This is a genomic window from Bacteroides sp. M10 (assembly GCF_014334015.1).
Lineage (GTDB): Bacteria > Bacteroidota > Bacteroidia > Bacteroidales > Bacteroidaceae > Bacteroides > Bacteroides intestinigallinarum.
Map to the genome: position 1 here is coordinate 2,720,996 of NZ_CP060488.1, position 57,671 is coordinate 2,778,666.

At 43.3% G+C, this 57,671-nt stretch carries 40 protein-coding genes, 4 tRNA genes and 3 rRNA genes (2 of these 47 running past the window's edge); 35 read left to right on the top strand and 12 right to left on the bottom strand.

Going from position 1 to position 57,671, the window contains the following annotated elements; translation table 11 throughout:
- Together mrdA and rodA are read left to right on the top strand one after the other, a co-directional pair.
- On the top strand, nt 1–1,258 hold the 3' portion of the coding sequence (mrdA, locus tag H8796_RS09585) for a penicillin-binding protein 2 (RefSeq protein ID WP_117936031.1). Its footprint begins 605 nt before the window's first position; 1,258 of the gene's 1,863 nt are visible here — the last part of the coding sequence; its start codon lies beyond the left edge, outside the window; its stop codon occupies nt 1,256–1,258.
- A complete protein-coding gene (gene rodA / locus H8796_RS09590) occupies nt 1,239–2,696 on the top strand; it encodes a rod shape-determining protein RodA (RefSeq protein WP_074558944.1) in 1,458 nt (485 codons plus the stop codon). The genes mrdA and rodA overlap by 20 nt, the downstream gene beginning before the upstream one ends.
- A gap of 3 nt (nt 2,697–2,699) precedes the next feature.
- Here the strand turns inward: rodA and gldH are convergent, their stop codons facing one another.
- From gldH to H8796_RS09615, 5 genes are all read right to left on the bottom strand, one after another.
- Nucleotides 2,700–3,173, bottom strand: coding sequence for a gliding motility lipoprotein GldH (gene gldH / locus H8796_RS09595; protein ID WP_117936029.1), 474 nt, complete (start codon nt 3,171–3,173; stop codon nt 2,700–2,702).
- On the bottom strand, nt 3,151–4,674 hold the full coding sequence (locus H8796_RS09600) for a regulatory iron-sulfur-containing complex subunit RicT (RefSeq protein ID WP_117936027.1): 1,524 nt from the start codon (nt 4,672–4,674) through the stop codon (nt 3,151–3,153). Before H8796_RS09600 ends, gldH begins: the two co-directional genes overlap by 23 nt.
- Before the next feature lie 14 nt (nt 4,675–4,688).
- Nucleotides 4,689–5,813 (bottom strand): DNA polymerase III subunit delta, encoded by a 1,125-nt coding sequence (locus tag H8796_RS09605; protein WP_008997855.1) that lies wholly within the window; start codon nt 5,811–5,813, stop codon nt 4,689–4,691.
- Nucleotide 5,814: 1 nt separating this feature from the next.
- Entirely contained in the window at nt 5,815–6,768 is a 954-nt protein-coding gene (gene metF, locus H8796_RS09610; RefSeq protein ID WP_004299949.1) for a methylenetetrahydrofolate reductase [NAD(P)H], read from the bottom strand.
- Between the two features lie 187 nt (nt 6,769–6,955).
- Entirely contained in the window at nt 6,956–7,468 is a 513-nt protein-coding gene (locus H8796_RS09615) for a ferritin-like domain-containing protein (RefSeq protein ID WP_004299950.1), read from the bottom strand.
- 1,331 nt (nt 7,469–8,799) lie between these two features.
- Here H8796_RS09615 and H8796_RS09620 point away from each other — a divergent pair.
- The 10 genes from H8796_RS09620 to der all read left to right on the top strand — a co-directional run bounded on the left by H8796_RS09620 (nt 8,800) and on the right by der (nt 18,350).
- Nucleotides 8,800–10,324: ribosomal RNA gene (locus H8796_RS09620) — 16S ribosomal RNA — on the top strand.
- Between the two features lie 186 nt (nt 10,325–10,510).
- A tRNA-Ile gene (locus H8796_RS09625) sits at nt 10,511–10,587 on the top strand.
- Between the two features lie 58 nt (nt 10,588–10,645).
- Nucleotides 10,646–10,722: transfer RNA gene (locus H8796_RS09630), tRNA-Ala, on the top strand.
- A gap of 152 nt (nt 10,723–10,874) precedes the next feature.
- Nucleotides 10,875–13,754 (top strand): 23S ribosomal RNA (locus tag H8796_RS09635).
- Between the two features lie 77 nt (nt 13,755–13,831).
- A 5S ribosomal RNA gene (gene rrf, locus H8796_RS09640) occupies nt 13,832–13,942 on the top strand.
- The 16S, 23S and 5S rRNA genes sit together here with 2 tRNA genes alongside, the layout of an rRNA operon.
- 206 nt (nt 13,943–14,148) lie before the next feature.
- Complete coding sequence (locus H8796_RS09645; RefSeq protein ID WP_074638659.1) at nt 14,149–14,727, top strand: DUF177 domain-containing protein; 579 nt, start codon at nt 14,149–14,151, stop codon at nt 14,725–14,727.
- A gap of 12 nt (nt 14,728–14,739) precedes the next feature.
- Nucleotides 14,740–14,925, top strand: a complete 186-nt coding sequence (gene rpmF, locus H8796_RS09650; RefSeq protein ID WP_004296852.1) for a 50S ribosomal protein L32 — start codon at nt 14,740–14,742, stop codon at nt 14,923–14,925.
- A gap of 87 nt (nt 14,926–15,012) precedes the next feature.
- Entirely contained in the window at nt 15,013–16,020 is a 1,008-nt protein-coding gene (locus H8796_RS09655; protein WP_117938014.1) for a beta-ketoacyl-ACP synthase III, read from the top strand.
- An 86-nt stretch (nt 16,021–16,106) separates the two neighbouring features.
- A complete protein-coding gene (gene era, locus H8796_RS09660; RefSeq protein ID WP_004297147.1) occupies nt 16,107–16,988 on the top strand; it encodes a GTPase Era in 882 nt (293 codons plus the stop codon).
- A 48-nt stretch (nt 16,989–17,036) separates the two neighbouring features.
- Nucleotides 17,037–18,350 carry a ribosome biogenesis GTPase Der gene (gene der / locus H8796_RS09665; RefSeq protein ID WP_004297149.1) on the top strand — a complete coding sequence of 438 codons (1,314 nt, stop codon included), beginning with the start codon at nt 17,037–17,039 and terminating at the stop codon, nt 18,348–18,350.
- 143 nt (nt 18,351–18,493) lie between these two features.
- On the opposite strand, the gene lptB is transcribed toward der, so the two are convergent.
- Nucleotides 18,494–19,255: an LPS export ABC transporter ATP-binding protein gene (gene lptB / locus H8796_RS09670; RefSeq protein WP_004297152.1), complete on the bottom strand. Its 762-nt coding sequence runs from the start codon at nt 19,253–19,255 to the stop codon at nt 18,494–18,496.
- Between the two features lie 75 nt (nt 19,256–19,330).
- Between lptB and H8796_RS09675 the strand changes: the two genes are divergently transcribed.
- Both H8796_RS09675 and H8796_RS09680 read left to right on the top strand, forming a co-directional pair.
- A complete protein-coding gene (locus H8796_RS09675; RefSeq protein WP_004297154.1) occupies nt 19,331–20,074 on the top strand; it encodes an ABC transporter permease in 744 nt (247 codons plus the stop codon).
- Nucleotides 20,071–20,841, top strand: a complete 771-nt coding sequence (locus tag H8796_RS09680; protein ID WP_004324648.1) for an ABC transporter ATP-binding protein — start codon at nt 20,071–20,073, stop codon at nt 20,839–20,841. Before H8796_RS09675 ends, H8796_RS09680 begins: the two co-directional genes overlap by 4 nt.
- A 66-nt stretch (nt 20,842–20,907) precedes the next feature.
- Here H8796_RS09680 and H8796_RS09685 read toward each other — a convergent pair whose 3' ends face one another.
- Nucleotides 20,908–21,153, bottom strand: a complete 246-nt coding sequence (locus H8796_RS09685; protein ID WP_004297160.1) for an RNA-binding protein — start codon at nt 21,151–21,153, stop codon at nt 20,908–20,910.
- 621 nt (nt 21,154–21,774) lie between these two features.
- Between H8796_RS09685 and tig the strand changes: the two genes are divergently transcribed.
- The 13 genes from tig (at nt 21,775) to H8796_RS09750 (ending at nt 41,592) form a co-directional block, all read left to right on the top strand.
- A complete protein-coding gene (gene tig / locus H8796_RS09690; RefSeq protein ID WP_004297162.1) occupies nt 21,775–23,130 on the top strand; it encodes a trigger factor in 1,356 nt (451 codons plus the stop codon).
- Nucleotides 23,131–23,273: 143 nt separating this feature from the next.
- Nucleotides 23,274–23,936, top strand: coding sequence for an ATP-dependent Clp endopeptidase proteolytic subunit ClpP (gene clpP / locus H8796_RS09695; protein WP_004297164.1), 663 nt, complete (start codon nt 23,274–23,276; stop codon nt 23,934–23,936).
- A gap of 2 nt (nt 23,937–23,938) precedes the next feature.
- The gene (gene clpX / locus H8796_RS09700; protein WP_004324650.1) at nt 23,939–25,183 is read left to right on the top strand and encodes an ATP-dependent Clp protease ATP-binding subunit ClpX; all 1,245 of its coding nucleotides are present in this window, start codon (nt 23,939–23,941) and stop codon (nt 25,181–25,183) included.
- Between the two features lie 168 nt (nt 25,184–25,351).
- Nucleotides 25,352–27,532, top strand: a complete 2,181-nt coding sequence (gene recQ / locus H8796_RS09705; RefSeq protein ID WP_004324651.1) for a DNA helicase RecQ — start codon at nt 25,352–25,354, stop codon at nt 27,530–27,532.
- An 86-nt stretch (nt 27,533–27,618) separates the two neighbouring features.
- A complete protein-coding gene (gene guaB / locus H8796_RS09710) occupies nt 27,619–29,097 on the top strand; it encodes an IMP dehydrogenase (RefSeq protein WP_004324659.1) in 1,479 nt (492 codons plus the stop codon).
- A gap of 103 nt (nt 29,098–29,200) precedes the next feature.
- Entirely contained in the window at nt 29,201–30,745 is a 1,545-nt protein-coding gene (locus H8796_RS09715; RefSeq protein WP_117938024.1) for a peptidylprolyl isomerase, read from the top strand.
- 54 nt (nt 30,746–30,799) lie between these two features.
- Complete coding sequence (locus tag H8796_RS09720) at nt 30,800–31,645, top strand: hypothetical protein (protein ID WP_004324661.1); 846 nt, start codon at nt 30,800–30,802, stop codon at nt 31,643–31,645.
- 9 nt (nt 31,646–31,654) lie between these two features.
- A complete protein-coding gene (locus H8796_RS09725; protein WP_004297172.1) occupies nt 31,655–33,037 on the top strand; it encodes a peptidylprolyl isomerase in 1,383 nt (460 codons plus the stop codon).
- A gap of 22 nt (nt 33,038–33,059) precedes the next feature.
- On the top strand, nt 33,060–34,823 hold the full coding sequence (locus H8796_RS09730; protein ID WP_117938016.1) for an OstA-like protein: 1,764 nt from the start codon (nt 33,060–33,062) through the stop codon (nt 34,821–34,823).
- A gap of 1 nt (nt 34,824) precedes the next feature.
- On the top strand, nt 34,825–35,124 hold the full coding sequence (locus tag H8796_RS09735; protein WP_004297174.1) for a hypothetical protein: 300 nt from the start codon (nt 34,825–34,827) through the stop codon (nt 35,122–35,124).
- Between the two features lie 17 nt (nt 35,125–35,141).
- On the top strand, nt 35,142–37,043 hold the full coding sequence (mutL, locus tag H8796_RS09740) for a DNA mismatch repair endonuclease MutL (RefSeq protein WP_117938018.1): 1,902 nt from the start codon (nt 35,142–35,144) through the stop codon (nt 37,041–37,043).
- Nucleotides 37,044–37,146: 103 nt separating this feature from the next.
- Entirely contained in the window at nt 37,147–38,334 is a 1,188-nt protein-coding gene (locus H8796_RS09745) for an OmpA family protein (RefSeq protein WP_004305595.1), read from the top strand.
- 858 nt (nt 38,335–39,192) lie between these two features.
- A complete protein-coding gene (locus tag H8796_RS09750) occupies nt 39,193–41,592 on the top strand; it encodes a DUF2339 domain-containing protein (protein ID WP_117938020.1) in 2,400 nt (799 codons plus the stop codon).
- A gap of 90 nt (nt 41,593–41,682) precedes the next feature.
- Here the strand turns inward: H8796_RS09750 and trpS are convergent, their stop codons facing one another.
- Entirely contained in the window at nt 41,683–42,777 is a 1,095-nt protein-coding gene (trpS, locus tag H8796_RS09755; protein ID WP_004297181.1) for a tryptophan--tRNA ligase, read from the bottom strand.
- Nucleotides 42,778–43,205: 428 nt separating this feature from the next.
- Between trpS and carB the strand changes: the two genes are divergently transcribed.
- Entirely contained in the window at nt 43,206–46,427 is a 3,222-nt protein-coding gene (carB, locus tag H8796_RS09760) for a carbamoyl-phosphate synthase (glutamine-hydrolyzing) large subunit (protein WP_117938022.1), read from the top strand.
- Nucleotides 46,428–46,821: 394 nt separating this feature from the next.
- Here the strand turns inward: carB and H8796_RS09765 are convergent, their stop codons facing one another.
- The 3 genes from H8796_RS09765 to H8796_RS25395 all read right to left on the bottom strand — a co-directional run bounded on the left by H8796_RS09765 (nt 46,822) and on the right by H8796_RS25395 (nt 49,180).
- Nucleotides 46,822–47,970 carry an IS91 family transposase gene (locus tag H8796_RS09765; protein WP_187343852.1) on the bottom strand — a complete coding sequence of 383 codons (1,149 nt, stop codon included), beginning with the start codon at nt 47,968–47,970 and terminating at the stop codon, nt 46,822–46,824.
- Nucleotides 47,954–48,865, bottom strand: coding sequence for a tyrosine-type recombinase/integrase (locus H8796_RS09770; protein WP_187343853.1), 912 nt, complete (start codon nt 48,863–48,865; stop codon nt 47,954–47,956). Before H8796_RS09770 ends, H8796_RS09765 begins: the two co-directional genes overlap by 17 nt.
- Before the next feature lie 189 nt (nt 48,866–49,054).
- Nucleotides 49,055–49,180, bottom strand: coding sequence for a hypothetical protein (locus tag H8796_RS25395; protein WP_255421530.1), 126 nt, complete (start codon nt 49,178–49,180; stop codon nt 49,055–49,057).
- 145 nt (nt 49,181–49,325) lie between these two features.
- Between H8796_RS25395 and yaaA the strand changes: the two genes are divergently transcribed.
- Both yaaA and H8796_RS09780 read left to right on the top strand, forming a co-directional pair.
- On the top strand, nt 49,326–50,099 hold the full coding sequence (yaaA, locus tag H8796_RS09775; protein ID WP_117934616.1) for a peroxide stress protein YaaA: 774 nt from the start codon (nt 49,326–49,328) through the stop codon (nt 50,097–50,099).
- A 3-nt stretch (nt 50,100–50,102) separates the two neighbouring features.
- Complete coding sequence (locus H8796_RS09780; RefSeq protein WP_004324674.1) at nt 50,103–50,648, top strand: sugar O-acetyltransferase; 546 nt, start codon at nt 50,103–50,105, stop codon at nt 50,646–50,648.
- A 27-nt stretch (nt 50,649–50,675) separates the two neighbouring features.
- Here H8796_RS09780 and H8796_RS09785 read toward each other — a convergent pair whose 3' ends face one another.
- Complete coding sequence (locus H8796_RS09785; RefSeq protein ID WP_117934613.1) at nt 50,676–52,985, bottom strand: TonB-dependent receptor; 2,310 nt, start codon at nt 52,983–52,985, stop codon at nt 50,676–50,678.
- A 230-nt stretch (nt 52,986–53,215) separates the two neighbouring features.
- Between H8796_RS09785 and H8796_RS09790 the strand changes: the two genes are divergently transcribed.
- The 5 genes from H8796_RS09790 to asnS form a co-directional block, all read left to right on the top strand.
- A tRNA-Val gene (locus H8796_RS09790) sits at nt 53,216–53,290 on the top strand.
- A gap of 34 nt (nt 53,291–53,324) precedes the next feature.
- Nucleotides 53,325–53,399, top strand: a tRNA-Val gene (locus tag H8796_RS09795).
- Nucleotides 53,400–53,542: 143 nt separating this feature from the next.
- The gene (purB, locus tag H8796_RS09800) at nt 53,543–54,889 is read left to right on the top strand and encodes an adenylosuccinate lyase (RefSeq protein WP_004324678.1); all 1,347 of its coding nucleotides are present in this window, start codon (nt 53,543–53,545) and stop codon (nt 54,887–54,889) included.
- Between the two features lie 73 nt (nt 54,890–54,962).
- Nucleotides 54,963–56,450, top strand: coding sequence for a pseudouridine synthase (locus H8796_RS09805; RefSeq protein WP_117934610.1), 1,488 nt, complete (start codon nt 54,963–54,965; stop codon nt 56,448–56,450).
- Between the two features lie 104 nt (nt 56,451–56,554).
- Nucleotides 56,555–57,671, top strand: partial view of an asparagine--tRNA ligase gene (gene asnS, locus H8796_RS09810; RefSeq protein ID WP_117934607.1) — the 5' portion only. 287 nt of this gene lie beyond the right edge of the window; 1,117 of the gene's 1,404 nt are visible here — the first part of the coding sequence; its start codon is at nt 56,555–56,557; its stop codon lies off the right edge, out of view.

Consider the following 57,671-nt stretch of genomic DNA (forward strand, 5'->3'; position numbering starts at 1 on the left):
TGAAAAGTATCTTCGTGGTGAGAAAGGAATTGAAATTCTGCTTCGCGATGCGCACGGCCGTATCCAGGGGCATTATATGGATGGCGAATATGACCGTCCTTCCGTTCCCGGTAAGAACCTGACATTGAGCTTGGATATTGACTTGCAGATGCTGGGCGAACGTTTACTAAAGAATAAAATCGGAAGTGTTGTAGCTATCGAACCGGAAACTGGGGAAATCCTTTGTCTGGTATCCTCTCCCAATTACGATCCGCATTTGATGATTGGTCGTCAGCGTGGTAAGAACCATCTGGCCTTGCAACGCGATATGACGAAACCACTTCTGAATCGTGCCTTGATGGGAGTGTATCCTCCGGGATCTACTTTTAAAACAGCACAGGGACTGACCTTCCTGCAAGAAGGAATCATAACCGAACAAAGTCCGGCATTCCCTTGCTCGCATGGGTTCCATTACGGAAGATTGACAGTAGGTTGCCATGCGCACGGTTCCCCCTTGCCTTTGATTCCCGCCATTGCTACTTCGTGCAACTCCTATTTCTGTTGGGGATTGTTCCGTATGTTTGGCGACCGTAAATACGGTTCACCGCAAAATGCCATAACGGTCTGGAAAGACCACATGGTTTCGCAGGGATTTGGCTACAAACTGGGCGTCGATTTACCGGGAGAGAAACGAGGATTGATTCCGAATGCACAATTCTACGATAAAGCCTATCGCGGACATTGGAACGGATTGACTGTAATCAGTATCTCTATCGGACAGGGAGAGGTTCTGTCCACTCCCCTTCAAATAGCCAACTTAGGAGCGACGATTGCCAACAGAGGATATTTCGTGACACCGCATATTGTAAAGGAAATCCAGGACAACCAGTTAGATAGCATCTATCGTGTACCGCGTTATACCACTATTGAGAAGAGACATTATGAATCAGTAGTAGAAGGGATGCGTGGCGCGGCCACCGGCGGTACCTGTCGTATGCTGTCCGTGATGGTTCCGGGGCTGGAGGCCTGTGGTAAAACAGGTACTGCACAGAATCGTGGGCACGACCACTCGGTATTTATGGGCTTTGCACCTATGAACAAACCCAAGATAGCTATTGCCGTCTATGTGGAGAATGGTGGTTGGGGAGCTACTTATGGTGTGCCGGTGGGTGCGTTGATGATGGAACAATATATAAACGGGAAGTTATCACCGGAAAATGAATTAAGAGCGGAAGAAATTAGTAACAGAGTGATATTGTATGGTAACGAGGAACGATAGTTTGTGGAAATCACTGGACTGGGTAACGATTTTTATTTACCTGCTCCTGATTGTTGGCGGATGGTTCAGCGTTTGCGGAGCTAGTTACGACTATGGTGAACGTGACTTCCTGGATTTTTCAACCCGTGCCGGTAAACAGTTTGTGTGGATTATCTGCTCCTTCGGACTTGGATTTGTTTTGTTGATGCTGGAAGACCGTATGTATGATATGTTCGCGTACATTGTATATGTGGGGATGATTCTCTTGCTCATCGTCACTATCTTCATAGCACCGGACACAAAAGGCTCACGCTCCTGGCTGGTGATGGGGCCTGTTAGCTTGCAACCTGCCGAGTTTGCCAAGTTTGCTACGGCCTTGGCTTTGGCCAAATATATGAACTCTTATTCATTCAGCATCAAAAAAGAAAAATGTGCCTTTATCCTGGGATTCATCATTCTTCTTCCGATGTTATTGATTATCGGTCAGCGAGAGACAGGTTCTGCATTGGTTTATCTCGCCTTTTTTCTGGTTCTTTACCGTGAAGGAATGCCGGGAGTAGTACTTTTTGCAGGCGTATGCGCCGTGATCTACTTTGTGGTCGGCATCCGTTTTGACGAAGTATTTATAGCCGATACCCCAACGCCGTTAGGCGAATTTATCGTATTACTATTAATCCTCTTATTTGCTGGTGGCATGGTGTGGGTATATCGCAAGAAATGGCCTGCTACCCGTAATATCATTGGTGGAAGTCTGGGCATATTGCTGATAGCCTATTTAATATCGGAATACTGGGTACACTTTAGTCTGGTTTGGGTACAATGGGCGCTTTGCGCTGTTGTGATAGGCTATCTGATTTATCTGGCATTAAGTGAGCGGCAACGTACCTATTTCCTGATTGCTCTGTTTACAATCGGTTCTATCGGCTTCCTGTATTCCAGTAATTATGTATTTGATAATATATTGGAATCTCATCAACAAGTCCGTATAAAGGTAGTGCTTGGTTTGGAAGAAGATTTGACCGGTGCCGGATATAACGTGAACCAATCTAAGATTGCCATTGGTTCCGGCGGACTAACAGGGAAAGGATTTCTGAATGGTACACAAACGAAGTTGAAGTACGTGCCCGAACAGGATACCGACTTTATTTTTTGTACAGTAGGTGAAGAACAAGGTTTTGTGGGTTCGGCTGCTGTCCTGCTGGCTTTCCTTATTTTGATTTTGCGATTAATTTTCCTGGCCGAACGGCAGACTTCTAATTTTGGCCGGGTTTATGGATATTCGGTCGTCAGTATTTTCCTTTTCCACTTATTTATCAATGTCGGTATGGTACTGGGGTTGACTCCGGTGATTGGTATTCCATTGCCTTTCTTTAGCTATGGAGGCTCTTCCTTATGGGGATTTACGATATTGTTGTTCATCTTCCTGCGGATTGATGCAGGTCGTGGCAGAAGGCTTTAACTTTTACTGTTTTTCAATACGGATACCTACATCGCTCAATCCTTGTAGCTTTTCATCTTTCATTCCGTTTATCACTTTGATCGTGTAGTTGCCGGAACGCAAGGGGAGGACGGACTTGATAAAAGTTTCCGATTGGTAAATGCTTCCCCATCCATGTCCCGTCCATCTTCCTGTAGAGTCAGCCAGACTGAAAGCAATGGTATCAGTACGCCATACGGTAGAATCCTGTAGATTCTGACTGATAAATAAATGGAGGTCATGATAAGGATATTCTATTCTGTTGCGGACTTCCGCAAAAAGCCGGAGGGTAGTGGGAATACTGTCGGTGATAGGAATCTGAAAAGAGAGTGTATCACTCTTTCCCCATCCCTCGTCGGGAAGGGATTGGTAAGAGTGATACACCGTATTTTCATTGCAGGCTGTCAGTAAGCAAGCGCTGAATAGAACAAAAAAACTATTCTTGAGTAGGCTTTTCATTATTTGGCAGTTTCTCCTGATTCTGATTTCTTTCCGGTCTGGAAGGAAGTTCCTGATTAGGACGGCGTTCCTGACGTTCCTGTCCTTGCTGTTCCCGTTGGCGGTCTTGTTGCTGCGGGCGTTCCTGTCCTTGTGGACGTTCCTGACCTTGCGGACGTTCTTGGTTCTGTCCCCTTTCCGGACGTCTGTTTTCGTTGTTCCGTCCCTGATTCTGTCCTCTGTTCCGGTTGTTATTGTTATTTCTCGGACGGTTATCTCTTTCCCCTCTGTTGCCGTTTTCTGACGACTGCGGGCGGTTATCATTCTCCCGTTGAGGTTGTTGCGGACGATTTCCGCCTTCCGCTTGTTGTTGCGGGCGGTTGCCGTTATTATTACTATTATTGTTTCCCTTCTTCTTCTTTTTATTGTTCCGGTTAGCGTTGTTGCCGCCATCTTTATTATTCCGGCTGCGGTCGAAGCGGGTCACACTTTCCTGTTCCAGCAAGTCGATCGGTTTCTTCGGTTCCGGTTTCTTTTCCTCTTCGATCAAGCTGTCCGGTTTCATCCCTTTCTTATTCATGGAGATGACTTCAAAAGCACGTTTGCCGCTGATTGTAACCAAATTGGCAGGGAAATTCTTATCCGTAGAGTAAGAAACCTGATTGCTTAGAATATCCGCCTTGAAGAAATAGAAAGTGCCATCCTTTGTTTCCAACTCTATCTCTCTCGAAGGAAGTCGTTTTTGAGCTTCTACATAACAGTCTACCTCATAGTTCAGGCAACATTTCAGTTTAGCACACTGTCCGGCAAGTTTTTGCGGATTTAGTGAAATGTCCTGAAAACGGGCAGCACTGGTAGACACAGAAACAAAACTCGTCATCCATGTGGCACAGCAGAGCTCGCGTCCGCACGGACCGATTCCGCCGATACGTCCGGCTTCCTGACGGGCACCGATTTGTTTCATTTCAATACGTACGCGGAAAGCTTCGGCCAATACTTTGATTAACTGACGGAAGTCTACCCGTTCATCAGCGATGTAGTAGAAAATAGCCTTATTACCATCTCCCTGATACTCCACGTCACCGATTTTCATATCCAGATTAAGGTTCAATGCAATTTGGCGTGCACGGATCATGGTAGCATGTTCTTTGGCTTTCGCTTCGTTGAACTTCTCCATATCCACTGGCTTCGCTTTCCGGTAGACACGTTTGATTTCCGTGTCTGCCTTGAAGTTTGCTTTCTTCATTTGCAGCGGAACGAGCCGCCCCGTCAATGTAACTACTCCGATGTCATGACCCGGAGCTGCTTCTACGGCAACTACATCTCCTTTTTCCAGCTTGATCTTGTTGCTGTTCCGAAAATATCCCTTCCGGGTATTCTTGAACTGCACTTCTACCATGTCACTCTCCTCCGCATTGCCCGGTATATCTGCCAGCCAGTCGTAGGTATTCAGTTTTTTATCTTGTCGGGAACATCCTTTGCAGCAAAGGCCGCCGCTCCCATTATGAAGTTTATATTCCATAAGTTATATATTTATTATTGCTTCAACAGTACGATCATCTTCAGTGAGAAGTCGAAGAATACCATTTTAGCATTTACGTTCTGTTCTATATGTAGCTGCGCTTCGCTTAATTCGTCCATGATGCCCATCACATTACGTTCGTTGACAAAAGGTGCAAAGCGAGTTGCAAAATTCTGTTCGTTAATGGTCATATACGTCAGGTTGCGCTGGTGCAGGTTAAAGATAAAGTTCTCGCGGATCATGCGCTGGCAATATTCCAGAAAGTTTTTCTGGCGTTCGCGTCCCATGCTGGCCACCTGTTCGCTCCACATCTTCATCTCCTTTATTTTCCGTTGATAGGACAAGCGCATCAGGTTGACGAAGAGCTCGAAGAATAACTGATTCTCCTCATTCAGATGAATCGTTTCGAGTGCCTTGACGAAATTTCCGTTTGCCAGATGGGCAATCGAAATGCTATCCGCAGGCTGAACATGATATTTACTCTGCAATACCCGGTCGATGCTGGCTTCGTCAATTTTCCGCACATTCATACGTTGAGTACGGCTCAAGATGGTAGGCAGAATCATGTCCGGAGCTTCGGATACCAACAGAAAAATCGTCTTTTCGGGTGGCTCCTCAAGCAGTTTCAACAACTTATTGGCGCATACCGGGTGCATTTTCTCGGGCAACCATACAATCGTAATCTTAAATCCACCTTCACTGGATTTCAGACTGAGCTTCTTCAGGATCTCATCGCTCTCTTTGGCATAAATCAGCGCTTGCGAGTTCTCCGCGTCCATTTCACCCAACCAATGGTTGAGGTTGAAATAAGGATTGTTAATAACGAATGGCCGCCAATCGGCAATATAATCATCGCACACTTCTTTCTTTCCTTTCGCACTTTTCACGATGGGGAATACGAAATGCACATCCGGATGTACCAGCTTATTGAATTTCACACAAGACGGACAGACACCGCAAGCATCTTCCTCGCCCCGATTGGTGCAACTGATGTAGCGTGCGTATGCGATAGCCAATGGCATTTTGCCAACTCCCTCGGGACCGCAAATGAGTTGGGCATGTGGAATGCGCCCCTCGTTCACTTCCTGAATGAGTCGTTGCTTGATTTCTTCTTGTCCGATTACGTCTCTGAAAAACATATCAATAAATGATTTTGGCTATTTCCTTGATACTGTCTACTGCTCCGATGGAATAGAAATGGATGCTCGGAACTCCGTGTTCCATCAACTCCTTGCATTGAGCCACGCACCATTCAACACCCACCTGTTCGGCTTCCGCATCATTTTTGCATTTCAATGCTTCTTTCACCAGATCTTCCGGCAAATCCACCTTGAATGTTTTGGGAATCATGCTTAGTTGGGAGATTTTCTTGAAAGGCTTGATTCCCGGAATGATAGGAATGTTGATACCTGCTGCCTTAGCCTGCTCCACAAAATCGAAATATTTCTTATTATCGTAGAATAATTGTGTCACAGCATACTCTGCACCAGTTTCTACCTTCTTTTTCAGCCAGTAAAGATCTGTCTCTATGTTAGGAGATTCTTCATGCTTTTCCGGATAACACGCCACGCCATACGAGAAAGGACTGGCGGTGACTTTCATCTCCGAACCGTCAACGAAGATTCCTTTATTGAAATTATTAATCTGCTCCTGCAATTCAATCGCATGATGATATCCGTCTCCTTCGGGAGTAAATACCGATTCATGTTTAGCCTTGTCTCCACGGAGTACCAGCAAATCTGTTATATTCAGAAATTGCAAATCCAGCAATACATATTCGGTTTCCTCACGCGTGAAACCACTGCACAGGATATGAGGAACCACAGTAATATTATATTTATTCTGAATGGCTGCTGCCACAGCGACTGTTCCCGGACGCCTTCTCAGGCGGTTTCTCTGAAAGAGCCCGTTGCCGAGATCTTTGTAGACATATTCGCTACGATGCGTGGTGATATTGATATATTTCGGATCAAATTCTCGAAGAGTGTCGATTGTCTGATAGAGCTTTTCGATTCCGGTTCCCTTCAAAGGAGGGAGAATTTCGAAAGAAAAAGCTGTACCTTTACTGTTATTTATTAAATCAATTACTTTCATTCCTTTTCGTTGATGTTGTTATCTACTTGGATTAAACATGCATATTGGGACAAAAATACGAAAAAAGAAAGATTTCTTCTTGATTTGTTTGAAAATAGTTTGGTTTTTATCGTACTATTACATAAAAGAGGGCATATCCTGTATTTCGGATGCACCCTCTCTCACCTAATCATTATTAAATTAGAATTTACTTTTCGAGAAATGATTTCTTCATTCTGGCAATGTCAGTCAGATAATCTTGTAAATCTTGTTCATGTTCTTCCTCTTCGGCAAGAATATGTTTGGCGATATCACAAGTGGTGAAATCTTTCCCGTTAGTAAAGTCGGCAATTTCCTGATAACGGAGAATGGCACAGCGTTCGGAAGCAACATTATCCTTCAGCAAACTGACTGAATCGAAGCCTTGCGGAGCATCATATTTGCATCTTGCCAGTTCGAACCATTGTTTCGGATCAAGTACCGGAACCCCTTCCAGCTCGATGATACGGTCGGCAAGCAGCTGTGCATGTCTACGTTCTTCTTCGGCATGTTCCTCGAACTCACCTTGTACGTCGGCACGCATGGCGCCTTCCACTACTAATGCACCTACCCAATATTGGTAATATGCCAACCACTCTTCAGCCAATGCTGCGTTCAACTGTGAAATTAAACTTTCTACATCTAATTTACCTTGTAGGATTTTTACACTTTCTCTAGCCATAATTTTAAAGTTTAGGTTACTATGTTTAAATCGCTAATGTAACAGACGGAGGTTCTTTTTGTTTGAGTATCCCGGAGGTTTTAACAGAAAGAATGCATTGCACTGTGCAGCTCCTTCTTTTTTAATAGAACATGGATGCTTTTAATATTTCATTTCAACTAAATTTTTGTATCACTTTTACCCTCACACCCTCACACTTTCGCTCAATCCCTTTGTTCATCGTGGTTACAATGTGTGAGGGTAAGTGCGGTAGTAGGGTGAGGGTAAAAAGTTACCCTCACCCTGTCTCGTCCTGATTCTATCTTAAACAGTTTATAATAAGTGGCTTGTCTATTCGCTTTTATCTTATACTCTTCTATGCAATAGACGTCAATGCCTTATATAATAGATGTTTATTCCTCGTGATTCTTCTGATAAGCCCTAATGTCTTTTAACAGCTCACTGCAGTGAACGAATTTGTTTACTATCGTTAGCTTATTTGCTTACATTTGATAGCTTATTTGTTCACTGCAGTGAGCCCTTGCCAACTACTAAGCAAATGAATATTGAACATAAGAAGAAAGCCTATGAAGTGGCATATCTTATAAAGAAAGATACCTGTATGCTGAAATTAGGATAGTAATTTATTTATTGATTAGTAGGAGCGAATTATAAACTAAAGTAGAGTGATAACAGATAGCTATTCTCACTTTTTTATGTGTTCTTGTCCTGTAGAAATCTATTTTTTAGTTTGTTTCTTTAAGAGTACTTCTCTTTTTACCTTCTCTTTGCGAATATCTTTTTGTTATTTGCTCTACACGCGCGTATGTAATATAATAATGTGCCATTTCCGGCCTGTTTTCATATAGATGTAACATATATGAAGAAAAATATGTTCTACAACATCGTTATGATTCAGTAAGTTAGGGTGGGTATCTAAAAATAATTAGAAAAAATAGTCAGATATATTTGGATGTTATAGATAAGTTGTCTACTTTTGCACCCGCTTTGCTAGAGAGACAGAGCCTAATGATTGACATTCTGCTATAAGATGAAGGCCACAGAAAATAAAAACAAAAAAAACTTTGAAAAAAGTTTGGAGGTTATCTAAAAAAGTCCTTATCTTTGCATCCGCTTTCGCAAAGAAAGCAGAAGCGGCGGAAGCCACGTTAGTTCTTTGAAATATTGATAAACAATACAAGTAGTACAAGTAAAAAAATAGAACCGTCAATACTTGTCTTATTCAGTAGCGATACAGTTAAGACTAATAGGTATTTGAATAAGGTCAATAAATTTACGGCGTCCTGAACAGAGCAAAAAGATCATCTTAACTGATGATAAAAAATACTTTTACAATGAAGAGTTTGATCCTGGCTCAGGATGAACGCTAGCTACAGGCTTAACACATGCAAGTCGAGGGGCAGCATTCTTCTAGCAATAGAAGAGATGGCGACCGGCGCACGGGTGAGTAACACGTATCCAACCTGCCGATAACTCCGGAATAGCCTTTCGAAAGAAAGATTAATACCGGATAGCATACGAATATCGCATGATATTTTTATTAAAGAATTTCGGTTATCGATGGGGATGCGTTCCATTAGTTTGTTGGCGGGGTAACGGCCCACCAAGACTACGATGGATAGGGGTTCTGAGAGGAAGGTCCCCCACATTGGAACTGAGACACGGTCCAAACTCCTACGGGAGGCAGCAGTGAGGAATATTGGTCAATGGGCGCAGGCCTGAACCAGCCAAGTAGCGTGAAGGATGAAGGCTCTATGGGTCGTAAACTTCTTTTATATGGGAATAAAGTTTTCCACGTGTGGAATTTTGTATGTACCATATGAATAAGGATCGGCTAACTCCGTGCCAGCAGCCGCGGTAATACGGAGGATCCGAGCGTTATCCGGATTTATTGGGTTTAAAGGGAGCGTAGGTGGATTGTTAAGTCAGTTGTGAAAGTTTGCGGCTCAACCGTAAAATTGCAGTTGAAACTGGCAGTCTTGAGTACAGTAGAGGTGGGCGGAATTCGTGGTGTAGCGGTGAAATGCTTAGATATCACGAAGAACTCCGATTGCGAAGGCAGCTCACTAGACTGTTACTGACACTGATGCTCGAAAGTGTGGGTATCAAACAGGATTAGATACCCTGGTAGTCCACACAGTAAACGATGAATACTCGCTGTTTGCGATATACAGTAAGCGGCCAAGCGAAAGCATTAAGTATTCCACCTGGGGAGTACGCCGGCAACGGTGAAACTCAAAGGAATTGACGGGGGCCCGCACAAGCGGAGGAACATGTGGTTTAATTCGATGATACGCGAGGAACCTTACCCGGGCTTAAATTGCAAATGAATATGTAGGAAACTATATAGCCGCAAGGCATTTGTGAAGGTGCTGCATGGTTGTCGTCAGCTCGTGCCGTGAGGTGTCGGCTTAAGTGCCATAACGAGCGCAACCCTTATCTTTAGTTACTAACAGGTCATGCTGAGGACTCTAGAGAGACTGCCGTCGTAAGATGTGAGGAAGGTGGGGATGACGTCAAATCAGCACGGCCCTTACGTCCGGGGCTACACACGTGTTACAATGGGGGGTACAGAAGGCAGCTACACGGCGACGTGATGCTAATCCCAAAAACCTCTCTCAGTTCGGATCGAAGTCTGCAACCCGACTTCGTGAAGCTGGATTCGCTAGTAATCGCGCATCAGCCATGGCGCGGTGAATACGTTCCCGGGCCTTGTACACACCGCCCGTCAAGCCATGAAAGCCGGGGGTACCTGAAGTACGTAACCGCAAGGAGCGTCCTAGGGTAAAACTGGTAATTGGGGCTAAGTCGTAACAAGGTAGCCGTACCGGAAGGTGCGGCTGGAACACCTCCTTTCTGGAGCGATGTCGTAACTGTCACCTAAACGTGACAGCCACTTATAGACTTTAAAGGTTCTGTTTTTTGTACTACTGGTACTTGTTTATTTATAATATATAGATCAACCATCTATAGAAGTATAGATAGAGATAAACAAGAGAAAAAAGAAGCCGAGTCTAACATACAGGTAGACAAGGTTGAACTAGTCCTATAGCTCAGTTGGTTAGAGCGCTACACTGATAATGTAGAGGTCGGCAGTTCAACTCTGCCTGGGACTACCAAGCTCAAGAACGAAGGAATGACGCGTAAGCGGAATGCAGCAATTCTTGATAACCTCTTGGGGGATTAGCTCAGCTGGCTAGAGCATCTGCCTTGCACGCAGAGGGTCAACGGTTCGAATCCGTTATTCTCCACCATCTCTGAAAAGAGAAACGATCTTTGACATGATGTACAAAAAGTAAAATTTTAGTAAGAGCTAAAAGTATATATCAAACCGTACGTGATTGATATTGTCATTGAGTATTATTTTTTAATTCTCAATTCTCAATTTTCAATTTAAGAAGTTTGAAAGAAAGTAAGCAAGGGCGCATGGCGGATGCCTTGGCTCTCGGAGGCGATGAAGGACGTGATAAGCTGCGATAAGCTTCGGGAAGGTGCAAATAACCTTTGATCCGAAGATTTCCGAATGGGACAACCCGTCATTCTGAAGGAATGACATCTTGCATAGCAAGAGGCTAACACAGGGAACTGAAACATCTTAGTACCTGTAGGAAAAGAAAATAATAATGATTCCCCTAGTAGTGGCGAGCGAACGGGGATTAGCCCAAACCAATGTTGTTACGGCAATATTGGGGTTGTAGGACCACGACATCGCAAGAAGTTTAGTGAGAAGAACCCTTTGGAAAATGGGACCATAGACGGTGATAGTCCGGTATTCGAAGCTAAACGAAGCGTAGTGGTATCCTGAGTAGCGCGGGACACGAGGAATCTTGCGTGAATCTGCCGGGACCATCCGGTAAGGCTAAATACTCCCGAGAGACCGATAGCGAACCAGTACTGTGAAGGAAAGGTGAAAAGCACTTCGAATAGAAGAGTGAAATAGTCCCTGAAACCGTGCGCCTACAAGCGGTCGGAGCTTTGTAAGAAGTGACGGCGTGCCTTTTGCATAATGAACCTACGAGTTACTTTTTCCGGCAAGGTTAAGTGTCTTAAGACATGAAGCCGAAGCGAAAGCGAGTCTGAACAGGGCGATTAGTCGGAAGGAGTAGACGCGAAACCAAGTGATCTACCCTTGGTCAGGTTGAAGGTTAGGTAACACTAACTGGAGGACCGAACCGATAAGCGTTGAAAAGCTTCCGGATGAACTGAGGGTGGGGGTGAAAGGCTAATCAAACTTGGAGATAGCTCGTACTCCCCGAAATGCATTTAGGTGCAGCCTTGGGAATTACTACTGTGAGGTAGAGCGACTGATAAGATGCGAGGGCTTCACCGCCTATCAAGTCTTGATAAACTCCGAATGCGCAGTAGTTCGATCCCAGGAGTGAGGGCATGGGTGCTAAGGTCCATGTCCTAAAGGAGAAGAATCCAGACCATCAGCTAAGGTCCCCAAATAATTGCTAAGTTGAACTAACGAAGTCAGATTGCTAAGACAGCTAGGATGTTGGCTTGGAAGCAGCCATTCATTTAAAGAGTGCGTAACAGCTCACTAGTCGAGGAGTTTGGCGTGGATAATAATCGGGCATCAAGCAATTTACCGAAGCTATGGGATCCGTAAGGATCGGTAGGGGAGCATTCCACTCTGCGTCGAAGGTGAAGCGTGAGCTTTGCTGGAGCGTGTGGAAAAGCAAATGTAGGTATAAGTAACGATAAAGGGGGTGAGAAACCCCCTCGCCGAAAGACTAAGGTTTCCTGATCAACGCTAATCGGATCAGGGTTAGTCGGGTCCTAAGGCTCAGCCGAACGGTGAGGCCGATGGCAGAACAGGTTAATATTCCTGTACTACCTTAAAGAGTGACGTGGAGACGGAGGAGTGACAGCGCCGCGGACTGACGGAATAGTCCGTTGAAGGGTGTAGATGTTGATTATCCCAGGCAAATCCAGGATAAGAGTCGAACCTGATAGTATACCGCGTTCTTCGGAACAAGGTAATAGTGCGTGTAAACATACTCCCAAGAAAATCCGCTAAACTTAATCTTTAAGGTACCCGTACCGTAAACGGACACACGTAGTCGGGTTGAATATACTAAGGCGCTTGAGTGATTCACGGTTAAGGAACTAGGCAAATTGACCCTGTAACTTCGGGATAAAGGGTCCCAACGAGAGTTGGGCGCAGAGAATAGGTCCAGGCAACTGTTTAACAAAAACACAGGGCTGTGCCAAATTGAAAGATTACGTATACAGCCTGACACCTGCCCGGTGCTGGAAGGTTAAGAGGAGATGTCATCGCAAGAGAAGCATTGAATTGAAGCCCCAGTAAACGGCGGCCGTAACTATAACGGTCCTAAGGTAGCGAAATTCCTTGTCGGGTAAGTTCCGACCTGCACGAATGGTGTAATGATCTGGACACTGTCTCAACCGTGAGCTCAGTGAAATTGTAGTATCGGTGAAGATGCCGATTACCCGCGATGGGACGAAAAGACCCCGTGAACCTTTACTATAGCTTAACATTGAATTTGGGTAATTGATGTGTAGGATAGGCCGGAGACTTTGAAGCAGGTACGCCAGTATTTGTGGAGTCGCTGTTGAAATACGGCCCTTTGATTATTTGAGTTCTAACTCGTAGAAACGAGGACACTGTTTGGTGGGTAGTTTGACTGGGGTGGTCGCCTCCAAAAGTGTAACGGAGGCTTCTAAAGGTGCCCTCAGGACGATTGGTAACCGTCCGTAGAGTGTAATGGCATAAGGGCGCTTGACTGGGAGACAGACAAGTCGATCAGGTAGGAAACTAGAGCATAGTGATCCGGTGTTTCCGTATGGAAGGGACATCGCTCAAAGGATAAAAGGTACTCCGGGGATAACAGGCTGATCCCTCCCAAGAGCTCATATCGACGGAGGGGTTTGGCACCTCGATGTCGGCTCGTCACATCCTGGGGCTGGAGAAGGTCCCAAGGGTTGGGCTGTTCGCCCATTAAAGTGGCACGCGAGCTGGGTTCAGAACGTCGTGAGACAGTTCGGTCTCTATCTATCGTGGGCGTATGAAATTTGCGTGGCTCTGACACTAGTACGAGAGGACCGTGTTGGACTGACCGCTGGTTTACCAGTTGTGCCGCCAGGTGCATTGCTGGGTATCTAAGTCGGGATTGGATAAGTGCTGAAAGCATCTAAGTACGAAGCCAGCCACAAGATTAGATTTCTTAGGGTCGTCAAAGACGATGACGTTGATAGGATGCAGGTGTAAAGGTGGTAACATCAAAGCCGAGCATTACTAATTGCCCGTTCACTTTCTTTCGAACATGTACCGGTTGGGTATATACGTTTAGCTTTCTAGACACTGAATTTTTACTTTTCATCATGTCATAACCTTATTCAGGTGGTTATAGCACGAGGGTTCCACCTCTTTCCATTCCGAACAGAGAAGTTAAGCCTCGTCACGCCGATGGTACTGCGTAACAGTGGGAGAGTAGGTAGCCGCCGTTTTTAAGAAGCCTCGCTTGTCTATTGGACGGGCGAGGCTTTCTGTTTTTTATTACTTTGGTATTTATATCGCCGTTTTTAACAGATACAAACCTCATAATACCTATTAAAAAAGTGAATATTTACTGATAATTTGTATGTTATGAGGATATTTATTTGTATCTTTGTCGCCCGAATTGTAAGCTAACGATTTAAAAAAGAGAGAAGCTTTGGGAAAGTTTGATAAATACAAAATTGACTTGAAAGGAATGCAAACAGACTCTGTTAAGTATGAGTTTGTATTGGATAACCTTTACTTCGCTCACATTGATGGTCCTGAAGTTCAGAAAGGAAAGGTGAATGTTACATTGACCGTGAAAAGAACCTCTCGTGCTTTCGAGCTGAGTTTTCAGACTGAGGGAATGGTATCAGTACCATGTGACCGTTGTCTGGATGATATGGAGCTACCTATCAGTTCTTCTGATAAACTGATGGTAAAGTTTGGACATGAATATGCAGAAGAAGGTGACAACCTGATTGTGATTCCCGAGGAAGAAGGGGAAATCAACGTTGCATGGTTCATGTATGAGTTTGTTGCGCTCTCTGTACCCATGAAGCATGTACATGCTCCCGGTAAGTGCAATAAAGCGATGACTGGTAAATTGAACAAGCATTTGAAAACAAATGCGAATGAGGATAGCGATGATACTTTCGACACAGGTGGAGATGACATCGTAATTGAGGAAGAAGTGGAGGAACAAATTGATCCCCGCTGGAATGAATTAAAAAAAATATTAGATAATAATTAAAGTTTTAAGAAAATGGCACATCCTAAGAGAAGACAATCAAGTACGAGACAAGCGAAGAGAAGAACTCATGATAAGGCAGTAGCTCCTACATTGGCTATTTGTCCGAATTGCGGTGAATGGCACGTTTACCACACTGTATGTGGTGCTTGTGGCTATTACAGAGGCAAGCTCGCTATTGAGAAAGAAGCAGCTGTATAATTAGTACAGTTATACTGAAAACAGCCTGGGGGTGAAACTCTCCGGCTGCTTTAAGTATTATAGTATTGCTAATTTAAAATAGGTTTGATGGAAAAAATAAATGCAGTAATCACAGGAGTCGGCGGGTACGTACCCGATTATATCTTGACTAACGACGAGATATCAAAAATGGTGGATACCAACGACGAATGGATTATGACTCGTATCGGAGTAAAGGAAAGACATATTCTGAATGAGGAAGGATTAGGTAGTTCATACATGGCACGCAAAGCTGCCAAACAGTTGATGAAGAAGACTGGTGCTAATCCTGATGATATCGATTTGGTTGTTGTTGCTACCACTACTCCTGACTATCACTTCCCTTCTACAGCTTCTATTCTTTGTGATAAACTCGGACTAAAGAATGCTTTTGCCTTCGACTTGCAGGCTGCTTGTAGCGGATTCCTGTATTTGATGGAGACAGTTGCTAATTTCATCCGTTCGGGAAGATATAAGAAAATTATCATTGTCGGTGCCGATAAGATGTCGTCAATGGTTAACTATACAGATCGTGCTACATGCCCTATTTTCGGTGACGGTGCTGCTGCCTTTATGGTGGAACCCACTACGGAAGATTACGGAATCATGGATTCGATACTGAGAACAGATGGCAAAGGTTTGCCTTTCCTCCACATGAAAGCTGGTGGTTCGGTTTGTCCTCCGTCTTATTTCACAGTAGACAATAAAATGCACTATTTGCACCAGGAAGGAAGAACAGTATTTAAATATGCTGTATCCAACATGTCGGATGTCTCTGCTGCAATCGCAGAAAAGAATGGTCTGACGAAAGATAGTATCAACTGGATTGTTCCGCATCAGGCGAATGTCCGTATTATCGAGGCTGTGGCTCACCGTATGGATGTGCCAATGGATAAAGTGTTGGTAAATATTGAGCATTACGGTAACACGAGTGCCGCTACACTTCCTCTGTGTATCTGGGATTATGAAGATAAACTCAAGAAAGGCGATAACATCATTTTCACTGCATTCGGTGCCGGATTTACTTGGGGCGCAGTATACGTGAAATGGGGTTATGATGGAAAGAAGGAATCGTAACGTAAGTTACTGAACTATAACACTCAAAAACGCATCCTATTTCGATTCGATGCGTTTTTTTGTCTCAACCAATAAAATAAAGAGAAATGCATAAAGCAGGTTTTGTAAACATCGTAGGAAATCCGAATGTCGGAAAGTCGACATTGATGAATGTCTTGGTGGGCGAACGTATTTCGATCGCTACCTTCAAAGCGCAGACTACTCGTCACCGGATTATGGGGATCTATAATACGGATGAGATGCAGATTGTTTTTTCTGATACTCCGGGTGTATTGAAGCCCAATTATAAGCTACAGGAGTCTATGCTGAATTTTTCTACTTCGGCATTGACGGATGCGGATATCTTGCTTTATGTAACGGACGTGGTGGAGACGCCGGATAAGAATAATGAGTTTATGGAAAAGGTGCGTCAGATGACGGTGCCTGTTCTCTTGCTCATCAATAAGATAGATCTTACAGATCAGGAAAAACTGGTAAAGCTGGTGGAAGAATGGAAAGAGTTGCTTCCCCAAGCCGAAATTATTCCGATTTCTGCTACATCAAAGTTCAATGTAGACTATGTGATGAAGCGGATCAAAGAACTGCTGCCCGATTCTCCTCCTTATTTTGGAAAGGATCAGTGGACGGATAAGCCTGCCCGTTTCTTCGTGAATGAGATTATCCGGGAAAAGATTCTGCTCTATTACGATAAAGAGATCCCCTATTCGGTGGAGGTTGTTGTGGAAGAGTTTAAGGAAGAACCGAAGAAGATTCATATTCGGGCGGTGATTAACGTGGAACGTGATTCGCAGAAAGGAATCATTATCGGTAAACAGGGAAAGGCGTTGAAGAAGGTGGCTACCGAGGCTCGCCGTGAACTGGAACGTTTCTTTGGAAAGACTATTTTTCTCGAAACGTATGTGAAAGTGGATAAGGATTGGCGTAGTTCGGATAAGGAACTCCGCAATTTTGGTTATCAGTTAGATTAAGAGTATTCATGCGACTGTGATAGTCGTGAAAAAACAAGGTATTGAACTATGGGTAATTTAGTTGCAATTGTAGGACGCCCGAATGTGGGCAAGTCTACCTTATTTAACCGTCTGACGAAGACTCGTCAGGCTATTGTGAATGAAGAAGCGGGTACAACCCGCGACAGACAATATGGCAAGTCTGAGTGGCTGGGCCGTGAATTCTCTGTGGTTGACACCGGTGGATGGGTGGTCAACTCGGATGATGTCTTTGAAGAGGAAATCCGTAAGCAGGTATTATTGGCTGTGGAAGAAGCGGATGTCATTCTGTTTGTAGTGGATGTGATGAATGGAGTGACTGACTTGGATATGCAGGTAGCTGCTATTCTGCGTCGTGCTAATAGTCCGGTGATTATGGTTGCCAATAAAACGGATAACCACGATTTACAATATAATGCTCCCGAATTCTATAAACTGGGATTGGGCGATCCGTATTGCGTTTCTGCCATGACAGGAAGTGGTACGGGTGATTTGATGGACTTGATTGTCAGCAATTTCAAGAAAGAGTCGTCAGAAATCCTGGATGATGATATTCCCCGTTTTGCTGTGGTAGGACGTCCGAACGCCGGAAAGTCTTCCATTGTAAATGCATTTATTGGGGAAGAACGTAATATCGTAACAGAGATTGCCGGAACTACCCGCGACTCTATCTATACTCGTTACAATAAATTCGGATTTGATTTTTATCTGGTGGATACAGCGGGTATCCGTAAGAAAAACAAGGTAAATGAAGACTTGGAATATTATTCAGTCGTTCGTTCGATTCGTTCTATCGAAGGTTCGGATGTTTGTATTCTGATGTTGGATGCTACAAGAGGTGTTGAGGGGCAGGACTTGAATATCTTCTCTCTGATTCAGAAGAATCAGAAAGGTCTGGTAGTTGTTATAAATAAGTGGGATTTGGTGGAAGATAAATCGGTGAAAGTACAGAAAGCGTTTGAGGAAGCTGTTCGCTCGCGTTTTGCTCCGTTTGTCGATTTCCCGATCATCTTTGCTTCTGCACTGACTAAACAACGTATTCTGAAAGTGCTTGAAGAAGCACGTAGTGTGTATGAGAACCGGACGACAAAGATCCCGACCGCACGTTTGAATGAAGAAATGCTTCCGTTGATCGAGGCTTATCCGCCTCCTTCAAATAAAGGTAAGTATATCAAAATTAAATATATCACACAGTTGCCGAATACACAGGTGCCTTCATTTGTATATTTCGCCAACTTGCCGCAGTATGTGAAAGAGCCATATAAACGTTTCCTCGAAAATAAGATGCGTGAGAAATGGAATCTGACAGGTACTCCGGTAAATATCTATATTCGACAGAAATAAAATTCACTACAGAGGACACAGAGTTTTATTTTATAAGAAGACACGGATTGCCCCAATATATATTTATATAGTTGAGACAGTCCGTGTCTTTGATTTATTATTTCTCTGTGTCCTCTGTGTCCTCCGTGTCCTCTGTGGTGAACCTATTTTTCCAACTGGAAATCTTTTCGGCGTAACACGAAACTGTTACTCAAGTATTTTTCACGCACAATCTGATTTTCCGATAATTCTTCCGGTGTTCCCTGGAAAAGGATCTTTCCTTCGAACAGCAGATAGGCGCGGTCTGTGATACTAAGCGTTTCCTGTACGTTGTGGTCGGTAATTAGGATTCCGATATTCTTGTCTTTCAGTTTCCATACAATTTGCTGGATATCTTCTACGGCAATCGGGTCGACACCGGCAAAAGGTTCGTCAAGCATGATGAATTTGGGGTCGATGGCAAGACAACGGGCAATCTCTGTACGGCGGCGCTCACCTCCCGACAACTGGTTACCTTTATTTTTGCGTACCTTTTGCAGACGGAACTCTGCAATCAGGCTTTCGAGTTTCTCTTTTTGATATTCTTTGGGCTTGTTGGTCATTTCCAGTACAGAGGCGATATTATCTTCCACGCTCATCTGGCGGAAAACGGATGCTTCCTGTGCAAGGTAGCCGATTCCCGTTTGTGCGCGTTTGTAAACCGGATATTTGGTAATTTCCAGGTCATCGAGGAAAATACGTCCTTCATTAGGAGTAATCAACCCTACAGTCATATAGAATGAAGTCGTCTTACCGGCACCGTTCGGTCCCAGCAAACCTACAATCTCACCTTGCTTCACATTGATGGAAACGTGGCTTACAACGGTTCGTTTACCGTACTTCTTAACCAGGTCTTCCGTGCGGAGCACCATCTTGCTTTCTTCCATATTCTAGTTATTTTGCGGCAAATGTAGTAAAAATAAGCTGAAATAATGTACATTTGCAGACAAATAGTGTGAGTTATGATAAAAGCATTGAGAACCGTCGGGAGATATTTCATGCTGATGGGACGGACTTTTTCCCGCCCCGAACGTATGCGTATGTTCTTTCGGCAATACCTTAACGAGTTGGAGCAGCTAGGTGTGAACTCCATCGGTATTGTGCTGTTGATTTCGTTTTTCATCGGCGCAGTGATTACCATCCAGATTAAGTTGAATATCGAAAGTCCATGGATGCCCCGCTGGACAGTGGGATATGTGACACGTGAAATTATGTTGCTGGAATTTTCTTCCTCCATCATGTGTTTGATTCTTGCCGGAAAAGTCGGGTCGAATATTGCTTCGGAATTAGGAACGATGCGGGTGACGCAACAGATTGATGCGCTCGAAATCATGGGTATCAATTCGGCGAACTACCTGATTTTGCCTAAGATTACAGCGATGGTGACTGTTATCCCTATTCTAGTGACGTTTAGTATCTTTGCCGGAATCATCGGTGCCTTTTGCACGTGTTGGTTTGCCGGGGTGATGAATGCTGTCGATCTCGAATATGGTTTGCAGTATATGTTTAACGAATGGTTTATCTGGGCGGGTATCATCAAATCCCTCTTTTTTGCGTTTATCATTGCAAGTGTGTCCGCTTTCTTCGGATACACGGTAGAGGGAGGTTCGATTGCTGTAGGAAAGGCTTCTACGGATGCCGTAGTATCCAGCAGTGTATTGATTCTGTTTTCAGACTTGATATTAACTAAACTTTTGATGGGATGATTGAGATTAAAGGACTTTATAAATCATTTGATGACAAGACAGTATTGAGTGATATCAATGCTGACTTTGCAAATGGAAAGACAAACTTGATTATCGGTCAGAGTGGTTCCGGTAAGACGGTGTTGATGAAATGTATTGTAGGATTGCTAACTCCGGAGAAAGGGGAGGTCTTGTATGACGGACGTAACCTTGTCCTGATGGGGAAGAAGGAGAAGAAGATGCTTCGCAAGGAAATGGGAATGATTTTCCAGAGTGCGGCTCTTTTTGACTCTATGACCGTATTTGATAATGTGATGTTTCCACTGAATATGTTTAGCAACGATATCTTGCGTGACCGGATCAAACGGGCGATGTTCTGTCTGGATCGTGTGAATCTGGGGGAAGCGAAAGATAAGTTTCCGGGAGAAATCAGTGGTGGTATGCAGAAGCGTGTGGCTATTGCGCGTGCGATTGCCTTGAATCCGCAATATCTGTTTTGCGATGAACCGAACTCGGGGCTGGATCCGAAAACGTCATTGGTGATTGATGATCTGATCCACGATATTACGCAGGAATATAACATGACGACCATTATCAATACGCATGATATGAACTCTGTATTGGGAATTGGTGAGAAGGTGATTTATATTTATGAGGGACATAAAGAGTGGGAAGGTACGAAAGATGATATCTTTACTTCTACCAATGAACGACTGAATAACTTTATCTTTGCTTCCGACTTGCTCCGTAAGGTGAAGGACGTGGAAGTGCAGGGAATGGAAGGGTAATAAAAAAACTTCTGTCATCGGGTGACAGAAGTTTCTTTTTTTTCTTAGCTATGTTAGCGTCGGCAATTAAGCTCTAGGTCTAGCTTCTTTAACTACCATTGTACGGCCCATGTATTCAGCTCCGTTCAATTCAGCAATAGCTTTTGCAGCTGCAGCGTCGTCTTCCATTTCGATGAAAGCGAATCCTTTGGATTTACCGGTTTCACGGTCCATAACAACTTTAACTGATGATACTGCTCCGTAATCTTCCATCACTTGTTGCAGATCTCCTTCCTTAACACGGTAGTTAAGGTTTCCAACATAAATGTTCATAATGAAAATGATAAAAAATAAATAAATGAATAAAACTCTCTGGATAGATGGTTACTAATAAAAAGATTAAAACGACAGAGAGTTTACAAATGCGTTTTCGTAACGGAAGTAAAAACCTTGTAATCAAATCGAGAAACTAATGGTCCATCAATCCGCAGCAAAGAAAAGAATAATTTTTGGATTAACCATCTTTTTGGAAAGTTAATTTGCGGATTATCAGAAAAAAAAGTTCTTTCCTTTTCTCTTGAAAGAAAAGAAAGAACCAAAGAAAAGTTCAAGGCTGACTTTTTTCTCCTACTCGCTTCCTTCACTACGCTAAAGGGCAGAAACTCGCTACGCTCAAACAGTCTGCCCTTCTTAACGCTCCGTTACGGGCACTCGCTTGACGGAGAAAAAAGTAGGCCGGGGGAACCTGGCGGGGTGGGTGTTAATGGGGAATTTTCATTGTTAAGGTGTGGATATGAGTAGAATATCAGTGAAATATCAGTAAAAGATGTGTGAAAGATGGGTGGTGTTGCTGAAATAAATCTGCAATGTCTTTTGAAATTTGAAAGATTAGCACTAATTTTGCACCCTCTTTGAGTATAGAACAAAGTATAAATCAAATAAATAATTGTCAGAATGAACGTTTCATTACAAAACATTGACAAAGTAAGCGCAGAGCTTACTGTAAAGCTTGAGAAAGCCGATTATCAGGAGAAAGTAGACAAAGAGTTGAAGTCACTCCGTCAGAAGGCACAGATTCCGGGATTCCGTAAAGGTATGGTTCCGACAAGTCTTATTAAAAAGATGTATGGTAAGTCGGTAATTGCAGAGGTTGTGAATAAGGCACTGCAAGAAGCTGTTTACAATTATATTAAAGAAAATAAGGTGAATATGTTGGGCGAGCCGTTGCCTAACGAAGAAAAGCAACAGAATATTGATTTCGATACAATGGAAGAATTCGATTTCGTATTCGACATCGCTTTGGCACCTGAATTTAAAGCAGAAGTAAGTGCTAAAGATAAAGTAGATTATTATACTATCGAAGTTTCTGACGAAATGATCGACAACCAGGTGAAGATGTACACTCAACGCACTGGCAAGTATGATAAGGTAGACGCTTACGAAGATAATGATATGCTGAAAGGTCTGCTGGCACAGTTGGACGAAGAAGGCAACACAAAAGAAGGTGGCATTCAGGTAGAAGCTGCTGTGTTGATGCCTGCTTACATGAAGAACGACGATCAGAAAGCTATTTTTGCTAATGCAAAAGTAAATGATGTATTGGTGTTCAATCCGAATGTGGCTTATGACGGACATGCTGCCGAACTGGGTTCTTTGTTGAAGATTGACAAGGAAATTGCAAAAGACGTGAAGTCTGATTTCAGCTTCCAGGTAGAAGAAATCACTCGTTTTGTTCCGGGTGAATTGACTCAGGAAGTATTCGACCAGGCATTCGGCGAAGGTGTTGTGAAGACTGAAGAAGAATTCCGCGCTAAGATTAAAGAAGAAATCGCAGCTAGATTTGTGGCTGACAGCGATTATAAATTCCTGATCGACATTCGTAAGGTGATGATGGAAAAAGTAGGTAAACTGGAATTCTCTGATGCCCTGCTGAAACGTATCATGTTGCTGAACAACGAAGAAAAGGGAGAAGAATATGTTGCTGAAAACTATGATAAGAGCATTGAAGAACTGACTTGGCACCTGATTAAGGAACAGTTGGTTGAAGCAAACGATATCAAAGTAGAACAGGAAGATGTTCTGAAGATGGCTAGAGAAACAACAAAGGCACAGTTTGCTCAATACGGTATGTTGTCTATTCCTGACGATGTGCTTGACAACTATGCACAGGAAATGTTGAAGAAGAAAGAAACTATCAATAATTTGGTAAGTCGTGTGGTAGAAGTGAAGCTTGCTGCTGCTCTGAAAGCGCAGGTTACTTTGGAAAACAAGAACGTTTCGATCGAAGAATTCAATAAAATGTTTGAGTAATCATTCGGTTGAATAAAATATAAAGTCACAGAAACACAGAGTTTTTATAAAATTATAACTCTGTGTTTTTTTGTGTCTCTGTATTCTTTTTCGTTTCTTTGTACTTACGTTTATTTTTAATTTATAAGAAAGGAACAATTAACATGGATGATTTTAGAAAATACGCAACCAAGCATTTAGGAATGAATGGCATGGTATTGGATGATGTGATTAAGTCGCAGGCCGGGTATTTGAATCCCTATATTCTGGAAGAAAGACAGTTGAACGTAACTCAACTCGACGTTTTCTCCCGTTTGATGATGGACCGCATCATTTTCCTTGGTACACAAGTTGATGACTATACAGCTAATACGCTTCAGGCACAGTTGTTGTATCTGGATTCTGTGGATCCGGGTAAGGATATCTCTATCTATATCAACTCTCCGGGCGGAAGTGTATATGCCGGACTGGGCATTTATGATACGATGCAGTTTATTTCAAGCGATGTTGCTACCATCTGTACAGGTATGGCAGCTTCAATGGCAGCCGTATTGCTGGTTGCTGGTGCTGAAGGCAAACGTTCTGCATTGCCTCACTCACGTGTGATGATTCATCAACCGATGGGTGGTGCGCAAGGACAAGCATCGGACATTGAAATCACAGCTCGTGAGATTCAGAAATTGAAGAAAGAACTTTATACGATCATCGCCGATCATTCGCATACTGATTTCGATAAAGTATGGGCGGACTCTGACCGTGACTACTGGATGACAGCGCAGGAAGCGAAAGAGTACGGTATGATTGATGAGGTATTGATTAAGAAATAAAAATGGCTGATTCAAAAACAAAGAAAAGGTGTAGCTTCTGTGGACGGTCGGAGAATGAAGTCGGATTCCTGATTACGGGAATGAGCGGCTACATTTGCGACAGCTGTGCTACCCAGGCTTATGAGATTACTCAGGAAGCATTGGGAGAAAGCAAGAAAAGTGCAGGAGCTACCAAGCTCAACTTAAAAGAACTGCCCAAACCGGTAGAAATCAAGAAATTCCTCGACCAGTATGTGATCGGACAGGATGATGCGAAACGCTTCCTTTCCGTATCGGTCTATAACCATTATAAACGTCTGTTGCAAAAAGACAGCGGTGATGATGTGGAGATTGAAAAGTCGAACATTATTATGGTGGGTAGTACCGGAACCGGGAAAACGTTGCTCGCACGCACGATTGCTAAGTTACTGCACGTGCCGTTTACTATTGTAGACGCTACAGTGCTGACGGAGGCCGGTTATGTGGGCGAAGATATCGAAAGTATTTTAACCCGTTTGCTTCAGGTGGCAGATTATAATGTACCTGAAGCTGAACAGGGTATCGTGTTTATCGACGAGATCGACAAAATTGCCCGTAAAGGAGATAATCCTTCCATCACTCGCGACGTGAGCGGTGAAGGCGTACAGCAGGGATTACTGAAATTGCTCGAAGGTTCTGTGGTGAACGTACCTCCCCAGGGAGGCCGTAAACATCCGGACCAGAAGATGATTCCGGTAAATACCAAGAATATTCTCTTTATCTGCGGTGGTGCGTTCGACGGTATCGAGAAGAAGATCGCCCAACGGTTGAACACCCATGTCGTAGGTTATACGGCATCGCAGAAAACAGCGACGGTAGACAAGAATAACATGATGCAGTACATCGCTCCACAGGATTTGAAGTCATTCGGACTGATTCCCGAAATTATCGGACGTCTTCCGGTGTTGACCTATTTGAATCCGCTGGACCGGGATGCGCTTCGTGCGATCCTTACCGAACCGAAAAACTCAATCATCAAACAGTACATCAAACTGTTTGAAATGGATGGTATCAAGCTGACATTTGAAGATGATGTCTTCGAATATATCGTCGACAAGGCGGTAGAATATAAGCTGGGTGCCCGCGGATTGCGCTCTATTGTGGAAACAATCATGATGGATGTCATGTTTGAAATCCCTTCAGAGAACAAAAAAGAGTATAAGGTGACGCTGGATTATGCAAAGATGCAACTGGAAAAAGCGAATATGGCACGACTACAAACCGCTTAAAATCAAAGAGTAAGGCTACAGAAAATGATCGTAACTGTATTTTCTTGAAAATATTAGTCGCATTTTGCTTGGTAATTACGAAGTTGTTTATAACTTTGTTTGGCTCTCTTGAAGAAGAGAACATACTTAAAGTTAAACCATGAACTGAATAAAACAACCTTAGTTAAGATGGCAGGGAAGATTAATTTAACAGATGAACTGAAAAAGTATTTCGGATTTAATAAGTTCAAGGGAAACCAGGAAGCGATCATTAATAACTTGCTCGATGGTAAAGATACCTTTGTACTGATGCCTACCGGTGGCGGGAAATCTTTATGCTATCAGCTACCTTCGGTCTTGATGGAAGGTACGGCAATCGTAATTTCTCCGCTCATTGCGTTGATGAAGAATCAAGTGGATGCAATGCGCAATTTCAGTGAAGAAGATGGCGTCGCCCATTTTATCAATTCTTCATTAAATAAAGGCGCGATAGACCAAGTGAGGTCGGACATCCTTGCCGGAAAGACAAAATTGCTATATGTAGCGCCGGAGTCGCTGACGAAAGAAGAAAACGTAGAGTTTTTGCGTTCGGTAAAGATTTCGTTCTATGCAGTGGATGAAGCTCACTGTATTTCTGAATGGGGCCATGACTTTCGACCGGAATACCGGCGGATTCGCCCTATTATCAATGAAATAGGTAAAGCTCCGTTGATTGCGCTTACCGCAACGGCGACACCGAAGGTGCAGCATGATATCCAGAAAAATCTGGGAATGGTAGATGCTCAAGTCTTCAAATCTTCGTTCAACCGTCCGAACCTTTATTATGAGGTACGTGCGAAGACCGCTAATATTGACAGGGATATTATCAAGTTTATCAAAAACAATCCGGAGAAATCGGGCATTATCTATTGCCTTAGCCGGAAGAAAGTGGAGGAACTTGCTGAAATCCTGCAGGCAAACGGTATCAATGCGCGTCCTTATCATGCTGGAATGGATTCGTTGACCAGGACCAAGAATCAGGATGATTTCTTGATGGAAAAAGTGGACGTTATTGTAGCGACTATCGCTTTCGGTATGGGAATTGACAAGCCGGACGTGAGGTTCGTGATTCACTACGATATTCCAAAGAGTCTGGAAGGGTATTACCAGGAGACCGGGCGCGCCGGTAGAGATGGCGGTGAAGGTCAGTGCATAACCTTTTATACAAACAAAGACTTGCAGAAACTGGAAAAGTTCATGCAAGGAAAACCTGTGGCAGAGCAGGAAATTGGCAAGCAGCTTCTGTTGGAAACCGCTGCTTATGCCGAATCTTCCGTATGCCGACGCAAGACGTTGCTGCATTATTTCGGTGAAGAATATACGGAAGAAAATTGTGGAAATTGTGACAACTGTTTAAACCCTAAAAAACAAGTGGAGGCTCAAGAGTTATTGTGTGCCGTGATTGAAGCGATTATCGCGGTGAAAGAAAATTTTAAGGCAGATTATATTATAGACATACTACAAGGTAAAGAAACTTCCGAAGTACAGGCGCATTTGCATGAAGACCTCGAAGTCTTCGGCTCCGGTATGGGTGAAGAGGATAAGACATGGAACGCAGTGATTCGTCAGGCGCTGATTGCAGGTTACTTGAGCAAAGATGTGGAGCATTACGGACTCCTGAAAGTGACGGAGGAAGGACATAAGTTCCTGAAGAGACCGAAGTCATTCAAGATTACCGAGGACAACGATTTCGAAGAGACGGAAGAAGAAGTTCCGGCACGCGGCGGTGGCTCCTGTGCAGTAGACCCGGCTCTTTATTCCATGTTGAAGGACTTGCGGAAGAAACTCTCGAAGAAACTGGAAGTGCCGCCTTATGTGATCTTCCAGGACCCGTCTTTGGAAGCAATGGCTACCATTTATCCGGTGACATTGGACGAGTTGCAGAATATACCTGGCGTAGGTGCCGGAAAAGCAAAACGTTATGGTGAAGAGTTCTGTAAATTAATCAAACGCCACTGTGAAGAGAATGAGATAGAACGTCCGGAAGACCTGCGGGTACGTACGGTTGCCAATAAATCTAAGATGAAGGTAGCTATTATTCAGGCTATCGACCGTAAAGTGGCGTTAGATGATATCGCTCTTTCCAAAGGGATTGAATTTGGTGAACTGCTGGACGAGGTAGAAGCGATCGTTTATTCGGGAACCAAACTGAATATAGATTACTTCCTGGAAGAAATCATGGATGAAGATCATATGCTTGATATCTACGATTATTTCAAGGAATCTACCACTGATAAGATTGATGATGCGCTTGACGAATTAGGCGATGACTTCACGGAAGAGGAAGTTCGTTTGGTACGTATTAAGTTCATCTCTGAAATGGCTAATTAAAAAAGCGAAAAAAATAGGCGTGCAGGTATGCGGTTTTGAATAAAAACCGTATATTTGCACGCAATAATTTTTAAACGCATAGCCCTATGTCATTTATTGCTGATAAGATTGTAATGGATGGGTTGACTTACGACGACGTATTGTTGATTCCCGCTTATTCTGAAGTTTTACCGCGCACTGTCGATCTCTCGACTAAGTTTTCAAAAAACATTGAGTTAAAAATTCCTTTTGTGACGGCTGCCATGGATACGGTTACCGAAGCGAAAATGGCTATTGCCATTGCTCGTGAAGGTGGTATCGGTGTGATTCACAAAAATATGTCTATCGAAGAACAGGCAAGACAAGTTGCTATCGTAAAGCGTGCCGAAAATGGTATGATTTATGACCCTGTAACGATCAAAAGAGGTTCTACTGTTCAGGATGCACTGGACATCATGGCGGAATATAAAATCGGTGGTATCCCTGTGGTAGATGATGAAGGTTATTTGGTGGGTATTGTTACCAACAGAGATTTGCGTTTCGAAAGAGACATGGCAAAACATATTGATCTTGTCATGACTCCGAAAGAAAGATTGGTGACTACTAACCAGTCTACTGACTTGGAATCTGCTGCACAGATTCTTCAGAAACATAAGATTGAGAAACTTCCGATTGTCGGAATGGACGGAAAGTTGATCGGTCTTGTCACTTATAAAGATATTACAAAAGCAAAAGATAAACCGATGGCTTGCAAAGACGCCAAAGGTCGTCTGCGTGTAGCTGCCGGTGTAGGTGTTACTGCCGATACGCTGGATCGTATGCAGGCATTGGTGGATGCCGGTGCAGATGCAATCGTGATTGATACAGCTCACGGACACTCTAAGTTTGTGATTGAAAAACTGAAAGAAGCAAAGAAACGCTTCCCGAATATTGATATTGTGGTAGGTAACATTGCTACCGGAGATGCTGCCAAAGCTTTGGTGGAAGCTGGTGCGGATGCTGTGAAAGTAGGTATCGGTCCGGGTTCTATCTGTACAACTCGTGTGGTTGCCGGTGTAGGTGTTCCACAGTTGTCAGCTGTCTATGATGTAGCAAAAGCGTTGAAGGGTACAGGTATTCCTTTGATTGCCGATGGTGGTTTGCGTTATTCGGGCGACGTGGTGAAAGCATTGGCTGCCGGAGGATATTGCGTAATGATCGGATCATTGGTTGCCGGAACAGAAGAATCTCCGGGTGACACTATTATCTTTAATGGTCGTAAATTCAAATCCTATCGTGGTATGGGTTCATTGGAAGCAATGGAGAACGGTTCGAAAGACCGCTACTTCCAGAGTGGAACTGCTGATGTGAAGAAGCTTGTTCCCGAAGGAATCGCTGCCCGTGTTCCTTATAAAGGTACACTTTTCGAAGTTGTGTATCAGCTGACTGGCGGTTTGCGTGCAGGTATGGGATACTGTGGCGCTGCTAACATTGAGAAACTTCATGACGCTAAGTTTACCCGCATTACCAATGCAGGTGTAATGGAAAGTCATCCGCACGACGTGACGATTACCAGTGAATCGCCTAACTATAGCCGTCCGGAATAATAGATAGATACGGTGAACTATTAACGGTGAACGGTGAACAGGCTGTATAATCAGCAGGGTGTTCACTGCTCACCGTTTGTTGTTTGAAAAATAAAAATTGATGATGAAAAGAAGCCTGTTGTTGGGATGTATTTCTCTCTTTGTGGTCGCGGTCTTTGCACAGGAAGATCCGGTATTGATGCGTGTTAACGGAAGAGAGATACTCCGTTCGGAATTTGAATATGCATACCGCCGTTATGCGGAACGTTCAAATGCCAGACTTTCGTCCAAAGAGTATGCGGCACTTTTCGCTCAATCGAAGTTGAAAGTGGAAGCAGCCAGGGCTGCCGGACTTGATACGACCTCTGTTTTTCGTAAACAACAGGAGAAATGCCGGACCGAGTTGGTGGAATCTTATCTGATAGACAGGCAAGTGATGGATAGTTGTGCCCGTGCTATCTATCAGAAGATGGGACTGAAAGCACGTAGCGGCAGGGTACAGGTGATGCAGATTTTCAAACGTTTGCCACAGACAATCACTTCCCGGCATTTAGAAGAAGAAAAAACGCGGATGGATTCTATATACCGGATGATACAGAATCAGCCGGATTTGAACTTTAACCGTTTGGTCGAAATATACTCGGATGATAAGCAAAGTAGATGGATCGAATGTCTGGAAACAACGAGCGAGTTTGAGAATGTTGCTTTCTCTCTGGCAAAAGGTATGGCATCGCAGCCCTTTTTCACTCCTGAAGGGATTCATATCTTGAAAGTGATGGATCGGGAGGAAACAGCTGCTTACGAAAATGTCAGTGCCAGGTTAATGGAACGGATACGGCGCAAGGAGATTTTGGACAAAGGTACAGGCGCGGTGCTCGAACGCTTGAAAAAAGCATGGCAGTATGCTCCCAATCAGGCGGCAATGGAAGAACTGCTGGCGAAAGGCCGTACAGAACAAACCCTGTTTACGATTGACGGACAAGCATACACCGGAACTATGTTCACGCATTTTGCCTCTTCTCATCCTCAAGCTGTCAAACGGCAGTTGGAAGGATTTATAGCTAAGTCATTGCTGGATTATGAAAGCCGGAATATCGATAAAAAGCATCCGGAAATTCTTTATGCCTTGCGGGAATCTGATGAAAACTATTTGGTGGAAGAGATAACACGTCAGAAAATAGATTTGCCCGCAGCTAACGACCGGGCGGGATTGGCTACTTATTTTAAATTTCATTCGTCGGATTATCGGTGGGAGAGCCCCCGGTATAGAGGAGTCGTGCTTCATTGCGTTGATAAAAAGACGGCAAAGCAAGCCAAAAAAATGCTGAAGAAAGTGCCGGAAAAAGAGTGGGCGGACAAGCTTCGGCAAACTTTTAATACATCCGGGGAGGAAAAGATACAAGTTGAACAAGGAATTTTTGCCGACGGAGACAATAAATATATAGATAAACTGGTTTTTAAGAAGGGTGATTTTGATCCTTTAATGTCTTATCCTTTTACTATTGTAGTAGGCGAAAAAATGAAAGGTCCGGATGATTATCGGGAAGTAATTGATCGGGTTCGAAAGGATTATCGAAGCTATCTTGACGCGTGCTGGATGCGGGAATTGAGTGAGTCCGGTAAGGTTGAAATAAACCAAGAGGTTTTAAAAACAGTTAATAATAACTGATGTAACCGATTATTCACTATCTTCGTACCTTAAATAAGTAGATTTTAGTTGCCGATGCGAATATTAGTCCTCTTACTGATTACCCTTCTTGGTTGTGGAGCGTGCAAGGAACAGCACGACCACAAAGGAAAGACTCCTTTAGTAGAGGTGGACGGTAACTTTTTATATAAAGAAGATTTGATGTCCGTGCTTCCGGTCGGATTGTCAAAAGATGATAGCATTCTCTTCACCGAGCACTATATTCGTAGTTGGGCGGAAGAGATTTTATTGTATGAGAAAGCTGCGAACAATATCCCCGATAATGTGGATGTAGACAAGCTGGTGGAGAATTATCGGAAAGCGTTGATAATGCATACTTATCAGCAGGAGTTGATTAACCAGAAGTTGACGAATGATATTTCCGAACACGAGATAGCAGAGTATTACGGCAAAAACAAGGAATTGTTTAAACTGGAAAGTCCGTTGATTAAGGGATTGTTTATTAAAGTGCCGTTGACAGCTCCCCAGTTGAACAATGTGCGCAGATGGTATAAGTCGGAAAAACAGGATGCTATCGAGAGCCTGGAAAAATATAGTTTGCAGAATGCGGTGAAATATGAATATTTCTATGATAAATGGGTGTCCGTGACCGATGTCCTGGACATGATTCCGTTGAAAGTAGAGGCACCGGAAGAGTACGTAAACAAACACCGTCAGGTAGAATTGAAAGATACGGCTTATTATTATTTCCTGAATGTGAGCGATTATCGCGGAGTTGGTGAGGAGAAACCGTATGAATTTGCCCGTTCGGAAGTGAAAGACTTACTGGTAAATCAGAAACGGGTGAGCTTTATGGAACAGGTAAAGAACGACTTGTATCAGCAGGCGGTAAGTAAGAAGAAGATTATATATAATTATTAAATACAAAGAATGAAGAAGTTTGTGAACTTTAGATTTGTTGTTACCCTTGTCCTGGCAATATTTGCTAATGTGGCAACCTATGCACAAGATAATGTGGTTGATGAAGTAGTTTGGGTAGTAGGTGACGAAGCTATTTTAAAATCAGATGTAGAAGAGGCCCGTATGGATGCCTTGTATAATGGACGCAGATTCGAAGGCGATCCTTATTGTGTAATTCCTGAAGAGATTGCTGTGCAGAAGTTATTCCTGCATCAGGCAAAGTTGGACAGTATCGAGGTTTCCGAAGCGGAAATCATCCAGCGTGTGGATATGATGACCAATATGTACATCCAGCAGATCGGTTCCAGAGAGAAAATGGAGGAGTATTTCAATAAAACATCCACCCAGATTCGTGAAACTTTGCGTGATAATGCACGTGACGGATTGACGGTTCAGAAGATGCAGCAGAAACTGGCAGGAGATATCAAAGTGACTCCGGCAGAAGTACGCCGTTACTTCAAAGACCTTCCACAGGATAGTATCCCTTACATTCCTACACAGGTGGAAGTGCAGATTATTACTTTGCAACCTAAAATACCCGTTTCGGAAATCGAGGATGTAAAGAGGACACTGCGTGATTATACGGATCGTGTGACAAAAGGAGAAATCGACTTCTCTACATTGGCACGTTTGTATTCTGAAGATAAGGCTTCTGCCATTAAAGGTGGTGAATGTGGATTTATGGGACGTGGTATGATGGACCCCGCTTATGCGAATGTGGCATTCAGCTTGCAGGACCCGAAGAAAGTTTCCAAAATTGTAGAATCGGAATTTGGTTTCCATATAATCCAGTTGATTGAGAAGCGTGGTGACCGTGTTAATACCCGCCATATCCTGTTGCGTCCGAAAGTATCGGAAAAAGAACTGACCGAGGCTTGTGCCCGTCTGGATTCTATTGCAGATGATATTCGTGCTAACAAATTCACATTTGATGATGCGGCTGCCGTTATCTCACAAGATAAGGATACCCGTAACAATCACGGTATCATGGTGAACATCAATGAACATTCAGGTATCACTACTTCTAAGTTCCAGATGCAGGATCTTCCTCAAGACGTTGCTAAGGTAGTGGATAAGATGAATGTTGGCGAGATTTCCAAAGCTTTTACAATGATTAATGAGAAAGATGGAAAAGAAGTATGCGCTATCGTGAAATTGAAAACCAAAATCAATGGTCATAAGGCAACCATCGCGGAAGACTATCAGGATCTAAAAGAAATCGTAATGGATAAACGTCGCGAAGAGGTGTTGCAGAAATGGATTCTGAACAAGCAAAAACACACTTATGTACGCATCAACGAAAACTGGCAGAAGTGTGACTTCAAGTATCCGGGTTGGGTCAAGAATGACTGATATAACCTTGCTTTGACTTTATATGCTGAAAAAGAATAAGAAAAATAAACAACAAGACAGGCATAGATGGCTCCTTATAGGCTTTCTATGCCTGTTTGGTGTATGTCTTGTGGCACAAGTGAGGCCGACGGGACAGAACCCCACGGCAGGGACTTCGACAAAATCGACTGCGGATACGTCTAAGACGGCTCCCAAAACCAAAACGCCGGCGGGTAATAAGAAACAATCGGACAACAAGAAGCAACCGGAGAATAAAAAGACCAAAGTTTACTTGCTTCATGCTGACGAAGGACAGGCGGATAAGCTGGCACGTCCGGATGTGCAGGTGTTGATTGGTAACGTGAAGTTGCGCCATGACAGTATGTATATGTACTGTGACAGTGCACTGATTTTTGAGAAAACCAACTCCGTAGAAGCCTTCAGCAATGTGCGTATGGAACAGGGAGACACCTTGTTCATCTATGGTGATTATCTTTATTATGACGGAATGACGCAAATTGCTCAACTTCGTGAAAATGTGAAGATGATTAACCGGAACACGACCCTGTTGACGGACAGTTTGAACTACGACCGTCTCTACGATCTCGGATATTATTTCGAGGGGGGAACTTTGATGGATGAAGAGAATGTACTGACCTCCGACTGGGGCGAATATAGCCCTGCAACGAAACAGTCGGTATTCAACCATGATGTGAAGTTGGTGAACCCTAAGTTTGTGTTGACCTCCGATACATTGAGGTATAATACTGAAAACAAAATAGCAGTGATTCTCGGACCTTCCAATATTGTCAGTGATAATAATCATATCTATTCGGAACGGGGATTCTATAACACATTGACCGAACAAGCGGAATTGTTGGACCGTTCGGTCCTGACCAATCAGGGGAAGAAACTTGTAGGTGACAGTCTGTTCTATGACCGGGTAATCGGTTACGGAGAAGCATTCGATAATGTGAAGATGACAGACTCCATCAATAAGAATATGCTGACGGGCGATTATTGTTTCTATAATGAATTGACGGACTCCGCGTTTGCAACAAAACGTGCTGTTGCTATCGATTATTCACAGGGAGACAGTCTTTATATGCATGGGGATACTTTGCAGATGGTGTCCTATAATCTGAATACCGATTCTTTGTACCGGTTGATGAAGGCTTACCATAAAGTACGTATGTATCGTACAGATGTTCAGGGAGTATGTGACTCACTGGTCTATAATTCGAAAGATTCTTGTATGACCATGTATACTGACCCTATTCTTTGGAATGATGGACAGCAACTGCTTGGTGAGCAGATCAAGATTTATATGAATGACAGTACGATTGACTGGGCGCACATTATCAACCAGGCGTTGACAGTGGAGATGAAAGACTCTATTCACTATAATCAAGTGTCCGGCAAGGAGATGAAAGCCTATTTCGTTAATGGAGATATGCGCCATATTGAAGTGATCGGTAATGTGCTGACAGCTTTTTATCCTGAAGAGAAAGACAGTACGATGACCGGATTTAATTGTCTGGAAGGTAGTATGCTGCATCTTTATATGAAGGATAAGAGAATGGAAAAAGGACTTTTTATCGGTAAATCCAACGGAACGATGTATCCGATGGACCAGATACCGCCTGATAAACTGCGTCTTCCTACTTTTGCCTGGTTCGACTATGTCCGTCCGCTAAATAAGGACGATATTTTCAACTGGCGCAGCAAGCGTGCGGGAGAAACATTGAAGCCGACTACCGACCGGCGACCAAAGACAGAAAAGCGAAACTTAATAAATATGAAGTAGTATGGGAATGTTTAACTCAATGAGAAAGCCCCGGGGCTTTAATCATCAATACATTTATGTAGACGAGCGGAAAGAAAAGCTCGCTAAGATGGAGGAGAACGCCAAACGTGACTTGGGGATGCTACCGGAGAAAGAATTTAATCCGGAAGATATTCGCGGTAAATTCGTCGAAGGTACTACACATTTGAAAAGAAGAAAAGCAAGTGGTCGCAAACCGGTTTCTTTCGGAATCATACTGATAATCATTGCCTTCCTTCTCTATCTGTGGCATTATTTAGCAACAGGAAGCTGGAGTTTTTAATTGTTAATTTACGAAGTATGAGCGATATCATTCATTTGTTACCTGATTCGGTAGCTAACCAGATTGCTGCCGGTGAAGTGATACAACGTCCGGCATCTGTTATCAAGGAGCTAGTGGAGAATGCGATTGATGCAGATGCGCAAAATATACATGTGTTAGTGACTGATGCGGGTAAAACCTGTATTCAGGTGATTGATGATGGAAAAGGAATGTCCGAAACGGATGCCCGTCTCTCTTTTGAGCGGCATGCTACTTCCAAGATACGGGAAGCTGCGGACTTGTTTGCTTTGCGTACCATGGGATTTCGTGGGGAAGCATTGGCATCCATCGCAGCAGTGGCGCAGGTAGAACTGAAGACGCGTCCGGAATCGGAAGAACTGGGAACGAAACTGGTGATTGCGGGTTCTCAAGTGGAGAGCCAGGAGGCTATATCCTGTTCTAAAGGAAGTAACTTCTCTGTAAAGAACCTGTTCTTTAATGTGCCTGCCCGTCGTAAATTTTTAAAGGCTAATTCCACTGAATTGAGCAACATCCTTGCCGAATTTGAGCGTATCGCTTTGGTGCATCCGGAAGTTGCCTTTTCGCTGTATAGTAATGATTCGGAGCTCTTCAATCTTCCGGTATCACAGTTACGTCAGCGTATTCTTGCTATTTTCGGTAAGAAGCTCAACCAGCAATTACTGAATATAGACGTGAACACTACCATGGTGAAAATCTCCGGATACGTAGCCAAACCGGAGACTGCCCGTAAGAAAGGAGCCCATCAGTATTTCTTTGTCAATGGACGTTATATGCGCCATCCTTATTTTCATAAGGCAGTCATGGAGGCTTATGAGCAGTTGATTCCCGCCGGTGAACAGATTTCCTATTTTATCTATTTTGATGTAGATCCGGCTAATATTGATGTGAATATTCACCCGACAAAGACCGAGATCAAGTTTGAGAATGAGCAGGCCATCTGGCAGATACTTTCAGCATCCGTTAAGGAATCGTTGGGTAAGTTCAGTGCTATCCCTTCCATTGATTTTGATACGGAGGATATGCCTGATATTCCGGCATTTGAGGAAAAGATATCTTCCGAACCTCCGAAGGTGCATTATAATACAGATTATAATCCGTTTAAAGTCTCTACCGGTGGCGGTGGTGGCGGATCGTATAGTCGCTCGAAAGTAGAATGGGAGGATTTGTACGGAGGGCTGACAAAAGCCAGTAAGATGAATAATCCGCAGCCGGAACCCGAAATGGATTGGGAGGATTCTTCTATTGGAGGCGAACCGGCCTTCGTGGAAGAAAAGATAGAGACGGTGACATCCGCCGCTTCTTCTACTTTGTATGCCAACGAACCGGTGATGGAAAAAGGAAATCAGCATTTGCAGTTTAAAGGGCGGTTTATTTTGACTTCAGTTAAATCGGGTCTGATGCTAATCGATCAACACCGGGCACACATACGGGTGCTTTTTGATCGCTATATGGTACAGATTCAACAGAAACAGGGAGTATCTCAGGGCGTTCTCTTCCCGGAAATCTTACAATTACCGGCTTCAGAAGCTGCTGTTCTTCAAAGCATTATGGATGATTTGTCGGCAGTCGGCTTCGATTTGAGCAATCTGGGAGGCGGTAGCTATGCCATCAATGGCATCCCTTCGGGTATTGAAGGACTGAATCCGGTTGAACTGGTGCGTAATATGCTACATACAGCGATGGAAAAAGGGAATGACGTTAAGGAAGAAATCCAAAATATTCTGGCAATCACATTGGCGCGGGCAGCGGCTATTGTCTACGGACAGGTGTTGAGTAATGAAGAAATGGTAAGCCTTGTAGACAACCTTTTTGCCTGTCCCTCACCGAATTACACACCCGATGGGAAAACCGTTTTGACAACCATTAAGGAGGAGGACATCGAAAGATTATTCAAATAAAACAAATAAATTCATCTTTTCCTAAAACCTTTTAGTTCAGTTCGTGTTATTTAAATAGTTCAACAAAGAAAAAGATTTAAATAACCACTTAACTATTAGGTATATGAAAAAGATTCTGATGTTGCTGGCATTTGCCGGCGTTGCGTCTGTCGCTTCTGCGCAGCAGACAATGACTGTAACTGAATACGAAGTGATTCAGGTGCAAGATAAATATCAAGTAATAACTAATCCTTTCTGGAGTAACTGGTTCTTCTCTGTAGGAGGAGGTGCCCAGGTATTGTATGGAAACAATGACCATATCGGTAAGTTCAGAGATCGTGTTGCTCCCACATTTAACGTGTCTGTTGGTAAATGGGTAACTCCGGGATTCGGATTGCGTTTGCAGTACAGCGGATTACAAGCCAAAGGATTCACCACCAGCGAAAATGCTAATTATGTGGTTGGCGGTCCGAGAGAAGATGGTTCTTACAAACAAAGATGGGACTACATGAACTTACATGGTGATTTGATGATTAACCTGAATGCACTTTTCGGTGGATACAATCCGAACCGTGTATATGAAATTATCCCTTATATTGGTGCCGGTTGGGCTCATGCTTATTCTCGTCCTCACACTAACTCCGCTACTTTCAATGCAGGTATTATCAACCGCTTCCGTTTGTCGAATGCTGTTGACTTGAATCTGGAATTGAGTGCAACAGGTCTGGAAGGCAAGTTTGACGGAGAGCACGCAGGTAAACCTGACTACGATGGTATCTTAGGTGCTACTATTGGTGTAACTTATTATTTCCCAACTCGCGGATTCCAACGTCCGGTTCCACAGATTATCTCTGAACTTGAATTGAACCAGATGCGTAACCAGATGAATGCAATGGCAGCAGCTAATATGCAATTACAACAGCAGTTGGCAAATGCACAACAACCGGTTGAAGTAGAAGATACTGAAGAAGTTGTTATAACAGATACTAACATTGCTCCACGTACTGTATTCTTCAAGATCGGTTCTGATAAATTGTCTCCGCAGGAAGAAATGAACTTGTCATATCTTGCCAGCAAGATAAAAGAATCTCCGAACGCTACATACACAATCAACGGATATGCAGACTCTGCAACAGGTACTCCGGCTTTCAACCAGAAGTTGAGTTTGGAACGTGCACAAGTTGTTAAAGACCTGCTCGTTAAGAAGTATGGCATCTCTGCCGATAGATTGAAAGTTGCAGCCGGTGGTGGTGTTGACAAATTCGGTCAACCGATTCTGAACCGTGTAGTATTGGTCGAATCAGCACAGTAATCATATAATTTCAGTATTCGGCGATTCTTTGTGATCGCCTGCTGAAAGAGAGAAGGCGGCTGAAAGCGAATCCTGAAATAAGGTATCTTCGCTTTCAGCTGCCTTTTTATTAGTTTGGTGGAGAATGTGAATGCGAGTTGTAATATGTGAAGTTCACAAACTTGTGAACTTTTGATTCTATACTTGATTGGTATATGAAAACGCTTTCGCTGATTATAAATATAGGTTGTTTTTAGCTTGAAAAAGCATAGCTTTAGGGAACGGAAAGCATAGCTTTAGCCTACCTAAAGCTGTGCTTTAGAGCATTGATAAGGGTACTCTGCATTTCTTCTGCAAAGAACTAATTTTTTCATCCCCTTCACCTTTCTTCTGAACTCTCGATGAATACACTGTTTGTGGGTGAAGGGAGTCCTTTTCATTACTGTGTTCATCACATTACATATCAAAAAAATATTATTATAGTGTTTTCTAAAATCATTGCATTAATTGCAGAAAACACTGCAATGTTTTTTTTAATCATCCCAATGAAAAAAATAATCTATTAGCATATTGTTTTTTGCTATTAGCATATTCCTGTTAGCTATAATGGTATTCTGATTAGCTATAATGATATTGCATACAAAGCAAAGTGAAAGACTGGTGTAAGAGTCGCCATTCACCCATTAAACTCTTTATTCATCGGGAGTCTGGGATAAAGGTGAAGGGCGATTCTATCTTCAGATTTTGAGATCTGTAGTCTGATTTGTGTAATTGATGTAAGCTTATATTGTTGAGATAATCTAAATAATTTAATAACAATTGATTGAGGCTATTAATTATTATCTATATTTGTGATATCGAACTTAAATCTGGGATATTATGGACGATTTTAATACTGTATATGCGCTACTTGTTTTAGTTATGCTATTTGTTCTATTGAGTAGATTGGATAATCGCTTCGGGAAAATAGAAAAGGAATTGAATGAGATAAAGAAACGGATGGAAGATTATCTCAAGGTTCAGCAAAAGATGACTACTGAAGAGCATAAACCTAAAGAGGAAATATTAGTAAAAGAAACAGAAGCTGTTCCTTTGATGTCTCAAATGACAGAGCATGTCACGGTAGTCAAGGCTGCACAACAAGGGACAGTTGTTCAGGAAAAACAAGAATCGGTTATTGAAACAGTCCGTGAGGCACTGGAAGAAACACCTGAAAAGACAGTTGAAACAGAATTGGAAGAAATTTGTGTTGAGGCTGTTCGAAAAGAATCTGCTAAATCTCCGACTGTTCCGGTTATCCCGGTTGCTCCGGCTGTTTCAAGACAAAAGAAACAAGTGAACTATGAGAAGTTCATCGGTGAGAATCTCTTCGGAAAGATCGGTATCCTTATATTCGTCATCGGTGTAGGCTTCTTTGTGAAGTATGCTATTGATAAGAATTGGATCAATGAGACTTTCCGTACCGTACTTGGTTTCCTGACGGGAGCTGTATTGCTGGCCGTTGCCGAACGGTTGCAAAAGAAATATCGTACATTTAGCTCGTTACTTGCGGGTGGCGCTTTTGCTGTATTCTATCTTACGGTTGCCATTGCATTCCATTATTATCATATCTTCTCGCAGACTATGGCGTTTATCATTCTGATAGGCGTCACTGTATTTATGTCTGTTCTGTCTGTGGTGTACAATCGGCGTGAACTGGCTATCATTTCACTTGTCGGAGGATTTCTTGCACCTTTCATCGTAAGCAGTGGAGAGGGAAGTTATCTGGTACTGTTCACTTATGTAAGTATCCTGAATCTCGGTATGTTTGGACTTTCCATTTATAAGAAGTGGGGTGATCTTCCGATTATCTCATTTGTCTTTACCTGGCTGATAATGGGAATCTTTCTTTTATTTAGCTATACCTCCAGTTCTACAGTTATTTCGGGACACTTGTTTTTGTTTACCACTCTGTTTTATTTTATCTTTCTGCTTCCGGTGTTCTCCATTCTTCGTGGGGAAGATATGCGAACAATGAGTCGGGGACTGGTATTCGTCATTATAACGAATAACTTTATTTATCTGCTTTCGGGAGCTTTGTTCTTGCGGAATATGGGATGGTCTTTCAAAGCAAGCGGTTTGTTGAGCCTGTTCATTGCTCTTGTTAATTTAGGACTGGTGCTTTGGTTATGGAAGAGCCGGAAAGACTATAAATTCCTGGTGTATACCACTCTGGGGCTTGTGTTGACATTTGTCTCTATTACCGTTCCGATTCAGTTGGATGGAAACTATATAACATTAGTTTGGGCGTCAGAAATGGTGTTATTATTATGGCTTTATATCAAGTCGAGAATCCGGGTATATGAATATGCGGCAAGGATACTGGTGGGACTCACCTTTATTTCTTACCTGATGGATATATATAATGTAGTAATGCATGAGCATCATGCTGTCAGCACTATTTTCCTGAACAGTTCATTTGCCACCTCTTTGTTTGTAGGGCTGGCTACGGGAGCATTTGCTCTGTTGATAGGGTATTATAGACCATTCTTCTCTACAGCCCGTCAACTGAAATATGGTTTCTGGAATCCTTTCATGCTTTTTGTCTCTGTAGCCATACTTTATTATACATTTATGATGGAATTCCATCTGCATTTTGAGGGAGCTACGAGGAGCGGAGCAATGTTCTTGTTTACTGCCATTGCCATTTCGAGTGTTTGTTATGCTTTTAGAAAACGATTCCCGATCACCCAATATCTGACTTTCTATATGTTAGCTATTGGGATAAATACGCTTGTATACATCATAAATATATGGGGAGATCAATGGGAGAACATGGCTTTTGTGCCTGTTGTACTGCGATGGTTCACGGCAGCATTTGTAATAGCGAATATATACTATGTGGCACGCCAATACTATCTATTAATCGGCATCAAGAGTCGTTTCACTATTTATCTCAATATTCTGGTCACTCTTCTTTGGGTGACAATGGTACGCTCTTTCCTTTGGCAGGTAGGAGTGGATGATTTCAGTGCCGGACTTTCGCTTTCATTAAGCATTGCCGGATTTGTTCAGATGGGACTAGGGATGCGTTTGCATCAGAAAGTCATGCGCATGATAAGCCTTTCGACTTTTGGAATCGTTCTGCTTAAACTTGTATTTGATGATTTGTGGGCAATGCCTACTATCGGTAAGATCATTGTATTCATCATTCTCGGACTGATATTACTGATACTTTCATTCCTTTATCAGAAATTAAAGGATGTATTATTCAAGAATGATGAAGATGAAGTTAGCTAAATCTTAAATTATATATTATAATAAAGGCTGCCATTCTTTCTTAGAGTAGGCAGCCTTTACTTTATATGATACGTTTTTATGCAAACTTCCTTATTCTTGTGAGAAACGTTTTACCTGTTCCTCGATTAACTCCTTGTCATCGAAATAATTAATCTTCATTGCTTTTTTCACATCTGCCAAAGTCTCGGCAGCAGCAGCTCTGGCTACTTCGCATCCTTGCTGAAGCATGTCATAGATAGCCGGAATATCTTTGCTGAACTCTTTACGACGGTTACGAATCGGTTCGAGTATTTCTTGCATAATAGAATTCAGGAAACGTTTCACTTTTACGTCGCCCAGTCCGCCGCGTTGATAATGTGCTTTCAATTCTGCCAGATTCGGATAATCCGGTAAGTAGCGTTCGAAATGTTCGGGGAGGCAGAAAGCGTCAAGGTAAGTGAATACGGTGTTACCTTCAATCTTTCCCGGGTCTTGTACACGGAGATGTCCCGGATCGGTATACATACTCATAATCTTCTTCTGGATTTCTTCCGGTTCTTCCGAAAGGTAGATACAGTTTCCGAGTGATTTACTCATTTTAGCTTTACCGTCAGTTCCCGGAAGACGCAGGCAGGCTGCATTGTCCGGCAACAGGATTTCCGGTTCTACCAATGTCTCACCATATATATAGTTGAAACGGCGAACGATTTCACGAGCCTGTTCAAGCATTGGTTCCTGGTCTTCACCCACAGGGACAGTTGTTGCACGGAATGCTGTGATGTCCGCTGCCTGGCTGATAGGATAAGTGAAGAAACCTACGGGAATACTTGCTTCAAAGTTACGCATCTGGATTTCCGATTTCACAGTCGGGTTACGTTGCAGGCGGGATACGCTTACAAGGTCCATATAATAGAAACTAAGCTCGCATAATTCCGGAATTTGCGACTGTATGAAGATGGTAGCTTTAGACGGATCTATGCCACAAGCCAGATAGTCAAGGGCTACTTCAATTACATTCTGACGCACCTTTTCCGGATTGTCTATATTGTCTGTCAATGCCTGCGAATCGGCAATGAAGATAAACATCTTGCTATAATCACCTGCATTTTGCAGGTCAACTCTGCGTTTCAACGAGCCTACATAGTGACCGATATGAAGTCTTCCGGTAGGACGGTCGCCCGTCAATATGATTTTTTCTTTTCCCATATTTTATTACCTTATTATATAATGGCGACAAAGATAAGGATAAAAACTGAAAGATACATCAAAATGCAGTTACTTCATGATTTGTGCTTACTATGACAAGAAAGTATTCATTAAAAAAGCCAATGGAAAAACAACCGTTTCATTAACGTGGTAGACTATTTCGGTAAAAAAGTGAACGTTTCTTTTTGTCATGTGCAAAATATGTCGTTACTTTGCACAAATTTTGAAATTAACAATGAATCAACAGGAAATCAGAAGTAAGTATTATCTACATTCGGATGTTTTGCACCCGGAAACGGCAGACTTCTTCTCTTTTCTCCAAAAACGATATTTTAGTTCTTTGGTAATGCGTTAATCCTTTTTTGAGGGTAACGCATTTTTTTTATGGACGAACTTAGAAATAACAACTTATTATAACAACAAAAGAAATGGAAAAGGAAATCAAGAAAGTTCTCGTTTTGGGTTCTGGAGCACTCAAAATCGGACAAGCCGGAGAGTTCGACTACTCTGGTTCACAAGCACTGAAAGCTTTGAAAGAAGAAGGTATCAGCTCAGTATTGGTAAACCCGAACATCGCAACCATTCAGACTTCTGAAGGTATTGCCGATAAAGTGTATTTCCTTCCCGTAAATACTTATTTTGTAGAAGAAATTATCAAGAAAGAACGTCCTGATGGTATCTTGCTGGCATTCGGCGGACAGACTGCGTTGAACTGCGGTGCGGAACTCTACACACAGGGTATTCTTGATAAATACGGAGTAAAGGTGCTTGGTACATCGGTAGAAGCTATCATGTATACAGAAGACCGTGATTTGTTCGTGAAGAAACTGAACGAAATCGAGATGAAGACTCCGGTTAGCCAGGCAGTAGAAAACATGGAAGACGCCATTGCTGCTGCACGCAGAATCGGTTATCCTGTCATGGTACGTTCTGCTTATGCATTGGGTGGTCTTGGTAGCGGTATCTGTGCCGACGAAGAAGAATTCCTGAAATTGGCTGAAAGTTCCTTTGCTTTCTCTAAACAGATTCTAGTAGAAGAATCTTTGAAAGGCTGGAAAGAAATCGAATTTGAAGTGATCCGTGACGCTAACGACCATTGCTTCACAGTAGCCAGCATGGAAAACTTTGACCCGCTGGGTATCCATACCGGTGAATCCATCGTAGTGGCTCCTACCTGTTCACTGGATGATAAAGAACTGACTCTGTTGAAAGAACTTTCTACTAAATGTATCCGTCACCTCGGTATCGTGGGTGAGTGTAACATTCAGTATGCTTTCAACTCTGATACGGACGACTACCGTGTGATTGAAGTAAATGCCCGTTTGAGCCGTTCTTCTGCATTGGCGTCTAAAGCTACCGGTTATCCGTTGGCATTCGTTGCTGCTAAAGTAGCACTCGGCTATACACTCGACCAGATCGGTGAAATGGGTACTCCGAATTCTGCATATTCAGCTCCTGAACTTGACTATTACATTTGTAAGATTCCTCGTTGGGACTTGACTAAGTTTGCCGGTGTATCTCGTGAAATCGGTTCAAGCATGAAGTCGGTAGGTGAAATCATGTCTATCGGTCGTTCTTTCGAAGAAATCATCCAGAAAGGTCTTCGTATGATTGGTCAGGGTATGCACGGTTTCGTAGGTAACGACGAACTGCACTTTGACGATTTGGATAAAGAACTTTCCCGTCCGACTGACTTACGTATCTTCTCTATCGCACAGGCCATGGAAGAAGGTTATACTATCGAACGTATCCACGACCTGACTAAGATCGATCCCTGGTTCCTTGGCAAACTGAAAAATATCGTAGATTACAAAGCTAAATTGTCTGCTTATAATAAGGTAGAAGATATTCCGGCTGACGTGATGCGTGAAGCGAAAGTATTAGGTTTCTCTGACTTCCAGATTGCTCGTTTCGTATTGAACCCGACTGGAAATATGGAGAAAGAAAATCTGGCTGTACGTGCTCATCGTAAGGCTCTGGGTATTCTTCCGGCTGTAAAACGTATCAATACCATCGCTTCCGAACATCCGGAACTGACTAACTACCTGTATATGACTTATGCAGTAGAAGGTTATGATGTAAACTATTATAAGAATGAAAAATCAGTAGTAGTACTGGGCTCGGGTGCTTACCGTATCGGTAGCTCGGTTGAGTTTGACTGGTGTTCGGTAAATGCCGTTCAGACAGCCCGCAAATTGGGTTACAAATCTATCATGATTAACTACAACCCTGAAACAGTTTCTACTGACTATGATATGTGCGACCGTCTGTACTTCGACGAGCTTTCGTTCGAACGTGTACTTGACGTAATCGATCTGGAACAACCTCGCGGTGTGATTGTCTCTGTAGGTGGACAGATTCCGAACAACCTGGCTATGAAACTTTACCGCCAGTCGGTTCCTGTATTGGGTACTTCTCCGGTCTCTATCGACCGTGCTGAAAACCGTAACAAGTTCTCTGCTATGCTTGACCAACTGGGTATAGACCAGCCGGCATGGATGGAACTTACCAGTCTCGAAGAGGTGAAAGGATTCGTAGAAAAAGTAGGCTATCCGGTATTGGTTCGTCCTTCTTATGTTCTTTCGGGAGCTGCAATGAATGTTTGCTACGATGATGAAGAATTGGAGAACTTCCTGAAGATGGCTGCCGAAGTTTCTAAAGAATACCCGGTAGTTGTTTCTCAATTCCTTGAAAATACAAAAGAAATTGAATTTGACGCTGTTGCCCAGAATGGTGAAGTGGTGGAATACGCAATTTCCGAACACGTGGAATTTGCCGGTGTTCACTCCGGTGACGCTACACTGGTATTCCCGGCACAGAAGATTTACTTTGCAACGGCACGCCGTATCAAGAAAATCAGCCGTCAGATTGCCAAAGAACTTAATATCTCCGGTCCGTTCAATATCCAGTTCCTGGCTCGTAACAACGAAGTGAAAGTTATCGAATGTAACTTGCGTGCTTCTCGTAGCTTCCCGTTTGTTTCTAAAGTACTGAAACGTAACTTCATCGAAACAGCTACCCGCATCATGTTGGATGCTCCGTACTCACGTCCGGATAAATCTGCATTTGATATCGACTGGATTGGTGTAAAAGCATCTCAGTTCTCTTTCTCTCGTCTGCACAAGGCTGACCCGGTATTGGGTGTGGATATGTCTTCTACAGGTGAAGTTGGATGTATCGGTGATGATTTCTCTGAAGCATTGCTGAATGCAATGATCGCTACCGGATTCAAGATTCCTGAAAGAGCAGTAATGTTCTCTTCCGGTGCTATGAAGTCGAAAGTGGATTTGCTGGATGCCAGCCGTATGCTGTTTGCCAAGGGATATCAGATTTACGCTACTGCCGGAACTGCTGCATTTTTGAATGCTCATGGAGTAGATGCGACTCCGGTTTACTGGCCGGATGAGAAACCTGGTGCACAGAATAATGTAATGAAGATGATCGCTGACCATAAGTTTGACCTGATCGTAAACATTCCGAAGAATCATAGTAAGCGTGAATTGACGAACGGCTATCGTATCCGTCGTGGTGCAATCGATCACAACATTCCATTGATTACAAATGCTCGTCTGGCAAGTGCCTTTATCGAAGCATTCTGCGAATTAAAATTAGGTGATATTCAGATCAAGAGCTGGCAGGAATATAAATAAACTGTTTTAGTCGTTTATTAGATAAAAAGAACTCTTTCTTTGGCTTGTTCAAAGAGAGGGTTCTTTTTTTATGTGCCTTGCTACTGATAGTTCCGCGCTGCGAAACTAGAGTTTCGTCGGTGTGAAACGATATAGGGCTCCGTGTGTCCGTAGGACATTTGGAGCCTTTGTTGTACGCTCTCCTTATTATGGGTATTCATCTCTCTTTTCTCTTTTTCGTATAATCTAATATTTTTGTTCGTTCTTTGTTTTTCAGTGTTTTTTGTTCATCTTCCTAGCTTCCTCCAGTCTTGTTCTTCCTTCTTTTGCCGTTTTTTCTTTCGTTTCCGTTCACTATAAGCACTAGTAATCTTCCCCCGCCACCCATTAGATTTCAGAGGTATCCTTTAAATGCTTAAAATACAGATTCTTGAAGTTTTGCTTCGAACCTGTTTGGTGGTGCTCTTGTACGGGCAAATACCTCTACAGTCACCATCTGTGCCTTTCCACAATGCTTGCACAGATTATATTCTTCCCAATTCTGCTTGCACACCTCCGTCCATATCTTCTTTCCCCTCTTCATTGAAGAAGGCGTAACATCCATCTGTATCTGTATGTTTCTTAGTTTCTCCCTGTTACAGCCAGCCAGAAACCCATAATGGCGTATACGTACAAATCCATGCGGAAGGATATGCAGACTGTATTGATGCAGAAACTCTTCTCCTGTGAGCTCACGCTCTTTGTGCTTACCTGCCGCCCGGTAATCTTTGTAATCAAAGGTCACAGTCCTGTCCGTCACATTCTTAATCCGGTTGTTACTGATAGCTACCCGGTGTGAGTACCTCCCCAAGTATTCCAACACTTTGCCCGCTCCACAAAAAGGCGATTTACTGTAAACGATCCATTCCGTACGGAATAGCTTCTTTCTGATCTGTGGCGTGACATCCGCCTGTCTGGTGAGTGCCGCCATAAATTTAGCTCTGAACACCTTGCTCATAGCTTTGACCGGAAACAGGAACGGGCTCTCTTTACCGGATGAGGAAAGTTTCTTCCACATACCGTTATTGTCCAGTCCCCCACAGGGAACAATGCAATGCAAATGGGGGTGATAATGCAAATTACTTCCCCAGGTATGCAGTACGGATATCATTCCCCCCTGTACCCCTTTGTTGCGGGCAAAGGTGCTCAAAGTATCCCAAGCGGCACTGAACAGAGAGTTGTAGACAGTTCTCATGTTGCCCAATGATACCGGATCCAATGCATCGGGCAGAGTGAAAACCACATGAAAGTATTTTACCGGAAGCAGGTCTTCCTTGCGGGCTTGTATCCATAACTCACGTTCCACTCCCTGACATTTGGGGCAATGCCGGTTGCGGCAGCTGTTGTAGCTGACACGTATGGCACCACATTCAGGGCAGGCATCCACATGACCTCCCAGTTCAGCGGTACGGCATTGTTCCAGATGGCCAAAAACTTTGCGAACTTGTGGGCAGGGGGCATATTTCTCATAAAACAGAGCTTTAAAGCGGGAGATTATCTGCGCAACTTCAAACTTCGTTCTCATCCTTGTGGGGCTGATTCACTCCAGCTATTACCCTGTCAAGTGGACTAAAGGACTTTCCACCTTGCTCAAGCCGGCTTATATGAAGATAAGTCATGGTTGTAGTAATGTTCGTATGCCCCAAAAGATCCCGGATGCGTAGGAGGTTTTCACCAAACTCCAACAAATGAGTGGCGTAACTGTGACGCAGGGTATGCAAAGTACAGGGTTTACGGATACCGGCAAGCAATACGGCTTCACGAAACAAAGTGCGGATGACTTCCTCGCTAATTGGATGCCCCGGTGTGCTGTTAAAGAGATAGAACTTGGGCTGATATCTGGAAAAGTATGCGCGCAAATCCAACAGGGTTTGCGCCGATAAAGGAACATACCGGTCCTTTTTTCCTTTGCCCTGATAAATCAACACTTGCATGCGACGGCTGTCAATATGGGAGATTTGCATATGACGAAGTTCGCTTACCCGAAGACCGCACGAGTAAATAAGAGAAAAAATAGCTCGCGAACGAAGACCCTCACAACTAGAGAGAAACAGAAGAATCTCCTCGCACGAAAAAACGACAGGGAGCTTCTTGGACTTGCGGATACGCGGAAGAGAAAAATGCCAGGCGGAAAGAGACATCATCTTGCGGTAGCAACGAAGGCTATAAATGGTGTGCTTGAACTTACTGATTTTACAGGAATTGCCAGAAGAAAGACAACTCAAGTAATCACGAACCTCCTCCTGACTCAAGTCTTCAGGAACTTTCTTGAAATGGAAACAAAGCGTAGCTAACTGGTGACAGTAACCGGTAATGGTACCCGAAGAATACTGTTGAACATGAAGTTCTTTACTAAACTTTTCGTACTTTTGCCTAAACTCTGGAATAGAGTCACAGGCACGCTCAATTATACTTGCCATAATGAAAATGTTTTTTTGTTGGAAAATTGATTGTTACTCCAAAGTACAACAAAAAAACGATCCCGCATGCAGAAAGCGAAACTTTAGCTATTACGTATGCGGGATTTAGTACAACTAAAGTTTCATCGGTGAGGAACTAGAGTTTCACCAGTGAGAAACTAAAGTTTCAGTGGCTGGAAACTAACTAAACTAAGGTTTCCTGTCTTCATCATCCGAAGGGATGAAGGTCTTATTGCAGAAGGGTGCATTGATAAAGTGTGACGGCATGGTGACAGAAAATGGTGTTGTCACCATGCCGTCACGTCTTACTGTCACAGTCTTACTTGTTTATAGTCAATGTGTTATTAGGCTTTGGGTGACAGATGACAGCAACTTGTAATATTTAAAATCTCTAGTAGAATGTTTTTTTGCTTTTTATTATTTACTTTTGTTTCTTGAAAAGATAAAATCAGATTTAGCAATGTTAGTACTTCTATCTTGTGCCAAGACTATGAGTGAAACTTCAAAGGTGAAAGTTCCTTTGAAGACGATTCCACGATTTCAAAAAGAGGCTGCCGGGGTTGCTTTGCTGATGTCTCAGTTTTCGGTGGATGAATTGGAACGTCTGTTGCGTGTGAATGCTAAAATAGCTGTGGAGAATTACAAGCGTTATCAGGCTTTTCATGCGGAGGGTACACCGGAACTGCCTGCTTTATTGGCTTATACCGGAATTGTGTTCAAACGGTTGAATGCAAAAGATTTCTCGAAAGAAGAATTTGAATATGCACAGGAACATCTGCGGCTGACTTCTTTTTGTTATGGACTGTTGAGGCCTTTGGACGTTATTCGTTCCTATCGGTTGGAAGGAGATGTAGTGCTGCCTGAACTGGGTAATCAGACGATGTTTGCTTATTGGCAGTCCCGTTTGACGGATGTGTTCATTGAAGACATCAAGAAAGCCGGCGGCATACTTTGCAATTTGGCCAGTGACGAGATGAAAAGCTTGTTTGATTGGAAGCGGGTGGAAAAAGAGGTGCGTGTCATCACTCCCGAATTTCAAGTATGGAAGAATGGAAAATTGGCTTCGATAGTGATATATATCAAAATGTCCCGTGGTGAAATGACACGGTTCATTCTGAAGAATCGAATTGAAAATCCGGAGGATCTGAAAAGCTTCTCTTGGGAAGGGTTTGAATTTAACGAATCTCTTTCGAATGAAAAGAAGTTTGTATTTACTAACAGCAAAGAAATATAAGGTATGACGGAAGTTGAGAAGATGCGTAGTAGCCAGTTGGCTGATATGTCTGCACCGGAATTGCAGGTACGTTTTGAACATGCCAAAAAGCTATTGGCACGTATGCGGGGAATGAGTACGTACGATGAGGGTTATAGGGAATTATTGGAAAAGTTGGTACCGGGGATTCCTGAAACTTCCATTATATGCCCGCCTTTCCATTGCGATCACGGAGACGGAATCAAGTTGGGTGAACATGTGTTTGTTAATGCCAATTGCACTTTCTTGGATGGAGGATATATCACGATTGGTGCTCATACACTGGTTGGTCCTTGTGTGCAGATTTATACACCGCATCATCCGATGGATTATCAGGAAAGAAGAGGCTCTAAGGAATATGCTTATCCGGTGACGATTGGTGAAGACTGCTGGATTGGTGGCGGCGCTATTATCTGTCCCGGTGTGACGATTGGTAATCGTTGTGTGATAGGAGCGGGGAGCGTTGTAACGAAAGATATTCCCGACGACAGTGTTGCAGTCGGGAATCCGGCACGGGTGATTCGTAAATAGGTTGCTTTGAGCGGTTCAACCGGGAAGTCATTTCCCGGATTTGAGTGTGCCTGCGTTGTTGTCCTCATTGTGAAGCCGTTTTTCGGCAGACTCGTATTTGCGTCCGAAACTGAAGTTCCAGGCTATGCTTACGGCAATCATCCGGGAGCTTTCTTTAATATACATCCAATTTTTGGAAGGGGCTGATGAATTGAAGTTTTCACTTCCTACTTTATAGTTGTCGCTGAAAAGGTTAAGCCCCATTATCCCTGCGGTCAGTTGCTTGTAGCGATAGTTGATTCCTAAGATATGATAATTCTCTCCGTATCTTAGTGTCTCACCATAAAAGTCATTACGGTGGTTTTGTATCTCGAAGAACGAACTCCAGTTTTTGTAAGATGCCATGATGCTGGCACGATAATACCAGTTGGTGTAAGTGTGATGATAGTTGTGCCCGCGGCTATCGAAATAGTTGATACCCGTTGTTACGGACAGGCTAAGAATATCCTTGAAAGGTCCTACCTTTACTTCTATTTCCGGATTGAGCTTCTGCCAGCTGCGTTGGTTGGCGATGGTGCGAATGAACAAGTCATTCTCTCTGATTGTCTCTTCCATATTAGGCTTGCGCTGATATTGATATAAGAGGTAGAGGCTACCGCTAAATAACCCTTTGCGATAATCAAAATTCAGTGTGTTGTTGTAGACGGTTGACATTTTCAGGGTCGGATTTCCCCGGCGTATTTGCAGAGAGTCAATCAACTGTTCTACATTGTTCAAATCGGATAGGGCAGGCGTACTTCTGGAAATATCTCCTTGATAGCGGATGAAGGCATGGTCAGAGAAATTGTAAGTCAACCGGAGACGGGGCAGAAAGGAATATTGTTGATAGCCTTCTCCTTCTTGATTAAACCAGGAACGGCTACCCTGTAAGCCCAATGAGTAATTGAACTTTTTCACTTTGCAGCTATACTCGACATAAGTGGAAGTATAGGCTTCTTGCATCTGTGTTTCTGCCGAAGAAGTGCCGGCGTATCTGTTTTCGGTCAACGACTGCTGATGGCGGATTCCTGTACTGAACTTACTATTAGTGAATCTTTTCTCATAAATACCTTCACCGATAAATGAATATTTCTTTCCCCGGATAGCCGAGTAAATGTCGGTTACGATATCGGAATGTTTTTTCTCTTCATAGGTGCGGTCATCATAGGTATGTATATAAGTACCTACTGTGTTCAGAATGATCGCTTGATTATGCTTGAGATTGCGTTGCAAGTAAATATCAAGAGAAGGCGATTTGCTGTTCGAACCTGTATAATCTTTCATTTCCACACTATTAGCTGGGTTGCTAATGGGGTATAGTGTGCTTTGAGTATTTTGTTTATTTCCTCGGAAATTGCCCCGGAGTGCTACATTGATAAACCACTTTTCCTCTTCCTGATAGCTGTAACTCATGGTCAAGTTATCCCAATGCATTTTTACTTTGTCGGGGATACCCTCTTCTACCCGTGTGAAAGAGGGATCATTTTCGAAATTGAACGTTTCGGAGTTCTCTCTCCAATAGTTCTTGAATGAGCGGTATCCGCCATAGTAATTGATCCCCCATTCTGATTTTTTATGATTGATTTTGGCTGTGACATTATTATTGCCCCAAATACAGCTCATTGGAATATCTGCATTGATTCCTATATAACCACCTGTTTGATGGCGGCGAACGATATAGTTAAGAATGGCCGCCACATTATCCCCATAGCGTAGGCTGGGCTCATCATGGTATTCAATACGGATTACATCCTCCGGCTTCAGGGAGAGAATTTCCTGTAATTCAGCTTTTGCTCCGTTGATACGCAGTTGGACATCTCCCTGGTTGGAAGAAGAGATGGTTTGCCGGATCGGATCTACCTGTATCCGATTGAGCTGTAAACGCTGTAATAGTGTAAGCCCGTTAGTGGATGCTTTCAACTGATGAGCGGTCGGAAATATAATTTTCCGGTCGGGCTGGTTGATGATCGGATTGGCCGTGACGGTGACCTCCTTCAATGCGATAGTGGCGGAGTCTATGGAAATAGTTCCCAAATCGAGAGTTGTGGTGAAATCCTGTAGACTGACTTGTCGTGTTTGATAACCTATTCCGGATATTTGCAGCAGGTAATTTCCCTTGGATAAGTTCCCCATGCTGAATCGCCCCCGTTGGTCGGTGACACCTCCGGAGATAAAAGCGGAATCTTTTGTCTGTAAAATGACATTGGCAAATTCGACCGATTCCTGACCGGATACGACTCTTCCTCTTAATTGCAAGTTTTGTGCAAAAAGCAGCGTGCACAGGCATACAAATGCTGTGGTTGTAGTGATTCGTTTCATTCTTTATGATGATTGATAGAAAAAGAGTCGCGATTGTCTTTATCTTGTTTCATCTATTAGACGGACTGGACGAAGTGAAAGTTGCGAGAAAAAAAACTTTTTTGTATTATTTGTTGATAATCAGAGCTTTTCTTTATTGTGCAAAAACTTTCTTGAAAAATAATACATGAAATGTTTGCAGAATTCAAAAAATGCCGTACCTTTGCATCGCTTTTGAAACGGAAGTGTACGGGCGTTTAGCTCAGCTGGTTCAGAGCATCTGCCTTACAAGCAGAGGGTCGGCGGTTCGAATCCGTCAACGCCCACACAAGAAAACGAAACACTTCCGGCTCATTATAAGGGCGTTTAGCTCAGCTGGTTCAGAGCATCTGCCTTACAAGCAGAGGGTCGGCGGTTCGAATCCGTCAACGCCCACACAAAAAAAAGAAGTCTTGCGAAGCAATTCGTGAGACTTTTTTTATTTCTTACCGCTTTTATACAAACTTTCTCTATCCTTTTGCTCTATAACTCAGGAAAAAGAGTTAATTTTGCAGTCTGATAATTATCTAAGAAAACGTATGGAACTTGATGTATTAACGGCCATATCTCCGATTGATGGTCGATATAGAGGCAAAACTAAAGCTTTGGCAGCTTATTTCTCTGAATTTGCACTGATTAAATACCGTGTACAGGTAGAGGTGGAATACTTTATCACCTTGTGCGAACTCCCTTTGCCGCAATTAAAAGGAATCGATAGCAATGTGTACGAAACTTTACGGAATATCTACCGTAACTTCTCTGAAGCAGACGCACAGCGCATTAAAGATATCGAAAGTGTAACTAACCACGACGTGAAGGCCGTAGAATACTTCCTGAAAGAAGAATTTGACAAGATGGGCGGAATGGATGACTACAAAGAGTTTATCCACTTCGGACTGACTTCTCAGGATATTAACAATACGTCTGTTCCTCTTTCTATCAAAGAAGCATTGGAACAGGTCTACTATCCGTTGATTGAAGAACTGATTGCACAGTTGAAAACTTATGCAACAGAATGGGCTAACATTCCGATGCTTGCCAAAACTCACGGCCAACCGGCTTCTCCTACTCGTTTAGGCAAGGAAGTGATGGTATTTGTTTACCGTCTCGAACGTCAGCTGGCTATGCTGAAGGCATGTCCGATTACCGCTAAGTTTGGTGGTGCTACCGGAAATTACAATGCGCATCATATAGCTTATCCTCAATATGACTGGAAACAATTCGGTAATCGGTTTGTTGCAGAGAAACTGGGATTGGAGCGTGAAGAATATACTACACAGATTTCGAACTATGATAACCTTTCTGCTGTTTTTGATAGTATGAAGCGTATCAATACGATTATGGTCGATATGAATCGTGACTTCTGGCAGTACATCTCTATGGAGTACTTCAAACAGAAGATTAAAGCCGGAGAAGTGGGATCGAGTGCCATGCCGCATAAAGTGAATCCGATTGACTTTGAAAATGCGGAAGGTAACCTGGGTATAGCAACGTCTATCCTGGAACATTTGGCTGTGAAACTTCCTGTTTCCCGTTTGCAGCGTGACTTGACAGACTCGACAGTGCTGCGTAATGTAGGCGTGCCTTTCGGTCATATCGTGATTGCCATTCAGAGTTCTTTGAAGGGATTGCGTAAACTGTTGCTGAACGAACCGGCTATCTATCGTGACTTGGATAACTGCTGGAGCGTAGTGGCAGAAGCTATTCAAACGATTTTGCGCCGTGAGGCTTACCCGCATCCGTATGAAGCTTTGAAAGCTTTAACTCGGACCAATCAGGCTATTACAGAAAGTTCTATTAAGGAGTTTATCGAAGAATTGAATGTAAGCGAAGATATTAAAAAAGAGTTAAGAGCAATCACTCCCCATACTTATACGGGGCTTTAATTGTTTACTTATATAATAAACGTGTTTTTAAATAGGCCGTGAGGCCAAAGTCTAATTTTATTCGAATAAAAAAATGAGCACAGAAAACGAAGAATGGCGCGAAAATTCTTTCAATGAAGAGAATACAGGTGCCGGCCGTGATGGTAACAGGTCTTACAACAGAGAAGGTGGAGAACGTCCGTATCGTCCTTCTTATAACCGTGAAGGCGGGGATCGCCCGTATCGCCCGCGATTTAATGCCAACAATGAAGGAGGCGAACGCCCGCAGCGTTCGTATGGTGACCGCTCTTATGGCGATCGTCCTCAACGTCCTTCTTACAATCGTGAAGGTGGCGATCGTCCGTATCGTCCTCGCTTCAATAACAATAATGAAGGAGGCGAACGCCCGCAACGTTCTTACAACCGCGAAGGTGGTTCTTATGATCGTCCTCAACGTCCTTCCTACAACCGTGAAGGTGGTTCTTATGACCGTCCCCAACGTCCCCGTTTCAATAGCGGCGAAGGTGGTGATCGTCCTCAACGTCCTTCTTACAACCGTGAAGGCGGCGACCGTCCTTACCGTCCCCGCTTTAATAACGGCGAAGGTGGCGACCGTCCTCAACGTCCTTCTTACAACCGTGAAGGTGGTGACCGTCCGTATCGTCCCCGTTTTAATAATGGCGAAGGTGGTGGAGGCTATCGCAGCAACAACGGTGGCGGTGGTGGAGGCTATCGTCCGAGATACAACAATGACCGTTCACAAGGAGGCTATCGTCCTCGTCCGCGTACCGGCGATTATGATCCGAATGCTAAGTATAGCGTAAAGAAGCAGATCGAGTACAAGGAACAGTTTATTGATCCGAATGAACCGATCCGTCTGAATAAGTTCTTGGCTAATGCCGGTGTTTGTTCACGTCGCGAGGCTGATGAATTTATCACAGCAGGTGTGGTTTCTGTAAACGGTGAAGTAGTAACGGAATTGGGTACAAAGATCAAGCGTTCGGATGTGGTTAAGTTCCATGACGAACCGGTAAGCATCGAACGTAAGGTATATGTATTGTTGAATAAGCCGAAAGATACGGTTACTACATCGGATGATCCACAGGAACGCCGTACAGTAATGGATTTAGTGAAAGGCGCTTGCAACGAACGTATCTATCCCGTAGGACGTCTTGACCGTAACACGACTGGTGTACTCTTGCTGACGAATGACGGTGATCTGGCTTCCAAGCTGACACACCCGAAATTCCTGAAGAAGAAAATTTATCATGTTCATCTGGACAAGAACCTGACCAAAGCAGATATGGACCAGATTGCAGCTGGTATTCAGTTGGAAGACGGTGAAATCCATGCAGATGCGATCAGTTATACAGATGATTTCAAGAAAGACCAGGTAGGTATCGAAATTCACTCCGGAAAGAACCGTATCGTTCGCCGTATTTTCGAATCACTGGGTTATAAAGTAGTAAAACTCGACCGTGTGTTCTTCGCCGGACTGACCAAAAAAGGTCTGCGTCGCGGAGACTGGCGTTACCTGTCGGAAGCAGAAGTAAACTACCTCCGCATGGGATCGTTTGAATAATAAGTCAATAAATAACAACTTGACAGAGGACGAGGAAAGAGAGCGGGAAAAATGAATCCTGCAATTGAAACCTCGTCTTCTTGTATCTAAAAAGAAAAAGTTAAATGGAAAAGATTGGTAGAACAAAAATTGTTGATCTGTTGAAGCGCACAGATATTGGCGCGATGGTCAATGTGAAAGGATGGGTTCGCACCCGCAGAGGTAGCAAACAAGTAAACTTTATCGCACTGAATGACGGTTCTACAATAAATAATTTGCAGGTCGTAGTAGATTTGGCTAATTTCGATGAAGAGATGCTGAAACTGATTACTACCGGCGCTTGTATCAGCGTGAACGGAGAAATGGTAGAGTCAGTAGGTTCCGGTCAGAAAGTGGAAGTACAGGCTCGCGAAATCGAAGTGCTGGGTACTTGCGATAATACATATCCATTGCAGAAGAAAGGGCACTCCATGGAGTTTCTGCGCGAGATAGCTCACTTGCGTCCGCGTACGAATACGTTTGGTGCTGTGTTCCGCATCCGTCACAACATGGCGATTGCTATTCACAAGTTCTTCCATGAAAAGGGCTTCTTCTATTTCCATACGCCGATCATTACGGCTTCCGATTGTGAAGGTGCCGGACAGATGTTTCAGGTGACTACCATGAACCTGTATGACTTGAAGAAAGACGAGAGAGGTTCTATCTCTTATGAAGATGATTTCTTCGGTAAGCAGGCGAGTTTGACCGTTTCCGGTCAGCTGGAAGGTGAGTTGGCTGCTACTGCTTTGGGATCTATTTACACATTCGGTCCTACGTTCCGTGCCGAAAACTCCAATACTCCCCGCCACTTGGCAGAGTTCTGGATGGTTGAGCCGGAAGTTGCTTTCAACGATATTACAGACAACATGGACTTGGCAGAAGAGTTCATCAAATATTGTGTGAAATGGGCGTTGGATAACTGTGCGGATGATGTGAAGTTCCTGAACGATATGTTCGACAAAGGTTTGATTGAACGTCTGCAAGGTGTATTGAAAGATGATTTCGTACGTCTGCCTTATACAGATGGTATCAAGATTCTGGAAGAAGCTGTTGCGAAAGGTCATAAGTTCGAATTCCCGGTTTACTGGGGTGTGGACTTGGCTTCTGAACACGAACGCTTCCTGGTAGAAGAACACTTCAAACGTCCGGTGATTTTGACTGACTATCCGAAGGAAATCAAGGCCTTCTATATGAAGCAGAACG

Bases quoted from the DNA above. Each gene is read 5' to 3' on its own strand.
- H8796_RS09750 (WP_117938020.1), top strand. From the start codon at position 39,193: ATGGACGATTTTAATACTGTATATGCGCTACTTGTTTTAGTTATGCTA.
- carB (WP_117938022.1), top strand. From the start codon at position 43,206: ATGGAAAAGGAAATCAAGAAAGTTCTCGTTTTGGGTTCTGGAGCACTC.
- der (WP_004297149.1), top strand. From the start codon at position 17,037: ATGGGTAATTTAGTTGCAATTGTAGGACGCCCGAATGTGGGCAAGTCT.
- H8796_RS09770 (WP_187343853.1), bottom strand. From the start codon at position 48,865: ATGGCAAGTATAATTGAGCGTGCCTGTGACTCTATTCCAGAGTTTAGG.
- clpX (WP_004324650.1), top strand. From the start codon at position 23,939: ATGGCTGATTCAAAAACAAAGAAAAGGTGTAGCTTCTGTGGACGGTCG.
- metF (WP_004299949.1), bottom strand. From the start codon at position 6,768: ATGAAAGTAATTGATTTAATAAATAACAGTAAAGGTACAGCTTTTTCT.
- H8796_RS09735 (WP_004297174.1), top strand. From the start codon at position 34,825: ATGGGAATGTTTAACTCAATGAGAAAGCCCCGGGGCTTTAATCATCAA.
- H8796_RS09765 (WP_187343852.1), bottom strand. From the start codon at position 47,970: ATGAGAACGAAGTTTGAAGTTGCGCAGATAATCTCCCGCTTTAAAGCT.
- rpmF (WP_004296852.1), top strand. From the start codon at position 14,740: ATGGCACATCCTAAGAGAAGACAATCAAGTACGAGACAAGCGAAGAGA.
- H8796_RS09745 (WP_004305595.1), top strand. From the start codon at position 37,147: ATGAAAAAGATTCTGATGTTGCTGGCATTTGCCGGCGTTGCGTCTGTC.
- H8796_RS09680 (WP_004324648.1), top strand. From the start codon at position 20,071: ATGATTGAGATTAAAGGACTTTATAAATCATTTGATGACAAGACAGTA.
- H8796_RS09605 (WP_008997855.1), bottom strand. From the start codon at position 5,813: ATGTTTTTCAGAGACGTAATCGGACAAGAAGAAATCAAGCAACGACTC.
- H8796_RS09805 (WP_117934610.1), top strand. From the start codon at position 54,963: ATGAGCACAGAAAACGAAGAATGGCGCGAAAATTCTTTCAATGAAGAG.
- era (WP_004297147.1), top strand. From the start codon at position 16,107: ATGCATAAAGCAGGTTTTGTAAACATCGTAGGAAATCCGAATGTCGGA.
- clpP (WP_004297164.1), top strand. From the start codon at position 23,274: ATGGATGATTTTAGAAAATACGCAACCAAGCATTTAGGAATGAATGGC.
- H8796_RS09780 (WP_004324674.1), top strand. From the start codon at position 50,103: ATGACGGAAGTTGAGAAGATGCGTAGTAGCCAGTTGGCTGATATGTCT.
- H8796_RS09715 (WP_117938024.1), top strand. From the start codon at position 29,201: ATGAAAAGAAGCCTGTTGTTGGGATGTATTTCTCTCTTTGTGGTCGCG.
- H8796_RS09725 (WP_004297172.1), top strand. From the start codon at position 31,655: ATGAAGAAGTTTGTGAACTTTAGATTTGTTGTTACCCTTGTCCTGGCA.
- yaaA (WP_117934616.1), top strand. From the start codon at position 49,326: ATGTTAGTACTTCTATCTTGTGCCAAGACTATGAGTGAAACTTCAAAG.
- H8796_RS09600 (WP_117936027.1), bottom strand. From the start codon at position 4,674: ATGGAATATAAACTTCATAATGGGAGCGGCGGCCTTTGCTGCAAAGGA.
- H8796_RS09615 (WP_004299950.1), bottom strand. From the start codon at position 7,468: ATGGCTAGAGAAAGTGTAAAAATCCTACAAGGTAAATTAGATGTAGAA.
- tig (WP_004297162.1), top strand. From the start codon at position 21,775: ATGAACGTTTCATTACAAAACATTGACAAAGTAAGCGCAGAGCTTACT.
- lptB (WP_004297152.1), bottom strand. From the start codon at position 19,255: ATGGAAGAAAGCAAGATGGTGCTCCGCACGGAAGACCTGGTTAAGAAG.
- H8796_RS09720 (WP_004324661.1), top strand. From the start codon at position 30,800: ATGCGAATATTAGTCCTCTTACTGATTACCCTTCTTGGTTGTGGAGCG.
- gldH (WP_117936029.1), bottom strand. From the start codon at position 3,173: ATGAAAAGCCTACTCAAGAATAGTTTTTTTGTTCTATTCAGCGCTTGC.
- H8796_RS09675 (WP_004297154.1), top strand. From the start codon at position 19,331: ATGATAAAAGCATTGAGAACCGTCGGGAGATATTTCATGCTGATGGGA.
- mutL (WP_117938018.1), top strand. From the start codon at position 35,142: ATGAGCGATATCATTCATTTGTTACCTGATTCGGTAGCTAACCAGATT.
- trpS (WP_004297181.1), bottom strand. From the start codon at position 42,777: ATGGGAAAAGAAAAAATCATATTGACGGGCGACCGTCCTACCGGAAGA.
- H8796_RS09730 (WP_117938016.1), top strand. From the start codon at position 33,060: ATGCTGAAAAAGAATAAGAAAAATAAACAACAAGACAGGCATAGATGG.
- guaB (WP_004324659.1), top strand. From the start codon at position 27,619: ATGTCATTTATTGCTGATAAGATTGTAATGGATGGGTTGACTTACGAC.
- H8796_RS09785 (WP_117934613.1), bottom strand. From the start codon at position 52,985: ATGAAACGAATCACTACAACCACAGCATTTGTATGCCTGTGCACGCTG.
- H8796_RS09655 (WP_117938014.1), top strand. From the start codon at position 15,013: ATGGAAAAAATAAATGCAGTAATCACAGGAGTCGGCGGGTACGTACCC.
- purB (WP_004324678.1), top strand. From the start codon at position 53,543: ATGGAACTTGATGTATTAACGGCCATATCTCCGATTGATGGTCGATAT.
- rodA (WP_074558944.1), top strand. From the start codon at position 1,239: ATGGTAACGAGGAACGATAGTTTGTGGAAATCACTGGACTGGGTAACG.
- recQ (WP_004324651.1), top strand. From the start codon at position 25,352: ATGGCAGGGAAGATTAATTTAACAGATGAACTGAAAAAGTATTTCGGA.
- H8796_RS09685 (WP_004297160.1), bottom strand. From the start codon at position 21,153: ATGAACATTTATGTTGGAAACCTTAACTACCGTGTTAAGGAAGGAGAT.